50 protein-coding genes and 2 pseudogenes (1 of these 52 running past the window's edge) are annotated in these 57671 nt (G+C 59.5%); 33 read left to right on the top strand and 19 right to left on the bottom strand.

The window, feature by feature from the left end; translation table 11 throughout:
* The 3 genes from hisN to typA all read right to left on the bottom strand — a co-directional run.
* On the bottom strand, positions 1 to 405 hold the 5' portion of the coding sequence (hisN, locus tag FHS89_RS07020; protein ID WP_184009988.1) for a histidinol-phosphatase. The gene continues 393 nt to the left of window position 1, outside the view; the window shows 405 of its 798 coding nt (coding positions 1-405); its start codon is at positions 403 to 405; the stop codon falls past the left edge of the window.
* A 124-nt stretch (positions 406 to 529) separates the two neighbouring features.
* Positions 530 to 913: a helix-turn-helix domain-containing protein gene (locus FHS89_RS07015; protein WP_184009986.1), complete on the bottom strand. Its 384-nt coding sequence runs from the start codon at positions 911 to 913 to the stop codon at positions 530 to 532.
* A 249-nt stretch (positions 914 to 1162) separates the two neighbouring features.
* Complete coding sequence (typA, locus tag FHS89_RS07010; RefSeq protein WP_184009984.1) at positions 1163 to 2980, bottom strand: translational GTPase TypA; 1818 nt, start codon at positions 2978 to 2980, stop codon at positions 1163 to 1165.
* A 183-nt stretch (positions 2981 to 3163) separates the two neighbouring features.
* Here typA and bcoG point away from each other — a divergent pair, with 183 nt between their 5' ends.
* The 4 genes and pseudogenes from bcoG to FHS89_RS06990 all read left to right on the top strand — a co-directional run bounded on the left by bcoG (position 3164) and on the right by FHS89_RS06990 (position 6774).
* Positions 3164 to 4081: a 3-dehydrocarnitine:acetyl-CoA trimethylamine transferase BcoG gene (bcoG, locus tag FHS89_RS07005; RefSeq protein ID WP_184009982.1), complete on the top strand. Its 918-nt coding sequence runs from the start codon at positions 3164 to 3166 to the stop codon at positions 4079 to 4081.
* Positions 4078 to 5010 (top strand): annotated as a pseudogene (locus FHS89_RS07000) (3-hydroxyacyl-CoA dehydrogenase NAD-binding domain-containing protein); the annotation flags it as partial. The gene bcoG and the pseudogene FHS89_RS07000, both read left to right, overlap by 4 nt.
* Positions 5011 to 5123: 113 nt before the next feature.
* Positions 5124 to 5768, top strand: a complete 645-nt coding sequence (locus FHS89_RS06995) for a DUF924 family protein (protein WP_184009978.1) — start codon at positions 5124 to 5126, stop codon at positions 5766 to 5768.
* 97 nt (positions 5769 to 5865) lie between these two features.
* Entirely contained in the window at positions 5866 to 6774 is a 909-nt protein-coding gene (locus FHS89_RS06990) for an alpha/beta hydrolase family protein (RefSeq protein WP_184009976.1), read from the top strand.
* Between the two features lie 47 nt (positions 6775 to 6821).
* Here the strand turns inward: FHS89_RS06990 and FHS89_RS06985 are convergent, their stop codons facing one another.
* The gene (locus FHS89_RS06985; RefSeq protein ID WP_281376666.1) at positions 6822 to 7166 is read right to left on the bottom strand and encodes a RidA family protein; all 345 of its coding nucleotides are present in this window, start codon (positions 7164 to 7166) and stop codon (positions 6822 to 6824) included.
* Between the two features lie 155 nt (positions 7167 to 7321).
* Between FHS89_RS06985 and sigJ the strand changes: the two genes are divergently transcribed.
* The 3 genes from sigJ (at position 7322) to FHS89_RS06970 (ending at position 9249) form a co-directional block, all read left to right on the top strand.
* Entirely contained in the window at positions 7322 to 8236 is a 915-nt protein-coding gene (sigJ, locus tag FHS89_RS06980) for an RNA polymerase sigma factor SigJ (protein ID WP_184009972.1), read from the top strand.
* Between the two features lie 85 nt (positions 8237 to 8321).
* Positions 8322 to 8765 carry a carboxymuconolactone decarboxylase family protein gene (locus FHS89_RS06975; protein WP_184009970.1) on the top strand — a complete coding sequence of 148 codons (444 nt, stop codon included), beginning with the start codon at positions 8322 to 8324 and terminating at the stop codon, positions 8763 to 8765.
* A 148-nt stretch (positions 8766 to 8913) separates the two neighbouring features.
* The gene (locus tag FHS89_RS06970; protein ID WP_184009968.1) at positions 8914 to 9249 is read left to right on the top strand and encodes a protein kinase family protein; all 336 of its coding nucleotides are present in this window, start codon (positions 8914 to 8916) and stop codon (positions 9247 to 9249) included.
* A 92-nt stretch (positions 9250 to 9341) separates the two neighbouring features.
* Here the strand turns inward: FHS89_RS06970 and FHS89_RS06965 are convergent, their stop codons facing one another.
* The gene (locus FHS89_RS06965) at positions 9342 to 9965 is read right to left on the bottom strand and encodes a TetR/AcrR family transcriptional regulator (RefSeq protein WP_246413659.1); all 624 of its coding nucleotides are present in this window, start codon (positions 9963 to 9965) and stop codon (positions 9342 to 9344) included.
* An 87-nt stretch (positions 9966 to 10052) separates the two neighbouring features.
* Here FHS89_RS06965 and FHS89_RS06960 point away from each other — a divergent pair, with 87 nt between their 5' ends.
* The 3 genes from FHS89_RS06960 to FHS89_RS06950 are packed head-to-tail and all read left to right on the top strand — an operon-like array spanning position 10053 to position 15127.
* Positions 10053 to 11207, top strand: coding sequence for an efflux RND transporter periplasmic adaptor subunit (locus FHS89_RS06960; protein ID WP_184009964.1), 1155 nt, complete (start codon positions 10053 to 10055; stop codon positions 11205 to 11207).
* Entirely contained in the window at positions 11207 to 14326 is a 3120-nt protein-coding gene (locus tag FHS89_RS06955) for an efflux RND transporter permease subunit (RefSeq protein ID WP_184009962.1), read from the top strand. Before FHS89_RS06960 ends, FHS89_RS06955 begins: the two co-directional genes overlap by 1 nt.
* Before the next feature lie 54 nt (positions 14327 to 14380).
* Positions 14381 to 15127 carry a glutathione S-transferase N-terminal domain-containing protein gene (locus tag FHS89_RS06950; protein WP_184009959.1) on the top strand — a complete coding sequence of 249 codons (747 nt, stop codon included), beginning with the start codon at positions 14381 to 14383 and terminating at the stop codon, positions 15125 to 15127.
* A gap of 47 nt (positions 15128 to 15174) precedes the next feature.
* Here FHS89_RS06950 and FHS89_RS06945 read toward each other — a convergent pair whose 3' ends face one another.
* Positions 15175 to 15996 carry a helix-turn-helix domain-containing protein gene (locus FHS89_RS06945; protein ID WP_184009957.1) on the bottom strand — a complete coding sequence of 274 codons (822 nt, stop codon included), beginning with the start codon at positions 15994 to 15996 and terminating at the stop codon, positions 15175 to 15177.
* 111 nt (positions 15997 to 16107) lie between these two features.
* On the opposite strand from FHS89_RS06945, the gene FHS89_RS06940 reads away from it, so the two are divergent.
* The 5 genes from FHS89_RS06940 to FHS89_RS06920 all read left to right on the top strand — a co-directional run bounded on the left by FHS89_RS06940 (position 16108) and on the right by FHS89_RS06920 (position 20822).
* Positions 16108 to 17031, top strand: a complete 924-nt coding sequence (locus tag FHS89_RS06940; RefSeq protein ID WP_184009955.1) for an SRPBCC family protein — start codon at positions 16108 to 16110, stop codon at positions 17029 to 17031.
* A gap of 710 nt (positions 17032 to 17741) precedes the next feature.
* The gene (locus FHS89_RS06935) at positions 17742 to 18095 is read left to right on the top strand and encodes a hypothetical protein (RefSeq protein WP_184009953.1); all 354 of its coding nucleotides are present in this window, start codon (positions 17742 to 17744) and stop codon (positions 18093 to 18095) included.
* 176 nt (positions 18096 to 18271) lie between these two features.
* Positions 18272 to 19471, top strand: a complete 1200-nt coding sequence (locus FHS89_RS06930) for an N-acetyltransferase DgcN family protein (protein ID WP_246413657.1) — start codon at positions 18272 to 18274, stop codon at positions 19469 to 19471.
* Positions 19468 to 20580: an alanine/ornithine racemase family PLP-dependent enzyme gene (locus FHS89_RS06925; RefSeq protein ID WP_184009949.1), complete on the top strand. Its 1113-nt coding sequence runs from the start codon at positions 19468 to 19470 to the stop codon at positions 20578 to 20580. The genes FHS89_RS06930 and FHS89_RS06925 overlap by 4 nt, the downstream gene beginning before the upstream one ends.
* A gap of 50 nt (positions 20581 to 20630) precedes the next feature.
* Complete coding sequence (locus tag FHS89_RS06920) at positions 20631 to 20822, top strand: hypothetical protein (RefSeq protein ID WP_184009947.1); 192 nt, start codon at positions 20631 to 20633, stop codon at positions 20820 to 20822.
* Between the two features lie 311 nt (positions 20823 to 21133).
* Here the strand turns inward: FHS89_RS06920 and FHS89_RS06915 are convergent, their stop codons facing one another.
* The 5 genes and pseudogenes from FHS89_RS06915 to FHS89_RS06895 form a co-directional block, all read right to left on the bottom strand.
* Positions 21134 to 22054, bottom strand: a complete 921-nt coding sequence (locus tag FHS89_RS06915; RefSeq protein ID WP_184009945.1) for a GNAT family N-acetyltransferase — start codon at positions 22052 to 22054, stop codon at positions 21134 to 21136.
* A gap of 43 nt (positions 22055 to 22097) precedes the next feature.
* The gene (locus FHS89_RS06910) at positions 22098 to 24905 is read right to left on the bottom strand and encodes a type 2 lanthipeptide synthetase LanM family protein (protein WP_184009943.1); all 2808 of its coding nucleotides are present in this window, start codon (positions 24903 to 24905) and stop codon (positions 22098 to 22100) included.
* A 290-nt stretch (positions 24906 to 25195) separates the two neighbouring features.
* The gene (locus FHS89_RS06905) at positions 25196 to 25459 is read right to left on the bottom strand and encodes a hypothetical protein (protein WP_184009941.1); all 264 of its coding nucleotides are present in this window, start codon (positions 25457 to 25459) and stop codon (positions 25196 to 25198) included.
* Positions 25460 to 25668: 209 nt separating this feature from the next.
* A complete protein-coding gene (locus FHS89_RS06900) occupies positions 25669 to 25965 on the bottom strand; it encodes a hypothetical protein (protein ID WP_184009939.1) in 297 nt (98 codons plus the stop codon).
* Positions 25966 to 26211: 246 nt separating this feature from the next.
* A pseudogene (locus FHS89_RS06895) lies at positions 26212 to 26395 on the bottom strand (IS6 family transposase); the annotation flags it as partial.
* A gap of 166 nt (positions 26396 to 26561) precedes the next feature.
* On the opposite strand from FHS89_RS06895, the gene FHS89_RS06890 reads away from it, so the two are divergent.
* Positions 26562 to 26993, top strand: coding sequence for a hypothetical protein (locus FHS89_RS06890; RefSeq protein ID WP_184009937.1), 432 nt, complete (start codon positions 26562 to 26564; stop codon positions 26991 to 26993).
* Positions 26994 to 27431: 438 nt separating this feature from the next.
* Here the strand turns inward: FHS89_RS06890 and scpB are convergent, their stop codons facing one another.
* The 3 genes from scpB to FHS89_RS06875 form a co-directional block, all read right to left on the bottom strand.
* A complete protein-coding gene (gene scpB, locus FHS89_RS06885; protein ID WP_184010599.1) occupies positions 27432 to 27989 on the bottom strand; it encodes an SMC-Scp complex subunit ScpB in 558 nt (185 codons plus the stop codon).
* A 420-nt stretch (positions 27990 to 28409) separates the two neighbouring features.
* Positions 28410 to 28811: a type II toxin-antitoxin system VapC family toxin gene (locus tag FHS89_RS06880; RefSeq protein ID WP_184009935.1), complete on the bottom strand. Its 402-nt coding sequence runs from the start codon at positions 28809 to 28811 to the stop codon at positions 28410 to 28412.
* On the bottom strand, positions 28811 to 29053 hold the full coding sequence (locus tag FHS89_RS06875) for a type II toxin-antitoxin system Phd/YefM family antitoxin (RefSeq protein ID WP_184009933.1): 243 nt from the start codon (positions 29051 to 29053) through the stop codon (positions 28811 to 28813). Before FHS89_RS06875 ends, FHS89_RS06880 begins: the two co-directional genes overlap by 1 nt.
* A 455-nt stretch (positions 29054 to 29508) precedes the next feature.
* Here FHS89_RS06875 and FHS89_RS06870 point away from each other — a divergent pair, with 455 nt between their 5' ends.
* From FHS89_RS06870 to FHS89_RS06800, 15 genes are all read left to right on the top strand, one after another.
* Positions 29509 to 31080, top strand: a complete 1572-nt coding sequence (locus FHS89_RS06870) for an acyl CoA:acetate/3-ketoacid CoA transferase (RefSeq protein ID WP_184009931.1) — start codon at positions 29509 to 29511, stop codon at positions 31078 to 31080.
* Complete coding sequence (locus FHS89_RS06865) at positions 31077 to 31844, top strand: enoyl-CoA hydratase-related protein (protein ID WP_184009929.1); 768 nt, start codon at positions 31077 to 31079, stop codon at positions 31842 to 31844. The genes FHS89_RS06870 and FHS89_RS06865 overlap by 4 nt, the downstream gene beginning before the upstream one ends.
* Before the next feature lie 3 nt (positions 31845 to 31847).
* Positions 31848 to 33371: an aldehyde dehydrogenase family protein gene (locus FHS89_RS06860; protein ID WP_184009927.1), complete on the top strand. Its 1524-nt coding sequence runs from the start codon at positions 31848 to 31850 to the stop codon at positions 33369 to 33371.
* A gap of 39 nt (positions 33372 to 33410) precedes the next feature.
* Positions 33411 to 34667, top strand: a complete 1257-nt coding sequence (locus FHS89_RS06855; RefSeq protein ID WP_184009925.1) for an ABC transporter substrate-binding protein — start codon at positions 33411 to 33413, stop codon at positions 34665 to 34667.
* A gap of 88 nt (positions 34668 to 34755) precedes the next feature.
* On the top strand, positions 34756 to 35649 hold the full coding sequence (locus FHS89_RS06850) for a carbohydrate ABC transporter permease (RefSeq protein WP_184009923.1): 894 nt from the start codon (positions 34756 to 34758) through the stop codon (positions 35647 to 35649).
* Between the two features lie 25 nt (positions 35650 to 35674).
* Entirely contained in the window at positions 35675 to 36556 is an 882-nt protein-coding gene (locus FHS89_RS06845; RefSeq protein ID WP_184009921.1) for a carbohydrate ABC transporter permease, read from the top strand.
* 102 nt (positions 36557 to 36658) lie between these two features.
* Positions 36659 to 37909, top strand: coding sequence for an ABC transporter substrate-binding protein (locus FHS89_RS06840; protein ID WP_184009919.1), 1251 nt, complete (start codon positions 36659 to 36661; stop codon positions 37907 to 37909).
* A gap of 56 nt (positions 37910 to 37965) precedes the next feature.
* Positions 37966 to 39078 carry an ABC transporter ATP-binding protein gene (locus FHS89_RS06835; protein ID WP_184009917.1) on the top strand — a complete coding sequence of 371 codons (1113 nt, stop codon included), beginning with the start codon at positions 37966 to 37968 and terminating at the stop codon, positions 39076 to 39078.
* Positions 39078 to 40550, top strand: coding sequence for an FAD-dependent oxidoreductase (locus FHS89_RS06830; protein ID WP_184009915.1), 1473 nt, complete (start codon positions 39078 to 39080; stop codon positions 40548 to 40550). The genes FHS89_RS06835 and FHS89_RS06830 overlap by 1 nt, the downstream gene beginning before the upstream one ends.
* Positions 40547 to 42142 carry a GMC family oxidoreductase gene (locus FHS89_RS06825; protein WP_184009914.1) on the top strand — a complete coding sequence of 532 codons (1596 nt, stop codon included), beginning with the start codon at positions 40547 to 40549 and terminating at the stop codon, positions 42140 to 42142. Before FHS89_RS06830 ends, FHS89_RS06825 begins: the two co-directional genes overlap by 4 nt.
* Positions 42139 to 42447: a Dabb family protein gene (locus tag FHS89_RS06820; protein WP_184009912.1), complete on the top strand. Its 309-nt coding sequence runs from the start codon at positions 42139 to 42141 to the stop codon at positions 42445 to 42447. The genes FHS89_RS06825 and FHS89_RS06820 overlap by 4 nt, the downstream gene beginning before the upstream one ends.
* Before the next feature lie 24 nt (positions 42448 to 42471).
* Entirely contained in the window at positions 42472 to 43476 is a 1005-nt protein-coding gene (locus FHS89_RS06815; RefSeq protein ID WP_184009909.1) for a LacI family DNA-binding transcriptional regulator, read from the top strand.
* Positions 43477 to 43491: 15 nt separating this feature from the next.
* Complete coding sequence (locus FHS89_RS06810) at positions 43492 to 44661, top strand: Gfo/Idh/MocA family protein (RefSeq protein WP_184009906.1); 1170 nt, start codon at positions 43492 to 43494, stop codon at positions 44659 to 44661.
* Between the two features lie 15 nt (positions 44662 to 44676).
* Complete coding sequence (locus FHS89_RS06805) at positions 44677 to 46743, top strand: FAD-dependent oxidoreductase (RefSeq protein ID WP_184009904.1); 2067 nt, start codon at positions 44677 to 44679, stop codon at positions 46741 to 46743.
* Positions 46740 to 47696, top strand: coding sequence for a sugar kinase (locus FHS89_RS06800; RefSeq protein WP_184009902.1), 957 nt, complete (start codon positions 46740 to 46742; stop codon positions 47694 to 47696). Before FHS89_RS06805 ends, FHS89_RS06800 begins: the two co-directional genes overlap by 4 nt.
* Positions 47697 to 47775: 79 nt before the next feature.
* Here the strand turns inward: FHS89_RS06800 and FHS89_RS06795 are convergent, their stop codons facing one another.
* The 4 genes from FHS89_RS06795 to FHS89_RS06780 form a co-directional block, all read right to left on the bottom strand.
* A complete protein-coding gene (locus FHS89_RS06795) occupies positions 47776 to 48411 on the bottom strand; it encodes an HAD family hydrolase (protein ID WP_184009900.1) in 636 nt (211 codons plus the stop codon).
* 3 nt (positions 48412 to 48414) lie between these two features.
* Positions 48415 to 49476: an ABC transporter ATP-binding protein gene (locus tag FHS89_RS06790; RefSeq protein ID WP_184009898.1), complete on the bottom strand. Its 1062-nt coding sequence runs from the start codon at positions 49474 to 49476 to the stop codon at positions 48415 to 48417.
* 24 nt (positions 49477 to 49500) lie between these two features.
* On the bottom strand, positions 49501 to 51663 hold the full coding sequence (locus FHS89_RS06785) for an ABC transporter permease (protein WP_184009896.1): 2163 nt from the start codon (positions 51661 to 51663) through the stop codon (positions 49501 to 49503).
* A gap of 94 nt (positions 51664 to 51757) precedes the next feature.
* A complete protein-coding gene (locus FHS89_RS06780) occupies positions 51758 to 52720 on the bottom strand; it encodes an ABC transporter substrate-binding protein (protein ID WP_246413655.1) in 963 nt (320 codons plus the stop codon).
* A gap of 289 nt (positions 52721 to 53009) precedes the next feature.
* Between FHS89_RS06780 and FHS89_RS06775 the strand changes: the two genes are divergently transcribed.
* Together FHS89_RS06775 and FHS89_RS16420 are read left to right on the top strand one after the other, a co-directional pair.
* A complete protein-coding gene (locus tag FHS89_RS06775; protein ID WP_184009892.1) occupies positions 53010 to 53741 on the top strand; it encodes a response regulator in 732 nt (243 codons plus the stop codon).
* A gap of 149 nt (positions 53742 to 53890) precedes the next feature.
* The gene (locus tag FHS89_RS16420) at positions 53891 to 56239 is read left to right on the top strand and encodes an ATP-binding protein (protein WP_221229311.1); all 2349 of its coding nucleotides are present in this window, start codon (positions 53891 to 53893) and stop codon (positions 56237 to 56239) included.
* A gap of 331 nt (positions 56240 to 56570) precedes the next feature.
* Here FHS89_RS16420 and FHS89_RS06765 read toward each other — a convergent pair whose 3' ends face one another.
* Positions 56571 to 57086, bottom strand: coding sequence for a hypothetical protein (locus tag FHS89_RS06765; protein ID WP_184009890.1), 516 nt, complete (start codon positions 57084 to 57086; stop codon positions 56571 to 56573).
* Between the last annotated feature and the right edge of the window lie 585 nt (positions 57087 to 57671).

Raw genomic sequence — 57671 nt, 5'->3', positions numbered from 1 at the left:
CGGCCCGCCGAAAAACCGCTCCCCCGTATGGGGCTGATCGACGATGCCGAGGATCGGGCCGCTGCCATCGTCCAAGCCGATCAGGCAGCCCCATGTCGGCGCACCGCAGATGAAGGCGCGGGTGCCATCAATCGGATCAAGCACCCAAGTCAGCCCGCTTGTCCCGTCCTGACGACCGTATTCTTCCCCGTAAATGCCATCTTGCGGGCGGCGGATGGCCAGTACGTCACGCATCGCGGCCTCCGCTGCGCGATCCGCGATGGTGACAGGATCAAAGCCCTGCGCATCCTTGTTTTCAGGCGTCAGTTTGGTGCGGAAATAGGGCTGGATCGCGGCACCCGCGGCATCGGCCAGCGCGTGGGCGACCTCCGTCAACTCCGCCATGTCATGTTGAGCCTGTGCCATGAAAAAACTCCCGAACCGTGTGCAACGGTTCGGGAGTTTCACAGATTGCGGGATCGGTCAACGGAGGGAGTTGCCCGCCCCGCATCCCCGCATCCCTGTCACAAGACGCGGGGTCAGTCCCAAATCAGGCCGCGTCGCTCAGCACGCGCGCCAGATCAAACAGGCGGCGGCGCTGCTCTTCGGGGATGGCGTAGTAGGAGCGCACAAGCTCTTGTGCTTCGCGATCCACCATCAGGTCACCCTGCGGCTTCTCCACCTGGAATTCGCTCATTGCGGCCTCTGCCACATCCCCATCGAGACCTTCGAAGAAAAAGGCGATGGTCACGTCCAGCGCGCTTGCGATATCCCAAAGGCGGGATGCGCTGACGCGGTTCATGCCGGTCTCGTATTTCTGAATCTGTTGAAACTTGATCCCCACGGCATCACCCAGCTGTTGCTGAGTCATCCCAATCATCCAACGGCGATGGCGAATACGCTTGCCCACGTGCACGTCAACTGGATGTTTCATTGTCTGTCCTCCAAAATGTTTCGGATACCCCCGATACCGAGACACATGCAGGCAGCGTGCCAAGTTTAGAAAATTTTAAAATTAATTTTTGATTAAGGCATTGATCCACGGAAAACCTGAGGAAATCGACGGCCGCCTTTCACTCTTTGACAAGTTTAAGGCTGCACCCGTCACAATCCGCCATATTCACAAATTCAACTCATTGGTGTTTTGCATTTTGCAATTGCAAAATGCAAAACAACCCATGGTTTATTCCATTTTGCGAGACTCACGCTTGCGCTCATGCGGATCAAGGAAGCGTTTGCGCAGCCGGATCGCACCCGGAGTGACCTCCACAAGCTCATCATCGTTAATGTAAGCGATTGCTTCTTCCAGCGACATGCGCTGCGGTGTGGTCAAAACAACCGCTTCATCCTTGCCCGACGCGCGGACATTGGACAGCTTTTTCCCCTTAAGCGGGTTAACTTCCAGATCGTTGTCGCGGCTGTGCTCACCGAGGATCATCCCCTGGTAGACGGCCTCACCCGATCCGATGAAGAATTTGCCCCGATCCTCAAGGTTGAAGATCGCATATGCGACGGATTGTCCTGTCTCCATGGAAATCAGCACGCCACGCCGCCGACCGGGGATCGGACCCTTATGCGGGGTCCAGCCGTGGAACACGCGGTTCAGAACGCCAGTGCCGCGCGTATCGGTCAGAAACTCACCGTGATAGCCGATGAGGCCTCGGCTCGGCACATGGGCAACGATGCGGGTTTTGCCACCCTGCCCGGTGCGCATATCCACAAGCTCGCCTTTGCGGGCGTTGAGCTTTTCGACCACCACACCGGAATAGGCTTCATCCACGTCGATGGTTGCCTCTTCCACAGGCTCCATCCGCAGGCCGTCCTCGTCTTTCATCAACACGCGCGGGCGGGAGATCGACAATTCGAACCCTTCGCGGCGCATATTCTCGATGAGGACACCCATCTGCAATTCGCCGCGCCCGGCGACTTCAAAACTGTCGCCCTGCGCGCTGTCGCTCACTTTGATCGCGACGTTCGACTCGGCTTCCTGCATCAGGCGCGCGCGGATGACGCGGCTTTGCACCTTGTCGCCATCGCGCCCGGCAAGCGGGCTGTCATTGATCCCGAAGGTGACGGAGATGGTGGGCGGGTCAATCGGGCGCGCCGGGATCGGCTCCGACACTGCCGTGTCACAAAGCGTATCGGCCACTGTCGATTTGGTCATGCCCGCGATCGCCACAATGTCGCCCGCGGCGGCCTCTTCGATCGGCTGGCGGGATAGGCCGCGGAACGCGAGGATTTTGGTCACGCGGAAGCGTTCGATCTCTTTCCCGTCACGGCTCAGCCCCTTGATCGTGCGGCCTGTGGTCAGGGTTCCCTCTTCGATCCGGCCGGTCAGGATGCGGCCCAGATACGGGTCGGATTCAAGCGTGGTCGCCAGCATCTTGAACGGCTGATCCGCCTGCGCAACCTGCTTTGGCGGCTCCACATGCTTGACGACCTGCGCGAACATGGCCTGCAAATCCTTACGCGGACCGTCCAGCACATCATCGGCCCAGCCATCGCGGCCAGAGGCGTAGAGCACCGGAAAATCGAGCTGCTCTTCATTCGCGTCCAACTGCACGAACAAATCAAACACCTCATCAAGGGCGCGATCCGGCTCCGCATCCGGCTTATCGACCTTGTTGAGCACCACGATGGGTTTCAGGCCCAGCGCCAATGCCTTGGATGTCACGAATTTAGTTTGGGGCATCGGGCCTTCCGCCGCATCGACGAGCAGAACCACGCCATCGACCATGGACAGGATCCGCTCCACTTCGCCGCCGAAATCGGCGTGGCCGGGGGTGTCCACGATGTTGATCCGAATGCCCTGCCATTCAACGGAGGTACATTTGGCAAGGATCGTGATCCCGCGCTCCCGCTCCAGATCGTTGCTGTCCATGGCCCGCTCGGCCACCTGCTGATTGGCCCGATGAGAGCCCGATTGCGCGAGCAATTGATCCACGAGCGTCGTCTTGCCGTGGTCAACATGGGCGATGATAGCGATGTTACGAAGGTCCATCCGAATGCGTCCTTGAAAGAGGTTTGCCGCCCCATAACGCGGATTGTGCGGTTTGACCATGGTGCAATGCGAAACGGGCCGCTGCGTCGCCCGTTTTTGCGTCCGCGACAGCGGAATGCCGTTTTTTGGCACCACGCCCCCAGATCAGGGGATAGGCTGAGCGGGACAACGAGGGAGGACGCGATGCCGCTTACCATGAACAGGGAGGTGTTCATCACCGCAGCCATCACCGGCTCCGGCGCGACGCAGGACAAATCCCCCCATGTCCCGCGCAGCCCGGCGCAGATCGCTGAGGCCGCGATTGATGCGGCGAAAGCAGGGGCGGCCATTGTCCATTGCCATGTGCGCGATCCCGAAACCGGCGCCCCGTCCCGCGATCTGGCACTCTATCGTGAGGTTACGAAGCGTATTCGCGACAGTGACACCGATGTCGTGTTGAACCTCACCGCCGGGATGGGCGGCGATATCGTGTTCGGCCCGACCGAAGCCCCCCTGCCCCTCAACACCGCTGGGACGGACATGATCGGTGCGGCCGCGCGCGTCGCCCATATCGCGGATTGCCAGCCAGAGATTTGCACGCTCGATTGCGGCACGATGAATTTCGCCGAAGCCGATTATGTGATGACCAACACACCCGGCATGTTGCGCGCCATGGGCCAGATGATGACCGACATGGGCGTCCGGCCTGAGATTGAGGCGTTCGACACCGGGCATCTATGGCTCGCCACGCAATTGGTGGCAGAGGGTGTGCTGACCGCGCCCGCGCTGGTGCAGCTTTGCATGGGGGTGCCATGGGGCGCGCCCAATGACCTCAATACCTTTCTGGCGATGGTGGGGAATGTGCCGCCTGACTGGACATGGTCCGCGTTTTCGCTGGGGCGCGATCAGATGCCCTATGTCGCGGCAGCGGTGCTGGCGGGCGGGCATGTGCGGGTCGGGCTGGAAGATAACCTTTTTCTGGAGCGGGGCGTTTTGGCGACGAACGCACAATTGGTGGAGCGTGCCGTGACGGTGATCACTGGGATTGGCGCACGGGTCATCGGACCGCAGGACGTGCGCGCACGCCTGTCGCTCACCAAACGCGCGCCGGTGACACGATGAAGGCCGCGATCATCGGCGGCGGCGTGATCGGCGGCGGCTGGGCCGCGCGATTCCTGCTCAACGGTTGGGACGTGGCCGTGTTTGACCCCGATCTAGAGGCCGCGCGCAAGATCACCGCCGTTCTGGACAATGCGCGTCACGCGCTGCCGCAACTCTATGACAGTGCGCTGCCAAGCGAGGGCACGCTCAGCTATTGCGATGACCTGCCCCGCGCCGTGGCAGGCGCGGATTGGATACAGGAAAGCGTGCCGGAACGGCTTGACCTCAAGCGTCGCATTCACGGCGACATCTCTGCCCATGCCCCGGCGGATGCGGTGATCGGCTCCTCCACATCCGGCTTTACCCCGACCGAATTGCGGGCGACGGGCGCGCGCGTGATCGTGGCGCATCCGTTCAACCCGGTCTATCTGCTGCCATTGGTCGAACTTGTCGGCACCAATGACACGCGCGCCGCCTCCATCCTGCGCAGCATCGGGATGTATCCCCTGACCGTGCGCACGGAGATTGCCGCCCATATCGCAGACCGCCTGCTGGAGGCCGTCTGGCGGGAAAGCCTGTGGTTGGTGAAAGACGGGATCGCCACAACGGCGGAGATTGACGAGGCCATCCGCATGGGGTTTGGCCTGCGATGGGCGCAGATGGGCCTTTTTGAGACCTACCGCATCGCCGGGGGCGAGGCCGGGATGAAACACTTCATGGCGCAGTTTGGCCCTGCGCTTGCCTGGCCATGGACCAAGCTGACCGATGTGCCCGAATTCAATGACGCGCTGGTCGATATGATCGCGGATCAATCGGACGCACAATCGGGGCATATGAGCATCCGCGCGTTGGAACGGCTGCGCGACGACAATCTCATCGGGATTCTGCGCGCCCTGAAATCGACCGGGACAGGCGCGGGCGCGGTCGTGGCGGAGCATGAAGGCAAGCTGAGCGCACACTCCCGGCCCTGATCGCATGACCCGACGCACCGCGCAATTTGCGTGATCAGCGAAAGTATCCCACACTCCAGTCTTTAGCCGCTACCCAAATGGGAGACCGCGTGATGAGTGACCCTGCCTTTCAGCCTCAGACTGTCCTTGACCTCTGGTTCCCGGAAAACGGGTTTTGGGACAGCGGCGAAACCTTCCGCGCCTGGATCGAAGAGCGGATGCATGGCGGGATGGATCACACGATCTGCACCCGGTTTGAGGAGATGACCATCGCCGGGGCGCGCGGCACCCTTGATCATTGGGCCAACACGGCAGAAGGGCGCATCGCGCTTTTGATCGTGCTGGATCAGTTTCCCCGCTCCCTGTGGCGCGACACGCCGGGTGCTTTCGCGCAGGACATCAAATCGAACCTTTTGGTGTTGGAAGGCATCCGAAACGGCCATTTCGCGGCCATCGCACCGTGGAAAAAGCTGTTCTACATCATCGCGCTTGGCCATTGCGAGGGCCCCGATCACCTCGACCGGATCGCGCTGATGGACGACCTGACCGAAACCGTCATCGCGGAAATGCCGCCTCACCTCGCGCAGCTTGGCGATCAGTTGCGTGCACAAAATGCCCGTGTGCGCGCGGTGATCGAGCGGTTTGGCCGCCACCCGCACCGCAATCCGTTTTATGGCCGCGTCTCCACCCCGGAGGAGGAGGCCTATATCGCGACCGGTGATTTCCCGCACGTGAAAAGCCCCGCCGCGCGCGCCTGACGGCAAGCCGATTTTTTTGCGGCCCATCTGTCACAGACGGGGCGCGTGATCCGTCTTTCTTCTATCCGACCCGATTTCGGACCAACTGGAGAGAGACATGACATTCGCTTCCCCCACTGCGCTGCCGCTGGCGGCGCTGACCGCTGTCCTTTTGATCGCAGCACCCGCACCGGTGCGCGCGGACAGCACGTTTGACCATCTGCGCGCCTTTTATGCGCTCGACCCCCACATGCCCCAGACTGTTGAGGTTCAGTCTGACGCGCCTGCAGACGGGGTGCGGCGGGTGGAGTTCACATTCACCGGCTTTGACAACCAGATCGTCCCCGCACGACTTGATGTGCCAAACGGGGCAGAGAACCCGCCGGTGATCCTGCTGCTGCACGGTCTGACCCAATCGCGCGCGCAATGGTGGCGCACCGATGAAGGGCCTTACTCCTTCCCATCAAGCCACCGTGCGGCGCTGGTTGAGGCCGGGTTTGCCGTGCTCGCCTTTGATGCGCGCAAGCATGGAGAGCGGCGCGTGTCGACCGATTTTGAGAACCCATATATTTACCTTGAGAACGGCTATTTCGACGCGACGCGCAAATTCATCGCGGATACGGCGATTGACGTGCGCAGCGCCGTTGATGCGCTCGATCAGATCGACGGGGTGGATGCCTCTCGCGTTGGCGTGACCGGGTTCTCGCTTGGTGCGTTTGTCGGCTATCTTGCCGCAGCGGTTGATCCACGGATCGACGCGGGCCTCTTCATTGCGTTGCCGCTGTTGCCCGTCTCCGCCGGGGAGGCCGCGTCCTTCACCTCGCCGTTTTCCTATACCGAAGGTTTTGGCGCGCGGCCCATGGGGCTGATCGCGGGCACGGAAGATCCGCTTTATACAATCGACGGGATGGAGGCGCTCGCGGCGCAGATGTCCGGCCAAACGCAGCTGACATGGATCGACAGCGGTCATGATTTTCCCCACGACACGGCGGATGTGTCGGTGCGCTTTTTCACCGGCGCCCTGTGATGGGGAGGGGGGCGGGGCTGGCCATCCGTGGCCAGCCCCATTTGCGATCAACGCTGGGCGGTCGCCTCAATCTCGATCAACATGGCCGGATCAATCAGATCACAGATCACCATGGTCGCGGCAGGGCGGATATCGGCAAAAACCTTTCCGACCTCCTCGAACACGGCGGGCACATTGGCGCGGTCCGTGACATAGTAATTGACCCGCACCACCTGTTCGAGCGTGAAGCCCCCGTCATGCAGCGCCTGCGCGATGGTCGCCAGGCAATTGCGCGTCTGCTCCCGAATGTCAGCAGGCATCTGCATGCTGTCATAGTCATATCCGGTCGTGCCCGCGACATGGGCAAAATCCCCCTGAATGACCGCACGGGAATATCCCGCGCTGCGTTCCATTGGGGATCCGGTTGAAATAAGGCGTCGTTCCATGGCTGTTCCTTGGCTGGTAGTTCACATCTTGAATGACGGGGGTGCACGGGGTTTTGTGACACCGGCCATCGCGATTTCTGCGCGCCCCACCTTCACACCTGATCTTAATTGCGGAGATTTCCATGCAACAGGCCTTGGGCCAGGAATTTGAGACCCACAGACCATTGCTGATGGGCATCGCCTATCGGCTTTTGGGAACGGCGAGCGATGCGGAGGACGCGGTGCAGGACGTGTTCCTGAAATGGTATGAGCACGCCTCAAACGACAGGATCGAGAACCCGAAAGCCTGGCTGACGAAGGTATGCACCAATCGCTGCCTTGATGCGCTGCGTTCTGCCCATCACAGGCGGATGAGCTATGTCGGGCCATGGCTGCCCGAACCGCTCCAGACCGAAACGGTCGACTCCGCCGAGGACACCATGGATGCGGGCAACACGCTCGACTATGCGTTCATGGTCATGCTGGAGAGGCTGACGCCGAAGGAACGCGCCGCCTACCTGCTGCGCGAGGTGTTCGACTGCGACTATGGCGAGGTCGCCGATATTCTTGAAATCAGCGAGGTCAATTGTCGGCAGGTCGTGTCCCGCGCGCGGCGGCATGTGAGCAACGGCTCGAAACGGATTGAGAACGCGCCGCGTGTCCAGCGCACGCTTCTGGCCGCGTTCCGGCAGGCGCTGCAAACCGGAGATACCCGGCGCTTTGCCGCCTTGCTGAGCCGGTCGGCGGAACTGCACGCGGATGGCGGCGGCAAGGTGATCGCAGCGCAGGAGGTCATCCACGGCGACGCGACGATCAGCCATTTCGTGATGCATGGCCTCTATCATGCATGGCGCGGATTGACGCTTGAGGAGGTACAGATCAACGGCGGACCGGGGCTTTTGTTGCGTCAGGGCACGCAAGTCATGGGCTGCATCACCTGCGAGATCAACACGGAGGGGCAAGCCGCGCGCCTGTTCATTATCCGCAATCCAGACAAGCTGTCTCGCGTCACGTTTGGGCGCGGCGTGGCCCTTGCCGGGGGTGAAATCTTTTCCTGATCCGGCGCTTTTCCGACGCCGCGCTGTCACAGATGGCGGTGCCATCCCGTCTTTTGCGCAGAGACGTCAGATCAAAGGAAAAGACATGACTGCTACCGCCCCATCCACAGCTCCGGTGAATTATCTCGACTTCGCATCCTCCGCCTTGCCTGCCTTGGAGAATGTGGAGGAATGGATCACGCGCACGCCGCTTAATCAGGCCTTTGTGCACCTTTTGAAGCTGCGCGCCTCCCAGATGAACGGCTGCGCGCATTGCGTAAAGATGCACACCGCCGACGCCCGCAAAGCCGGGGAAAGCAACGAACGGCTCGATCATCTGGTCGTTTGGCGCCATGTCGGCAGCTTCACCGCTGCGGAGAAAGCGGCGCTTGGCTGGATTGAGGCGCTGACATGCGTGGACAGTCAGGCTGATTACGGCCCCCTCCGGCGCGATCTGCGCGCCCATTACAGCGATGACGAGATCACCGCGCTGACCATCGTGGCAGGCATGATCAACCTGTGGAACCGCATCCAGATGTCGAACCACTGATTGGGAAATGCCGGGCAGGACGTGACATGCCGGGCGTTTCTGCCTCCGCTCCATTCGGTGACCGGATGACGGCACGCGGTGTCTTGTGCGCTTCCAATGGTCCGCGACTGAGCCGACACCGCATCTCGACAACGGCGCATTGGTGCGTGTGGGGCTCGGAGCGCACGAGCTTCAGGTCACAGCGCTGGACCTTGATCCGATGCGCCAACATTGGGAGTTGTCCACGCTTGGTCATCCGCTGACCGATCTGGGGTCCGGCGTCATGCGATGGCACATGGCCCCGGAGGAGTATGACGGGCTACCAATACATGAGCTTGCCGCGCTGAACCTGCCGACAGAGCAGGCATTTGTGGTGCGGTGCCAGCGCACAGCCAGGGTTTCCGCCCCGCTGCTGCCCTTCCGCAAGGCCTTTGCACTTTACCGGTTTGCCGTGATTCTCAAGGGCATTGCCGACCGGGCGTTGGATGTCGTGGCGATGATTTGAGCCTCAGACATCCCGTTATGGAAAGACCCGCGCTGTGCGATGTCGACGCCGATTGATCGGCGTCACACCTCGCACGCTTGGCGAGATGTGTCCTAGGTCGAGACGACCTCGCCCATGACCCGCCGGGCGATATCGTCGAGCATGTCGGACATATCCACCGGCATTTCCATCTTTTGCAGTTTCCCGTCGATCAGGAGGAAAGACAGCCCGTGCACGAAACTCCAAAGCTGGAAAGCCCGGCGCTCGTCGATTGATTCGATCACAGTGCTCCCACGATAGGCGGCGACCTCCTCTCGCACCACGGCGAAGGTCTTTTTGCCCTTGTCGATCATCGCATCATCCTCGCTGTGATCGTCTGACAAGCCGAACATCAGGCGAAAGACGGCAGGCTCATTGCGCGCGAAATTGATATAGACGTGGCCAAGGGCGGAGATGCGCTCAAGGCTCCGCTCGGGCAGGCCCTCGAGGGCTGCGAGCATCTGGTCCCGCTGCCGCCCCATCCCCTCAAACGCGACGGCGCGGAGCAATTCATCCTTATCTTTGAAATGCTTATAGGGCGCTGCGGTGGAAACCCCTGCAAGGCGACACGCCTCGGACACCGACAAATGGTCGGGGCCTTTCAGCTCCACAAGATGCCGGGTTGCCTCGATCAATTGCGCGCGCAGGTCACCGTGGTGATAGCTGTCGCGCGCCTGTTTGGATGGTGGTTTTGTCATGATCCAATCCCTTACAGACTTCGTATCCCTTGTCAAAGTAAGAAGCGCTAACATATGTTAGAGGTACTAACTTCGAAAGGGACAGCCATGAATGAGCATTCCAGACCAGTATGGTGGCAGCGAGGCCTGCGGCGCGTGGCCATCGGGGGCGTCACGCTTGGCGTTGTGGCAGGCGCAGGCGGGGCTGTCTTTTTCGGGGCGGATTACCTTGCCGCGCGCGCAACGGCGGCGACCGTCACGACAACCGCCGATCTGACACCGGTTGAGGTCACTGCCCTGACGGTGCAGGACGGCTACACCCTGTCGCGCCAATTCGTCGGGCAGGTGGAGGCGGCGGCGAGCGTCGTGTTGTCCTTTGAACTGGGTGGGCGGCTCAGCGATTTGCAAGGCGATGAAGGGGCCGAAGTGGTCAAAGGGCAGGTTCTGGCCCGGCTCGACACGGCCCTGCTGAACGCGGACAAGGAGCGGCTGGAGGCTTCGCGCGCGGCCACGACCGCGCAGCTTGACCTTGCCGAAACCCGGCTTGCCCGCGCCCAAAGCCTTCTGCGCGACGGTCATGTCAGTCAGGAGGCCGTCGATCAGGCATTGGCCACGCGTGACGAGTTGTCCTCCCGCATTCGCGAGATTGATGCTGCCCTTCATACCGTTGCTATCAACCTTGAAAAATCCGAGTTGCGTGCGCCCTTTGATGGCCGGATCGGCCTGCGCAATGTCGATGGTGGCGAAACCCTGAGTGCCGGCACACCCGTCTTGACGCTGATCGAGACCGCTGCACCGCAAGTGCGCGTGGGCCTGCCGCTGTCGATTGAAACGGCGACCCTGACCAACGCCATGATTGACGTGAACGGCAAAAGCTATCCCGCGACGCTCGCGCAGGTTCGCCCCGATATCGACCCGGTAACACGCACACGCACCGTCCTGTTTGAACTGGGTGCCGAGACTCCGCCAGCCTTTGGCCAGACCGCCACATTGATGATCGAGACGCGGATCGCCACGCCCGGCACATGGATCCCGCTTGATGCGCTGCGCGAGGGGATTGGCGGGGCGTGGACTGTGCTGGTGGTGGAGGACGGGACCGTGCGCACCGCCATGGTCGAAGTGCTCCATGCCGATGAGACGCGCGCCTTTGTCAGCGGCACCTTCCCCCCCGGCGCACGCATGATCCGCAGCGGCGCGCACCGCGTCGTGCCGGGTCAACGGGTCGAGGTCATAGCCACGGCTCCGGTCGCGGAGGGCGCGTGATGTTTACCCTGCCCTACCGACAGCCCCGCCTTGTGGCACTCACGCTTCTTGTGCTGATCTCAGCCGGTCTTTCGGCGTTTCTGTCCATCGGGCGGCAGGAAGATCCGACCATCACCAATCTGTTTGCCACGGTCACGACCCAGTTTCCCGGGGCCGATCCCGCGCGGGTCGAGGCGCTTGTCACCGCCGAGATTGAGGAGGAATTGCGAGAGATCGCAGAGGTGGACACGATCACCTCCGTGTCCCGCACCGGGGTGTCGGTCGTATCGGTCGAATTGCTGGAAACGCTCGATGAGACCACGATTGAGCAGGTCTGGTCCGAGGCGCGCGACGCGGTAGAAGACGCCCGCCGCAGCTTTCCGCAAGGGGTTTTGGCGCCCGAATTCAACGCAGAAGGCATCTCGGCCTATTCCGCCGTGATCGCGGTGACATCCGATCATGACGCGGTGCCGTTGACCCTGACCCACGCCCATGCCGAAGCCTTGGCCGACCGGCTGCGCGCGATCCCCGCCACCCGCGCGGTGGACCTGTTCGGTGAGCCGGAAGAGGAAGTGCTTGTCGAGATTGATCCTGATAAAGCCGCGGCCCTTGGCCTGACGGTTGCGGAGATTTCCCAGCGGATCGCCGCGGCTGACGGCAAGGTGCGCGCGGGCGCGATGGACGGGGACAACACGGGCCTGACGATCAATATCTCAGGGGAGATTGAGGCGCTTGACCGGCTTGGCCGTGTCGTGCTGCGCGAAGGGGCCGCCGGGGCGACCGTGACGCTGGCGGATGTGGCCGTTCTGTCCCGCGGGCCGCGCGATCCGGCGACCGAGTTGAGCTTTGCCAATGGGCGGCCAGCCGTGCTTGTCGGTGTGTTGGCACAGGACGGTGTGCAAATTGACCGCTGGATGGGCTTTGTGCGGGACGAGTTGGCCGCCGGGGCCGCTATGGTCCCGCTGGGCCTGTCGGAGCGTCTGATGTTCGATCAATCGACCTATACCGCCAATCGTCTGGCGGAGGTCGGGACCAATATGGCCATTGGGGTTGGGCTGGTTGTGGCGGTGCTGCTGATCACATTGGGCCTGCGCGCAGCCGCGATAGTGGCGCTTGTGCTGCCTGTCGTGTCCCTCGCCACGATTGCCACGATGAATTTCATCAACCTGCCGATCCACCAGATGTCCGTCACCGGGCTGATCGTGGCGCTGGGGCTTTTGGTGGATGCGGCCATCGTGATGGTTGATGAAGTGCGCCAGCGGCTCAGCCGGGGCATGGCGCGGGAGGAGGCTGTGGGCGATGCGGTCAAGCGCCTTGCCGCGCCGCTGCTCGCCTCCACCGTGACAACGGCCCTGTCCTTTACCCCGATGATCCTTCTGCCCGGACCGGCGGGGGATTTCGTTGGCTCCATCGCGATTGCGGTGGTCATTATGCTGATCTGGTCGCTGGTGGTTGCGCTGATGGTGACGCCTGCGCTGGCCGGATGGTTCATCAAGACCGGTGGGCGCGGCGGAGTGACGATCCCGCCCCTTGGCCGGGCCTTTACCCGCTCGATCCGCTGGTCGCTGCGCAATCCGGTAAAGTCCATCGCGCTCTCCTTGATCCTGCCGGTGATGGGCTTTGCCGCGTTTCCGACGCTGACGGCGCAGTTCTTTCCGGGCGTGGACCGCGATCAATTCTATCTGGAGTTGGAGATGCCGCCGGGCACCGCGCTTGCCGCCACGTCCGATGTCGTGCGCGAGATCGACACGGCGCTGCTAGGCGCGCAAGGCATCGACCAAGTATACTGGTCCGTGGGGCAATCGGGGCCAGCGTTCTACTACAATATCACCGGTGGGCGGTCACAAGAGCCGACCTATGCCATCGCCATGATCAAAACCGATACGGCAGACGAAGCGGCCCGTCTGGTCCCGCAGTTGCAGGCCGATCTGGATCGTCGCTACCCGCAGGCGCGGATCATCGTGCGCGGTTTGGTTCAAGGGCCACCCGTGGCCGCCCCGATTGAAGTGCGCCTGATCGGGCCTGACCTGTCCGTGCTGCGCAGCTATGGCGATCAGGCGCGGGCGCTGATGGCGGGCATCCCGATTGTGACGCAGGTGCGCACGGGCGTCTCCGGTGGTGCACCGCAGGTCCGGTTCGAAATTGACGAAACCGCGGCCCGTCTGCTGGGGCTGAACGTCACCGATATCGCCGCGCAACTGGAAAACGGGCTGGTCGGGACAACCGGCGGCAGCCTTGTGGAAGGGACCGAGCAATTGCCGGTGCGGGTCCGCTTTGACCGTGACGCTTTTCCTGACCTTGCCGCCGTGTCGGACCTGCCGGTTTTGTTACCGGGTGCCGCGACATTGTCTGCAAGCGGCGGCTTTCCGGCGGTGCCGTTGTCCGAACTCGCGACGCCCGTTCTGGAACCAGCAGAAAGCGTCATCACCCGCCGCAACGGGGAGCGGGTGAATGTGGTGCAGGCCTTTATCGTGCCCGATGTCCTGCCCGAAGAGGCCTTGCAAGCCGTGCTGGCCGAATTTGAGGCCGCAGGCTTTGCCCTGCCCGCCGGATACCGGATCGAGTTGGGCGGAGATAGCGATGCAAGGTCGAGCACGGTGGGCAACCTCCTGGCCTCCATCGGGTTGATCGTGACCCTGACGATCGCGACGATCGCGCTTACCTTCAATTCCTTCCGGCTAACGGGGGTGGCGCTGATCGTGTGCGTCCTGTCCGCCGGATTGTCGATGCTGTCGCTTGCGGTCATGCAATACCCGTTTGGGATCAATGCCATCATCGGGGTGATCGGTTCCATCGGCGTATCGATCAACGCGGCCATCATCATCCTGACGGGTCTAAAGGCCGACCCGGACGCTGCCGCTGGCGATACAGAAGCGATGGCCCGCGTTGTCAGCGGATCGAGCCGTCATATCGTCTCCACCACGATCACGACCTTTGGCGGGTTCCTGCCATTGATCCTTGAAGGGGGAGGGTTTTGGCCACCCTTTGCGGTGGCGATTGCGGGCGGCGTTCTGCTGTCGGCGGTGGTGTCGTTCTACTTCACCCCCCCGATGTTCCGGCTGGTCTATCGCCGCAAGAAACCCGCGGAGAAGGGTATGCCGACGCTGAATGCCCCACAGCTTGCGGTCGCGGCGGAGTAAATGCGCTGGCGCCAGCCTGCCTTATTCCCTGTCAGGTAATTTCCCGGATGCTTGGTGACCACCACACTGCTGAAAGGGTTCTTCTGGGCTGCGTTCTGTTCGCGCCCCGCCGAAGCACCTCGTAAGCTGGAATATGTGAAAGGAACCAAGACAATGGCGGACTGCAAACTTGCCGCATCGAAATTAAGCAGCTTCGGGCTGGCCGCTCGTGTAGTGCTCGAAGAAAAAGGCGTGGCCTACGAACGGATTGAAATCAATCCGACTGAGCAGCAATCAGACCAGCACCTCTCAAATGTACATCCCTTCGGAAAGGTTCCCGCGCTCTATCACGGCGATTTCCACTTGTATGAGACCGCAGCCATCGCGCGCTATGTTGATGAGGCCTTCGACGGTCCGGACCTGCAGCCTGAGGACGTAAAGAAACGCGGCAACATGCAGAAATGGATCAACATCACGGGGCAGTACATATACCCGTCGATCATCGGCGATCTGGTCATGCAACGCCTCGCCCCAAAAATTGGGGCCTTTGGCGGCGTCACGGATGAGGATGTGGTGGCCGCGTCGGTTCCCGTCATCTCGCATCAGCTTACTCTGATCGACAGAGCGTTGGGGGAAAGCGGTGATTATCTGACAGGTGATTTCTCGCTGGCTGATATCATGGTTGCAACCATGGTTCAGTATATCGGCCTCACGCCGGAAAGTGACGCGTTGCTGGGCCGTCAGCCGAGGGTTGCAGCTTGGGTGCAACGCGTGACCTCCCGGCCAAGCTTTGAGGCTGCCGCCTACGATCTTGGCCTGTAGTTGACCGGCAGCGGGGCAAGCCGATGCAGAAGCCCCGCTGCCATTTTCTACTGATCTCCTTGGGCAGAGCGCCCCTCCCTAAGGCCCATAAACCACTGCCGCGTCGGTTCATCCGCAGGCAGCAGCGTTTCAATCCTGAGGTCATCCAGAGTTGTATCCATGCTCATTCCCACCGTGGCGATCAGCGAGAACAGTTTTAACTCGACACCGTCGATTACAAACTCAATTGAAAGCACAGGTGCCGGAGGCGTTTTTGGACGGTTCACAATGGCAGAGGCGACGCCGGGAAGATCCCTCAACTCCTCCAAAAGAGCCTTTGCCTCGTCGTCGTGAGGTCTTCGCGCGACCTCTAGGTCAAGCAGACGAAAAAGCGCCCGGGCGACCTCAGGCCAGTTACGAATATTCGCCCGCAAGGGGCCTGGCTGAAAGACCTCGCGTAGGAGGTTTCGTTGCCCCGTGCTGCCCGCGCGCGCAAAGAACGTTCGAGCACTGTCGTTCACCCGTTGCAGGGTCCAGATGCGATCAATTGAGACCGCGGGAAAGGGCTCATGGCCCTTCAGCACATGAGCCAGTGACGTATCCACCGCATCCCTCACGTCTGTTGTCCAGCTTGTATTGGCAGACTGCGGAGCGAAGCCCGCCGACATCAGCATCACGTCCAGTTCTGCTTGCGGCATCTCAAGCGCCTCACAGATTTGCCAGATCGCGTACCTGCTTGGTTTTGAGCGCCCGGTTTCCAGAAAACTGACGTGGCGTTGGGATAGTCCGGCATCAAGCGCGAGATCGAGTTGGCTGATCCGCTTGCGCGTCCGCCATGCTTTCAATAGCGGACCAAATGCATCTTGGGGCCTGTTGATCATAAGTGTCATGCTCCCTTGTCACCACAAAACAGACCGTTCGCTATTACCTGAGGTGTAATTGAGACGGGTGCCGTTCGATGGCTTTGATCCACGGATATATCAAAGCAACAAAGGTGCACCATGTCACATTCCTCCTCCGCTGCTGCCAGAAAATTCCTGAAGTTGAATGGGGCTTTCTCGCTCCTAACAGCGGCTCCCCTTCTTTTTTCCGCCGGGTGGGCCGCATCGTTAATGTTTGCCAATCCTGCTGATTGGATGGCGTGGGCCTTGCGTGGTTTGGGTATTGGGCTGGTCGGGTTTGCAGGGCTCGTCTATGCGCTGTCGACCTACAAGTTCGTCTCCCGTTTTTTGGTCAATGAGATCGTTGTTTTGGACGTCCTCTGGGTCATCGCCAGTATCGTGCTAGTCGCTGAGTTCGGGCATATCCTGACGCCGGAAGGAATGAGGATAATTGTTGGGGTGGCCGCAGTCGTTGCATTCTTTGCGGTGTCCCAATTCATTGCCGCTGCGCAGATCAAGGCGCCGATCCCGACGGCGAAGGTGTATATGCAAAACGGAAAACTCCATGCGACGGTCAAGCGGGCGGTGCAGGCGCCCACCGCCACAGTCTGGGAGGTCATGACCGATCACCCCGGTTATGCGGATGTTGCCGATAACCTCTCCAAGGTCGAAGTGTTATCGGGTGAGGGCCTTGGCATGGTGCGCCGGTGTTATGGGCCGAAAGGCGAAAGCTGGAAGGAAACCTGCGACCTGTTTAAACCGGGGGAGACCTACGGCTTTCGCATTCATACAGAGGCAGACGATTATCCGTATCCCTTCGCTGAACTCTCTGGACGTTGGCGTGTTCAGGAACACCAAGTAGGGTCAGAATTTCACATCGAAATAGTTGCCAAACTGGCAGGAAGCCCGCTGTCCAAATGGCTGTTTGCGACACTGGCGCGACCACAGTTTACAACCGTCCTGATTGACCTCGCGGATGCGTGGGCCGAACGCATGGAACGCGAGGCAGGAACCGGTAAAGCTCTCTCCCAAGATGAAACATAAAGGCACATGATTCATGGCGGAGGCGACCCGCACCCATGTGCCAGCGACGCACTTGGTCCTGTAGGGCGCCTTCGCCGACCAGACTGTGTCAACGGGCCATTCGTGCCAAGCCGCCCGATGTCCAGCTCGACAGACTGCGCCGCAACATCCGCATGCCCTGACATATGGCAGATTGAGGCCGATCTCACGGGAACGAAACAGGGTAGAAGGCGCAGACGGCAGCAGATTTGGCGGACTGCGCTTGCATTTCAGAACCTTACGTTCACTCAGCGCTTCCATCTTGATCTGTGGTAGGATGCGGGATCGCCAAGACTCAAGAGAAATTTGGTTGGCCAATAATATATCTGTAAAAAATTCGAAATTATGATGATTCTCAAAAATATCAAAAATAAACATATATTAAATTGAATTCACAATATTCATCATTATATAAAAACCAGACCATGCAAAAATCGAATATTCCATCATTTCAATTTAAGGGCTGGATACACCCTAAGGTGAGGTGACGCTTGGGATGTTTGCCTAACGCGGTAGCGCATGACCGTGCTGTTCAGACAATCGGATGCACTCCCTTTCGAGAGATAATCCCTGCGTTTTGCGACCCAGCGCGGATCACGCCCGTGATCAAGCGACCCTTCGGCAGCACTGACAAAATGATTTGTCGGCGCCAGAAACAGTGAGGCGGCACTTTCCCCGTCAAAGGATTAAAAATGACTTTTCCAGAATGGACGAAACCCGGCCTTTACGGTGCCTTGATCGGTGCGGTTGCCGCAACAATCCTCGGCTTTACCTGGGGTGGCTGGACCACGGGCAGCAGCGCCCGAACGATGGCCCAAAATCTGGCGGCCGAGGAAGTGACCTTGGCCATGGTGCCGGTCTGTTTGAATAACTCAGCCTCTGATCCGGACCGGGTTGAGAAGCTCGCAGTCCTTCAGGACCTGTCAGGCTTTAGCCGCCGCAACGCGATGATGGAAACGGGTTGGGCAACCCGCCCCGGCACCGACAGACCGGACCGGACCCTCGCGACCGCGTGCCTCGTCGGCCTTGAGCTGGACGGATCCTAAGCCAAAACCACGCTGGCACGGGCTCCGGATGACGCGCGGGCCGAGTGTGTTTGCGACTTTGGCAAGTCTTTAGACGTTTACGAGCCTGTTGCCGCCCGCGGCACGCACGGAAGGGATTGATGCCTTTCCGGCGCGCTGCGACCTGCGCGACAGTCTCGCCATCAAAGGAGATGACCATGACAATCGATATTCAGAAGGCCGATATGACGCGCCGGTCCTTCGGCGGTGCCGGTGTGCCTCCCTCGACCCGCGATATGCCGATCCCTCTGCCCTCTCTCAGTCCGATCATCACGCAGCCCACGGCCATCGTGTATTGCGAAGGCAACTTTGCCAAAATCGACGGCAAAACGGCCAATGGCCTCGTCCGTCATTCGCAGGCCTACAGGGTCGTGTCGGTCATCGACAGCAGCCATGGCGGCCATGACAGCGGCATGGTTCTTGATGGCGTGACCAACGGTATCCCGATCCTCGGAAGCCTTGATGCGGCAATCGCGCATGCGCCCAGCCTCCCCGACACGTTCATCTACGGCATGGCCCCCTCAACCGGGCGGCTTTCCACAGGCGACCGTGGCGTCGTGCTGGATGCGATCGCGCGCGGCATGAACATTGTCAGTGGCCTGCATGAGTATCTGAGCGACGATCCTGAAATCGCGCAGGCCGCATCTGAAAGGCATGTCACGATCCGCGACATCCGCAAACCCAAACCCAGCAAGGACATGCGATTGTTCGATGGCAGTGTCGCGCATGTTGATGCGCTGCGCATCGCCGTTCTGGGGACAGATTGCGCCATCGGAAAGCGGACCACCGCAACGGTCCTTGCCCGTGCCTTGACCGCGAAGGGGATCAAGACGGTTCTTGTTGGAACCGGTCAGACAGGCCTGATGCAGGGCGCAAAATATGGTGTGGCGATGGATGCCGTTCCGCCGCAATTCTGCTGTGGCGAATTGGAGGGCGCGATCGTCGCGGCCTCACAGGGCGAGCAACCCGATGTCATCCTGATCGAAGGACAGGGCGCACTGAGCCATCCTGCGTTCTGCACGTCCGCCTTTATCCTGCGCGGCAGCCAGCCCGACGCGGTCATCCTTCAGCACGCCCCGAAACGCGCCCATCGCTGCGATTTTCGCGACATGCCCATGCCCAGCCCGGCAAGTGAAATCGCTCTGATCGAAGCCTTCTCGGACACCAAGGTGATTGGGGTCACGCTCAATCACGAGGATATGTCCGACGCTGAAATCTCGGGCGCAATCACCGCACAAAGCGAAACGCTGGGCCTGCCAGTGACCGACGCGCTCAGCCGCCCATCGGCACATCTGTTGGCGATGGTTCTGGCCGCTTATCCCCACTTGCAGCGAGGACGGCCGCTGGCCGCGGTTTGAGTTGCCCGCGCATAGAGGTTGATCTGCACAAAATACGCCACAATACGCGCACGATCATTGAGCGTTTGCAGGGCCGTGGCATTCAGGTGACCGGGGTGAGCAAAGCGGTGCGCGGGCATCCCGCCATCGCGCAGGCCATGCTCGATGGTGGTGCAGCGGGCCTCGCTGAGGCGCGGTTGAGCAATGTCCAGCGGCTTCGCACGGCAGGAATGACCTGCCCGATCACCCTGATCCGCACCCCGATGCTGAGCCAGGTCGATCACGTCGTGCAGATGTGTGAGACAAGCTACAATACGGAACCCACCGTGATGGCAGCCTTGGCCGCAGCGGCGATCCGGCATGGCACGGTCCATGGCATCATCCTGATGGTGGAAATGGGCGACAAGCGCGAAGGGATCATACCACACGACCTTGTCATCATCGCGCAGCAAGTCATGGATATGCCGGGTGTGGCGCTCAAGGGCATCGGGGCCAATTTCGGCTGCTTGAGCGGCATCGCCCCAACGGCGGTGCAGATGCGCGCCTTGTCTGATCTCGGGACTGATGTTGAGGGGCAGTGTGGCCCGTATCTGCAAACGGTATCCGGCGGGAATTCGACGAGCCTGCCTTGGGCGTTTGGGCAGGCAACGGTTGGCCGGATCAACGATTTGCGCATCGGGGAGGCGATCCTGCTTGGCGTTGATCCCATCACAGGCGCGCAGATTGATGGCCTGTTTCAGGATGCGTTCACGCTTGTCGCGGAAGTGGTTGAGACGGATCGTAAACCCCTGTCACCATCCGCGAGGCGTGCCATGGCCGGGCTTCGGCTTGTCCCCAAAGGCGACGGCAGTCGGCGGATCATCCTCGCCATCGGTGATCAGGACACCAACGCCGCCGGTCTGACGATGCCCCCTGAAAACACGCTGATCGGTGCAACGAGCGACCATCTTGTTATCCGCACACAGGACGCAACACTCCGCGTCGGGGCGGAAATGCGGTTTGAGATGAATTATGCCGCGTTGATGCGCGCCATGGCCGCCCCCGACATTCAGATAGTTCAGCACCACGACACCCCCGCGCCAAATTCACGCGATGCTCAGGGATCACGCGCGGAATGGGCGCTGGTCTGAAACAGACCGGTTCAACATCCGACAGAAACCACCAATGAGGAGAACATCCATTGGCCAAGCTGAAAAAACCACCCGTCTTCAAACCTCAAGTTCCCGCGTCAGAAACGAGCATGGACAAGACAACCCGGATTGCCCGGCAGATGATCGAAGATCAGGTCAAGCAGGAAAAGGCCAAGACGGACCGCCTGCGCACGGCACGCCTTGAACGGGATGCAAGCACGGCGGCAAAACCTGCATCATGATGTCGATCGCAGGCGCATTATTGTCGGAACGTAGCGACGTCACATCCTGCAGGCGCGTCCCCGTCGTGGTCCATATCCGAAGATATCTCTCGCGGGATTTTCGTGCAGCGGCCGGAGCGGCTGGCAGCAACAGGTCAAGAGCTAACGCGGCCCACTGCCCGCAATGGTCCGATCCTGTCGGTCAATTCCATGCCGTCGGGCCTGATAACCGCGTTGCAGCTAAGGGCAGAGGGGAGCCGATTTTGCTTGATGCCATGACCTGCACAAGTGGCGGTTAAGCCCTCTCGGCCAACGCCAGAACACGGCGCCCGTCAGGTGGCGTCCAAGGTATCCCCTAGCAGTTTCTTGTAGGTGCGCATCTGGTCAACCTCCTGAGCGCCCTCAGCGCGGTGCAATCGGAGGGAGGCGGCGTTTCGGGGGGACACGAAGGAGGTCAGTTTCGTGCCGCCTTCTGCCTTGATGTGGCGTTTCAAGGAACGGACCAATGCCTCGGCAACCCCGCGCCCGCCCCAGCGCCTGCGCACGACGATGGAATGCACCATCGCATCGGGAAGCCACTCGATATAGCCCACCAAATCCTCCGTCTCCCTCTCCAACGCGACGAGGAGCCGGGTGCCGATTTTCGCGGCAGACGTGGCGATATCATCCGCGGAAATCGGGGGAATGCTGCCTCCCCGCGCAAAGTGAACGTTGTAAAGCGTCGCGATCTGCTCGCTCCATCCGGTGTTGGCGGGATCCCAATGCCTGATATCGACCATGCTCCCGGCGATCTCATCCGCTGGGGTCAGCGGTGTCTCCATCTTGAGCAGGGTGTCGGCATGGCGAAACCCAAGATGGGTGAGGAAGGCGGCTGTCGGCTGGTCGTCGGCCATCACACCCGCCGCAATCGCGACCCGCCCGCTTTCACGATCCGCCGCTTCGATGCGCGCGGCAAGCGCAGTGCCGATGCCTTCGCGTCGGCGCTCTTGACGGACAATGACGGTGGGGTGGGAGACTGGCAGGGCGGTTTTCGACCCCTGCTCAATCACAATGGCAACAAGCTCCATCCCGCGCACGAGGCTGAGGACGCGATGCTCTCGTGCGATGGCGCTCCGGTGCCGTTCCATCGCTTCAGGGAGGAACGCGGCGCGGTGCACCTCCTCCAACGTTTCGGCAAAGGCGGCAATTTCCGCGTCATCCTCCGGGCCAAGCCGGGTGATCTCAAACGCGCCCATGCACCCGGTCGGAATCATCGCGCGCCACCGTTACACATTCCGTCACACCCCATGCAACATCTCATTCCAAACATAACGGGTTGGGCACACGCTCAACCGATCCAAGGGACAGGAAAGCATACCCGATGCCGGACACGCCTTTCATAAATCCGGGGGCATAGAACATATCGCCTGAGAACAGGCGGTAGCTCCCCGCGCGCGCCGCATGGCTGAGGCACGCCGCCGCCCGCCGCCGCGCCGTGATCCGCAAATCCTCTTGCCCCATCCTTCGGCCCGCTTGATCGAGGATCATCACCTGACCCATTGCCCCGCAACACAGATCATCAAGCCGCGTTTTCGAGGATTGGGCAAGCTGCGCACAGGCCGCTTCGGGACCATCGGCCATGGGCCAGCGCCCTTCGGAAAAGCTCTGCGCAAGGGCTGCGCCGCCCATCCCGTGGCACCATTGGTCAGGGCAGGTGGCCGTCTCCGGTGTGGCACCTTCGGGCCGCAAGTCAGGTATCCGCCCACCGGACCGCCGGACAATATCCGCCTCATAGCGTGCGGCGCGGGCGATCAGGACATCCAAGAGCGCGCTTGGCCGCGCCGCACGCAATGTATCGAGTGCAAAGCGGATGCCCGTCGTGCCGTGACTGAACCCGACCAAGGGCCGCGCGGCCTGAGCCGTTGACCACAGGCCATGCTCCGCGCTTTCCGCGTGTTCATGGAGCACGCGCGCCGCGATCTCCGCCCGGTCAAGGAAACCTGCGTGACCGGTCCTGCGCCAGAACCGAAGCAGGATAAGGATCAGCCCGGCAGAGCCACCGACGATATCAAGCGCACGGTCAGATCGCAGCGCCTCAGGCGACAGCGCCATGGCGAGCGCGGTTGCGGCGGATGGTGTCGCCTCCCCCCTGAGTTCCGCGGCGAGGTCAAGCCCATACGCCCCGGAAAGCGGCCCCGAAAACCCACCGCTGGGCATCGGCGTATCAAGCCGCCCGTGCAGGCCATCCGTCAGCGTCAAGGCCGCCGCATCTGCCATCGCGCCAAAGCGCGGCTCATGGGTCATCTTCGCCAGCAGCGTCAGGAACAGCACTGGCCCGGCGAGCCCGGAATAAAGGTCCGCCTCCATCGGGCAAACGTCAAACCGCTCTCCCCCCTGCGGTATATCGAGGCCATGCCAATTCGCGCGCCCATCCGCGCAGGTCGCCCGCGAGATCAGGTAATCCCCCAGCCGGGTTGCCTCTGCAATCGCCGCCTCTGCCGTCAGCGGCGTGGGCAAATCCTCTAGCAGGGGCTGCTGTCGCAACACCCAATGTTGATCTAGGGTCAGGCCAAGGCTCGTGGCCTCCGATTGTATATTCCAACCAAAGGACGGCCACGGATCGGCGGGTGTGATGGCATCGCGGGCAACCTCATCCCCGTTTTCCCACACGCGATTATCGTCCCGCTGAAAGGTGAATTTCGGGACATCAAGCCTGCACAGGGCGATCCTCTCCGCCTCTGCCACGGCCTCAACGGGCGCGGTGACTTTGGTCTTCAGCAGCGCATCGCGAGCCTCCACTGATGCGAGGGTTTCCGGCAATCGCACCGCGTCCTGAAGGTCACCATACTCCTGCGTCGCCCGTCGCACCCAACGCAGCGGAACATCGGCATAGCGCGCGTCCCAGCCCGGCTCTAATGCGTGCTCAAGAAAGGATTGGTATGCTTCATATCCATCGACCATGGCGCGCGCATGGGGCTTGGCCGGGATTGTTTCGCCCTCAAAATGCGGCAGGTTGGTGGCCCTCTCCACTGGCACGGCATGTTGGCCCCGCCGCATCCCGGCGGTGCGCGGATTGCTGTAACGCCAAACCTGTTGGGACAGCTCCGCATCGTTTTCCCGACCCGAAGGGTCCGCCATCTCGCCAACGACACCCCCTGCCGCGCGGGAGGTCAGGTAATGGGTGGAGTAGATGCTCAACACCGATCTGCGCACCATCTCCGCCCGGATTGGCGTGGGGCGGGCCGGGTTATCAAGCGGCTGGAAAAGCGTTTCCAGATCAACCGGAACCGGACATTCACCGCAGGCGATCACATTCTCAAAATGAAAATCCGTGGCGCGAAGCCGCTGGAGCAGGGCCAACAGCGCGCCCGCCCGCGCATAGAACCGCCCGGCATCCGCCGGATCGCGCAACGGGGCGGCCTCTATCACTTCGGCCCAACCATACCCGGCCCGGGCCAGAACACGCGGCGCGCGCAACGCTTCGGGCGCGCCTTTGGCTGTCAGGTCAGCGATATGGGCATGGAACCGGGCATCACCCTCCATCGAGCGGGGTTTGTAGACAAGGCGCGTGCCATCCTCAAACCGCAAGATCGCGACCGATTGCCCCCCATCATGCGGATCAGACAGCCCCTGAGTGACCTCAGTGACCGCGCCAGCCCCCTCCGCGAGGAACCCTTCAGCGATAAGGGTGGGTCGGTCCGCTGTAAGCCGCGCGATCAGGGCCTGCGTGTTGCGGCACCATTGCGCGGTGATCTGTTCGCTATACTCTGTCAGAAGCGGCCGTTTTTCGAGCAGTCGGTCAAACCCACCCTGCTGCTGCATACCAACATGCCATACCGCGAACCAATCCGGGCGCGTGGCCGTGCCCTCAGCGGCCTGCCGTTCAGAGAGTATCCGAAAAACCGCGAAATCCTCGTAAAGCGCAAGCTCATGCGCCCAGACCAGCCGTTCGCGCAACGCCTCCGTCAGGTCGCGCCGTGCTTGAGGGGCAAACGCAGGGGGCCACGCGATCAAAGCTGCGGTCTCGGCTATCCGCTCATCGAAAAGATCGCCAAACACATCAAGCGCGGTCGCCGCAGGCTGACCGTCCGTCAAATCTGACTTGACTTGAAGAGAGGCGTTCATCAGCGGCACCGCCACCCCGGTTCTTAGATGAGCGGACAACCCCGTCAGGGTTCCCCGCGAATACGCGCGGTTTTCACGACCATGAGCAAACTGTCCGCAACCTTACACCGGTGAGGTGTTCCCCGCGCGCGGCGGTCTGTACCGCGCGAGGGTCTTTTATCAACGAAACACGCTGGCAGATGCCTTCGCATCCGATGTCACCAATCGTGAACGACCGCATAAAGCGGCCCCTCACCCGCGTGCAATCTGATGCGACCAACACAAGATGATAGCTTCATCCTGTCTAATGGTCACACGGCCCGCGTGCTGTCACTTGGCGCACGGCCGCAAACCGGCCCGAACATCAGCGTAATTGCCGGTCCCGCAAGCGCAGTGTCCCTCGGCGCATGACCGCAAAACGGACCCATCTGTGTGGGAAACGGCACCGCGAGGGCTGTGTCGGTTGCAGATGCGGGATCGGCCAACGCTCCCCCAAGTTCAGCGGCAAGCAACGCCTGCTCGGCGAGTGTCAGGCCCGCCACTGCGTCATGTGCACTTCCTGGTGTCATTGTCATTCGTAACTCTCCTTGTTGTTATGCCGCATGACACCGTTAAATGCCCTTTGACAATTCATTTGGGTCTTAAGGGACCGTTCAGAACAATTATCACGCTATAGCCTTGCGCCAAATCGAACAAGCCGCTTGAGGTCATTGACGATTTGTGCCGCATGCAACCCATTGAAGATATGGGCCATTACACCGATCAGCCCCGTAATCCGGGTCGGTCAGAAATGACAAGCAGGGTGCAGCATCGTGACTGGTATCGCTGCCTGCGCGGTGTCACTTGGCGCATGCCCACAATAAGAGCCATAAACCGTTATCGGCACCACCGCCTGTGCGGCGTCTTTTGACGCGGGACCACAATACATGTGCATCCGTGTGATCGGGGGCACTGCCTGGGCACTGTCTGTTGCGCCTGCAGGATCGGCAAAATCTCCACCCAATTCAGCGGCAAGCACTGCCTGCTCAGCCAGCGTGAGGGTGCCCACCGCATCATAAGCGCTACCTGGTGTCATCGTCATTTCCAGTTCTCCTTGGTGTTGAAACGTCCAGCAGAAGTCCATGCGCCCCGACGACGCTTTTGGATCTGAGCCACCCTGACACACAAGCGATACGTTACAAAGCAGAATTGAATTCGAAACGTCGCAACAGAAAAGGGACTGTTGCATCAATGGGATGAGGACGGTCGAAGGCTGTTCACTACCAAAGGTCATTCATTGGTGCCAAAAAAGTCGTTCGATAAACGCGATCTCACTAGGGACGCCCGATTATTTTTTATGGATATGGCTGTGTTTGATGGTTCGGATTGTTTCTATACCGCTGCGGGTCGCCTTGTCTGATCGGAGTGAGCGGGCGCTTTGGCGATATCCGAGCAGCCGCTTCATCGCCGCTTTCAATGATGTCGTTGCGCCATTTTCGATAGATGTGCCGGACGCTGTCAAAACGCGGATCAGAGCTGTTTTTGGCGCGCCATGCTCAACCTCAACAATCAATATCTGGCCGACTTCAAGAATTAATGCGACGATCCCAAAAACTACATCGGCCGCTTCCTTAACTTTACCGAAAGCCTAGTGATACTTTTTGCGCTCTACACCTAAATGATCAATAAGGGGGCCGTATGACCCACCCAACCGAACCGCTCGCATTGCGTAAAGTGGACTACGGGAAGCTGAATTCCCGCCAGAAAGAAACCTACAACTTTCACCGCGTGGCCGGTCGCCTTGCAGAATATGGGTATAACAGCATCTTACTTTCGGATGATTGGTTGGGCGCTGATTTCATCGCTTACCATAATGACGGGGAGCGGTTCTATCGCGTCCAACTCAAAGGCCGTATGACGATTGATAGCAAGTATGTTGGCAAGGGCTTGTATATCGCATTTGTCGATGGGGGTCAGGTCTACGTTTATCCGCATGATGAGATGGCAGATCGGATCGAGGCCACCGGAAAGGTCAATTCTTCGGTGTCTTGGAGCAAATACAGATCATACTCATGGCCCAGTGTTTCAAAATGGATGCGTGAGCTTTTGAACGAGTTTGAGGTGAAGTGACTGTGGTCCGCCGGTCTTTGCAGGCGCTATGTCGTAGAATTTAAGCGACCATCCTCAGTCACTGCGCGGTTATGGTCCCGCCGTTACCTAGGCAGGGCCGTTCGTGGTCGTCCGACCAGAGCCTGTCAGTGGCAATCTGCTGGGCCTCCTCGTAAGCGGTGCGTCACCCTCGGCCGATCACTGATGATACCTCGCCGAGCAAGGGACGAAAACCACATCAGCGCCACATACGCATGGCGATAAGTCTCCCGCAGCGCCTTCTGCCTGATCATCCAAAATTGGCCTCACCAATCATTCGACATAAAGCAACAAGTCGCCAGACAGGACCATTGGGACAACCAATCGCTGCTGGTAATTTCACCCCAAATGATCATCTCTTCAGCCCTCACCTGCAACGAACGTGCAGACCTATCGAAACATAAAAGTGCGACGCACGGCTCAGCGCAGCTCCAATTCTGGCAAATCCCTGAGGCTCTGCAAATCGAATGTCGCGAGGAACGTTTCGGTCGTCACGAAGCTGTGCGGCGCGCCCGGGCGCGGTGATCTTGGGCCCGAGGCGATCAGGTTCTTGTGGCGGAGCCGGGCCAGCAGGTCGCGGCTCACATCCTTGCCGAAGATATCCTTAAGCCCGGCCCGGTCGATCGGTTGGTGATACGCGATGGCGCAAAGCACACCCATCTCCGCCTCGGTAAACGCCAGTTTCGCCGGGCCCAGATCCGCTGCCGCCTTGATTGCATCGGCGTAGTGCGCGCGCGTGCGCAGCATCCATCCGCCTGCCACCTGCGCCACCTCATAGGGCCGATCCGCCAGCGCCCCTGCAATGTCGGCAATCAGCATCTCCACCGACACGCCCTGCCCCACCACGCGCGCCAGATCGCCCCGCGCGACCGGCGCCGCACTCGCGAACAGCACCGCCTCCACCCGCGCCATCCATGTGCGCCAGCGCAGCTCCGGCGGCAGGTCCGCCAAGTCCCGGTCCAGCCCTTCGCCGCTCATGGTACGATCCCATAAAGCCGGAACGTCGCCCGCCCGGTCAGTTCGCGCGTGCAGCTTTGCCTTGCTCAGATACAGTGTTGTGTCCGCCAGCACCCTTAGCCAATCCATCGCCCGCGCCAGCAAATGCTCATCCAAACCGCCCCGCCTAGCGGCATTCCATTATGGCCAACAATTGAAAATATCGGCAGCATCTCGGCAAAATCTGAATAGTTTGGAGAATATTTTTATGATTTTCTCATCATATACTAAATATCTTTGAGCGATCAGCCAAATACAGAAATAATACACTATCTTGATTTTTGTATTGATCGCGCTAAAATTTCTAGAAACGAATTGAAAATAAATAAGCACCAGCAGAAAAAGAGTACACCTAAGGCTACATCGGATATGCATATCCCAAAAGGATTGGCGGATAGCGGATCAGAACGGGTTCACGATCTTCGCACCCGTGGGCGCGAAATCATCCACATTGCCGGTCACGACCGACGCCCCGCGCGCCAGCGCCTGTGCGGCAATCATCAGATCCGCGCCGGGATGCCCGATCTTGGCGGAGAGCGCGCCCCAAAGGCGGGCATCGGCGGCGTCGAATGGCAGGATCCGATCAGCAAAAACCGTTTCGGTTCGGTCCAGCCATTGCCCCAGATCGCGCGCAAAATCGGGGTTTTTCGGCTCTTGCAGGCGGATGCCACGCGCGATCTCTCCGAGCGTGATGACGCTCAGGAACAGGTCACTATCCGCTTGTTTTCCAAGCCACGCGGCGACCTGCGGGGCGCGATCCGCCCGCCGGACGGCAGAGAGGACATTCGTATCAAGGATGAACATCAGAACGCGACATCGCGCGGCTTGGCTTCGGCGCGGGGCGGCGTTTCGCCGGGAAACGCGAGGAGATGCTCCGTAAAACGCTCCCGCTGCTTTTGATCCACAGCCACAAGCCGCGCGTATTCCGTTGCCGCAAGAACAACGACCGCCGGTTTGCCACGGCGCGTGACCTCTTGCGGGCGGCCAGAAAGGGCGGCATCCACCACGGCGCTGAATTTGTTTTTGGCATCTTGGAGGGTGAGCATGGTTTGCTCCATTAAGCTAGCTATCTGTCTAGCCAGAAAATAATGCTTCTTTGCTGAGATAACAAGCCTCTTGCGCAAATGTGAGCCCCAGCGACAGCCTGCTCCTGATGTGGGCTGCAATTCGGTGTCTGGTGACCTTCAACACGGAGGAGATCAGGAACACGGGCCAAGGCAAACAGGTCAGGGGACACCTGAGACATGATCCCAAGCACCATAATCAGGCCGATTGATCGAAACGCTCCAGTTTGGGCCGATTTGAGTCGGCCCAAACAGGCAGGCGATTTTGCGGTTGTCAAAGATCGAGATCGGCACTCATTTGCGCGCTGGAAGCCCTCTTAGCCTATGAAATGAATAGGTTTTTGATCCTCTCAACTTTTTGCTTGTCATAATTGGAACGTTCCAATAGCAATTATGGAACGTTCCAATTTTCATAAGGGACCGTGTGGGGGAGAGACATGACCAAAGTCGTAGCGGTTTCAGATGCTGTCGCGCGCATTGCGGATCATGCCGTTATTTCGGTCTCGGCATCGTCAACGCTTGGCTGCCCGGACGCAGTGCTGGCCGCAATCGGGCGCAGGTTTGAGAGCGAAGGCCATCCGCGCAACATCACGTCACTGCATCCGATTGCCGCCGGTGACGTTTACGGCGTCAAGGGCATGGACCACCTCGCAAAGGACGGTTTGTTGGCGCGGGTGCTGGCAGGATCGTACCCGTCCGGCCCGTCGAGCGCCCCTATGCCAGAGATTTGGAAGATGATCGTTGAGGATCGGGTCGCCGCCTATAACGTCCCCTCCGGCATCATGTTTGACATGCATCGCGAGGCTGCCGCAAAACGGCCCGGTGTTTTGACCGAGGTGGGGCTCGACACTTTTGTGGACCCGACCCGGCAGGGCTGCGCGATGAACGCCAAGGGGGCCACGGCACCCATCGTCGCGCGTGTCGCGTTTGGCGGCAAAACGTGGCTGCACTTTCCCAATATCGCACCCGATGTCGCGATCATTCGCGCCACCACCGCCGATGAGCGGGGCAATCTGACTTACGAGCATGAGGGAGCTTATCTGGGCGGTCTCGAACAGGCGATTGCGGCGCGCAATAACGGGGGATTGGTGATCGCTCAGGTCAAGCGGGTGACGGCAAACGGGTCGTTGCGCCCGCATGATGTGCGCGTGCCGGGGCATCTGGTTGATCTCATCGTCGTTGATCCTGACCAGAAGCAGACGACCGAAACCCTGTTTGACCCAGCGATTTCTGGTGAAATCATGCGCCCATGGAGCACCTTTACTCTGGCCGAGCATGGCGTTGAGAAAGTGATCGCGCGCCGGGCCGCGATGGAATTACGGCGCGGGATGACCGCCAATCTGGGCTTTGGCATCAGCGCCATGGTGCCGCGTGTGTTGCTGGAGGAAGGCTATCCAGACGCCGTCACTTGGGCGATTGAGCAAGGCGCTGTTGGCGGCGTGCCGCTCACTGGGTTCGCTTTCGGTTGTGCGTCGAATGCCGATGCTTATGTCCCGTCGCCACAGCAGTTTATCTATTTCCAAGGTGCCGGTTTCGACATGTCGTTCCTGTCCTTCATGGAGGTCGATGTCGAAGGCAACGTCAATGTCTCAAAGCTGGGCAAGAAACCCTATCTGACCGCTGGGTGCGGCGGCTTTGTCGACATTACGGCCAAGGCGAAGAACATCGTCTTTTCCGGCTGGTTCGAAGCGGGCGCAAAGATTGGCCTCACCGATCAGGGCATCAGGATCGAGGCCCCCGGCAAGTTCACCAAGATGGTGGATGAGGTCGAACATGTAACCTTCTCCGGCAAGCGTGCGCGGGAGCAGGGCCAGAACGTGATCTATGTGACCGAGCGTTGCGTGATCGCCTTGCAAGGGAACGGGCTCGTCGCGACGGAGATCATGCCGGGCATCGACCCGCAAGAGCACATCGTGGGCCCGTCACACGGGCGGGTTCAGGTGGCCGACAACGCAAAAGTCATGCCCAAGGCATTGTTGGCCGATGTGCCCATGGGGCTAGAGCTGTGAGTGAGATCACCCTGTCATATGACGGCCCTGTCGCAGTGCTGACGGTGTCGAACACGGCCAAGCTGAACGCCCTGACGATGGCGATGCTGGACGCGCTTGACGGGTATCTGTCGAAGATCGACCGCGATCCGGGGACGCGGGCCGTTATTGTGACCGGCGCGGGGGAAAAGGCGTTTTGTTGCGGGGCCGATATCGCGGAATGGGGGGCGCTGTCTCCGGCAGAATTCGCGCGCGGTTGGGTACGGGACGGTCACCGGATTTTTGACCGTCTCGCGCGCCTGTCAAAGCCAACGATTGCCGCCGTGAACGGCCATGCCTTTGGCGGCGGGCTGGAATTGGCAGCAGCCTGTGACGTTCGGGTGATGAGCCCACGCGCGACGCTGGCCTTGCCGGAGGCGAAGGTTGGGATCGTGCCCGGTTGGTCCGGCACGCAGCGCCTGATGCGCCTGATGCCTGAACCTGTGGTAAAGGAAATGGCGTTGTTTGGCCGCCGCATTTCGGCAGAGCGTGCCTTGGGCTTTGGCTTCGTGGCGGAGGTGGCGGACAACGCGTTGGGTGCGGCCATCCAGATCGCGCAGGATCTGGCCGACATCTCCCCTCGCGCCAATGAAATCACAAAGGCGATGATCCATGCCGCTGTCGGTGAGGACCGTGGCGCCGCGATTGAGGCATTGGGCGCCGCCGCGGCTGGCCCAAGCGCGGACCGCGACGAGGGCGTCGATGCCTTTCTCAACAAACGTTCCCCGGATTTTACAGGGCAATAAGATATGAAAGACCTGACCATCAACACGGCAACAGCCTATGACCTGCCCCGGACCTTTGTCGGGCGGCACCTGATCGACGGGGCATGGGTCGCGGGGGCGGAGATATTCGAGCGCCTGTCGCCGTCCCATGGCGTCGTCGTCAGCCGCAGTGCCTTGGGCAGCGCGGCTGAAACAGAGGCGGCCATTGCCGCAGCCCGCCGCAGCTTTGATGCTGGGGTGTGGAGCCGGATTTCCGGCAAGGCGCGCGCAACCGTCCTGCTTAAAGTGGCCGATCTGATCGAAGCGAATGTCGAGCGCATCGCGGTGCAGGAAACCCTCGAAAGCGGCAAGCCGATCAGCCAGTCCCGTGGCGAGGTCGGGGGAGCCGCCGATCTGTGGCGCTATGCGGCAGCCCTCGCGCGGACGTCCCATGGCGACAGTCACAACACTTTGGGCGACGATATGCTGGGCGTGGTGGTCAAGGAGCCCATCGGCGTGGTGTCGATCATTACGCCGTGGAACTTTCCATTCTGGATTCTGAGCCAGAAATTGCCCTTTGCCTTGGCGGCGGGATGCACCGTGGTCGTCAAACCGTCAGAGATGACCCCGTCCTCCACCGTCATGCTGGGCGAGTTGCTGGTTGAGGCGGGCCTGCCTGCGGGGGTGTGCAATATCGTGCTTGGATATGGCGAGCCGGTTGGCAGCCTGATGTCCCGCCACAAAGACGTGGATATGGTGACGTTCACCGGCTCCACCGCAGTGGGCAAGCGGATCACGCAAGCCGCCTCAGACACGTTAAAGAAGGTCGCGCTCGAATTGGGCGGTAAGAACCCGCAGGTCATCATGCCTGACGCCGATCTGGAGAACGCAGCCGACGCGGTGACATTTGGCGTCTATTTCAACGTGGGCCAATGCTGCAACTCATCGAGCCGGATCATCGTGCACGAGGACATAGCCGACGCGTTCGTCGCCCGCGTGGTCGAGCTGTCGCGTCAGGTCCGATTTGGTGATCCGTTGGATGAGAGCACACAGGTCGGTGCGATCGTGACGGCAGACCATAACGCCAAGATCGACGCCTATGTGAAGGCAGCGATTGAGGCGGGTGCCAAGGCTGAACTGGGCGGAGGGCCAATGTCCGTCGAGGGCCTTGGCACGCAATTCTACCAACCGACCGTGATGACAAACGTGACCCCGGATATGGCCATCGCGCGCGAAGAGGTCTTTGGCCCGGTGCTGACCGTGCTGACCTTTAGGACGCTGAAAGAGGCCATCGCGCTCACCAATGACAGCGAGTATGGCCTGTCGGCTGGGATCTGGAGCACGGATATCCACACCTGCCTTGAATTCTCGCGCCGCGCTCAAGCGGGCACGGTTTGGACGAACACATGGATGGATGGCTATCCCGAGCTTGCCTTTGGTGGGGTCAAACAATCCGGTCAGGGCCGCGAAATCGGGAAATACGGATACGACGAATTCCTTGAGGTGAAATCACTGGTGATGCGCGTTGGGCGCGACAGCCGGGCACCTTGGGTGAAAACGAGCGCGTAACATCGCGCCATTATGCAACGCAAACCGGGAGGAAACAAAATGCGTTCTTACTTGAAAACAACAGCCATTGCGCTCGCGCTGACGGCTGCGGCCGTTTCTGCAAAAGCTGAAGGACATGGTGGGGTCGAAGTCCTGCATTGGTGGACATCAGGAGGTGAGGCTGCCGCGTTGAACGTGCTCAAGGATGACCTTGAAGCACAGGGCATCAGCTGGACCGATATGCCCGTCGCGGGCGGCGGCGGGGAGCAGGCGATGACGGTGCTGCGTGCCCGCGTGACCGCAGGCAATGCCCCAACTGCCGTGCAGGGCCTCGGCTTTGACATCATTGATTGGGCCAATCAGGGTGCCTTGGCGAACCTCAACGACGTTGCCGCCGCCGAAGGCTGGGACGGTGTGGTGCCAACCGCATTGCAGCAATTTGCGAAAGTGGACGGCGCGTGGGTGTCTGCGCCCGTGAACGTGCATTCCACCAACTGGGTCTGGGCGAACAAGGCCGTTCTGGATGCCAACGGTATCGCCGTGCCGGAGACATGGGAGGATTTTGCCGCAGCCCTCGAAACACTGGCGGCCGCCGGTGTGACCCCGATCGCCCATGGTGGCCAGCCCTGGCAGGACGCCACGGTGTTTGACGCGGTGGCAATGTCGGCCCTTGGCCCGGACGGATACAAGGCCGCGTTCATTGATCTTGATCCAGAGGCGCTTGGCTCTGACGCGATGAAAGAGGCTTTTGACCGCATGGCGGTGATCCGTGCCAATGTCGATGAGAACTTCTCGGGCCGTGACTGGAACCTTGCCACTGCGATGGTCATCAACGGCGAAGCGGGCTTTCAGATGATGGGGGACTGGGCCAAGGGCGAATTCCTGAACGCGGGCAAAGTGCCTGGCGCGGATTTCCTGTGCTTCCGCTTCCCCGGCACGCAGCAGCAGGTCACGTTCAACGCCGACCAGTTCATGATGTTTGATCAGGGCGGGAACGTGTCGCCTGAGCAGGCCGCATTGGCATCCGCGATCCTGTCGCCGTCCTTCCAGTCCGCGTTCAACGTGGTCAAAGGCTCGGTGCCCGCGCGCACGGACGTGTCCGACGCGGATTTTGACGCCTGTGGCAAGCAGGGCATGGCAGACCTCGCGGCAGCGGCCTCCAGCGGCAACCTGTTCGGCTCAATGGCCCATGGTCACGCCAATGAAGCATCCGTCAAGAACGCGATGTATGACGTCATCACCGCCCATTTCAACGGTGAGTACGACAGCGAAACCGCGGTTGAAGAGCTTGTCACGGCGGTTGAACTCGCCCAGTGACAACCGGGGTTCCTCCCGGTGGTGGGGCGGCGATCATGCCGCCCTGCCACACAAATTCTCTCTCCACTCAGCCTAAAAGGGGCGCGTGATGGCACATACCGCCGACACGGATTTCAAGACGCGACTACAATCTTGGTTGCCCAAGCTGGTCCTGTCCCCATCGCTGGCCATGGTGCTGGTCTTTGTCTATGGCTTCATCCTGTTCTCGGTGTATCTGTCCTTTACCGATAGCCGTTTGCTGCCATCCTATGGATGGGTCGGGTTGGAGAATTATTCCAAGCTCTGGCGGCTGAGCCATTGGGAAATATCGCTCACCAATATGGGCATCTTTGCCGCCCTTTATATCACGATCTGCACCGTTCTGGGCCTCAGCCTTGCGATCTTTCTGGATCAGAAAATCCGCGCTGAAGGGCTGATCCGAACGATCTATCTCTATCCAATGGCGCTGTCCTTCATCGTGACCGGGACCGCATGGAAGTGGTTTCTGGACCCCGGCATTGGCCTTGAAAATGTGCTTCAGACCTGGGGGTGGACCAGCTTTGAATTCGACTGGATCAAGGACCGCGATTTTGCCATCTACACGGTGGTTCTGGCGGCGGTCTGGCAGACCAGCGGATTTGTCATGGCGATGTTTCTGGCGGGGCTGCGCGGGATCGACAACGAGATCCTGAAGGCCGCGCAGATGGACGGCGCGTCGAATTGGAACCTTTACCGCCGCATCATCATCCCGCAATTGCGGCCCGCGTTCCTGTCGGCTTTCGTGATCCTTAGTCACCTCGCGATCAAGACGTTCGACCTTGTGATCGCCTTGACCGGTGGTGGTCCGGGCCGGGCGACCGAATTGCCCGCGACGTTCATGTATTCCTACACGTTCACCCGCAACCAGATGGGCATCGGCGCGGCCTCAGCCACGATCATGCTGATGACCATCGCGGCGATCATGATCCCCTACCTCTACGCCGAATTGCGGGAGAAGAAATGATGGTCGATCCGAAGGAACGCAGAAAATGAGTGTAGCCTCGCAAGATACCGCCATTCGCACCGGTCGTGTGACCCGGACGCTGATCTACCTCGTCCTGCTGTTGTTCGCGCTGTTCTACATGCTGCCGCTTTATGTGATGGTGGTGAATTCCGTCAAACCGCTGAACGAAATCACTGGCGGCGGCATGATGAACCTGCCGCAGGCCTTCACGCTGGAGCCGTGGGCCAAGGCGTGGTCCTCCGCGCAAATCGGCGTCGATCCGACGGGTTTGCAGCCCTATTTCTGGAACTCGATCAAGATGGTCGTGCCCGCTGTCGCCATCTCAACCGTGCTGGGCGCGCTGAATGGCTATGTGCTGACAAAATGGCGGTTCAAAGGGGATACGATCCTGTTTGGCCTGATGCTGTTTGCCTGTTTCATTCCGTTTCAGATCGTGCTGATCCCGATGGCGCGGATGTTGGGGCTGATAGGGCTTGCGGGCACCACCTGGGGGCTGGTGTTGGTGCATGTGGTCTATGGGATCGGGTTCACCACCCTCTATTTCCGCAACTACTACGCCGTTTTTCCGACCGAACTGGTCCGCGCGGCACAGATCGACGGGGCCGGGTTCTTCCAGATTTTCTGGCGTATCCTGTTGCCCTCATCAGGGCCGATCGCGGTGGTGTCGATCATCTGGCAATTCACCAACATCTGGAATGATTTCCTGTTCGGCGCCTCTTTTGCGGGTGCCGACAGCCAGCCGATGACGGTGGCGTTGAACAACCTCGTTCAATCCTCCACCGGGGTGAAAGAATACAACGTCCACTTTGCAGGCGCGATCCTGGCCGCACTGCCCACACTTCTCGTCTACATCGTTGCCGGTCGCTATTTCGTGCGCGGGCTGATGGCCGGTTCAGTGAAAGGATAAGGTACGAGTTGGCCGGGATGCGGCGGCAACCGCTCCCGACCATGTTGAGATCAACAACCATCGGTTTCGTGAGCCGATCCCAACATGAGAGGAAAATCACAAATGAGGACAATTGCCAACATAGCAGCGCTCGCGCTTTGTGCATCAACGGCACAGGCCGTTGCGGACAATAGCGTGGAAGTGATGCATTTCTGGACATCCGGGGGCGAGGCCGCAGCGCTTGGCGTGATCCGCGATAAGGTCGTCGAAGCCGGGGTGGACTGGCAGGACGCGCCGGTCGCGGGCGGCGGTGGCGATCAGGCCAAGACGGCCCTTCAGGCCCGCATCGCGGCAGGTGATCCGCCAGCGGCCATGCTGATGCTGGGCCAGAACATCATTGATTGGGCCAATGAAGGGCTTCTGGGCGACGTTAATGCGGTCGCTGAGGCGGAAGGATGGGACACTGTGCTTCCCCAAGCGGTGCAGGATTTCAACAAGATCAACGGCGCCTATGTGGCCGCCCCGACCAACGTGCATCGCACCGACATGATTTGGGCGTCTCGTGCGGCCTTTGACAAAATTGGTGCGGATTTCCCGACGACATGGGAAGACTTCAACGCCCTTGCGCCACGTTTTGAGGCCGCTGGCATTGTCCCCATCGCGCATGGCGGGCAGGCCTGGCAAGAAGCCTATATGTTTGAGGCCCTCGTCTTGGGCGTTGGGGGTGCGGATTTCTATCGTGCCGCATTGGTTGACCTTGATCTTGACGCCTTGCGGTCGGAAACCATGCAAGCGGTGTTCGCGCAAATGGCTGACATTCGCGGCATGGTCGATGAGGATTTCTCAGGCCGCGACTGGAACCTTGCTACTGCCATGGTCATCAACGGCGACGCCGCGATGCAAATCATGGGTGACTGGGCCAAGGGTGAGTTCACGAATGCAGGCCAAATCGCGGGTGAAGATTTCGCGTGCATTCCGGTGCCGAAAACGGGTGACGGTGGGTTTGTCTATCTTGTGAATTCGCTCAGCTTCTTTGCCCAGCCGGATGCGGAGGGCGCACGGGCGCAAGCAACCTTGGCAAGTGCCATCATGGACCCAGAGGTGCAGGTCGCATTCAATCAGGCAAAAGGTGCCATACCCGCGCGAACAGATGCAGATTTCTCCGCACTTGATGCCTGTGCCCAAGCAACCGCCGCGGATTTCGTGGCAAGCGATACGGCCGGAACCGCCGTGCCGACCTTCGCGGGCACCCATGCGGCCGGGGCGAGTGTCGTTGGCGCTGCAACCGACGTCATCACCGAATTTTTCAATACCGACATGACGCCCGAAGAGGCCGCCGAGCAACTTGCCGAAGCGGTCGAACTGGCCCTGTAACAACACTGAGGCGCGTGCCCTGCGCGCGCCTCATGCAACCAAGTGGAGCGACGGACATGGGATTCCTCGATATCGACAACACAACAAAATCGTACGGAGCGGTCGAGGTTCTGCACAATGTGGACATTTCGGTCGAGGAGGGTGAATTCCTAGTCCTTGTCGGCCCGTCCGGCTGTGGAAAATCCACACTCTTGAACATGATCGCGGGGCTTGAGGATATCACCAGCGGCGAGATCCGCATCAAGGACAAGGTGATGAACGGCGTCCACCCGTCCAAGCGGAACATCGCGATGGTGTTTCAGTCTTACGCCCTCTATCCCAACATGACCGTCGGACAGAACATCACCTTCGGTTTGGAAATGCACGGCACGCCCAAACCCGAACGGGAGAAAGCGATGAAGAACGTGGCCGAGCTTTTGCAGATCGAGCAATTGCTTGATCGCAAGCCCGGCGCCTTGTCAGGCGGGCAGCGTCAGCGCGTCGCCATGGGCCGCGCTTTGGTTCGCAACCCGGATGTATTCCTGTTTGATGAACCGCTCTCTAACCTTGATGCCAAGCTGCGCGTCGATATGCGCACCGAGATCAAGAAGCTGCATCAAAAGCTCGGCACGACGATTGTTTATGTGACCCATGACCAGATCGAGGCGATGACCCTCTCGACCCGTATTGCAGTCATGTATGGCGGCTATGTTCAGCAATTGGGCACGCCGCAGGAAATCTATGACAGCCCTGCCAATATTTTTGTCGCCACGTTCATGGGATCACCTGCGATGAATGTCATACCTGCCCGCGTCGCCATGGAAGGGGAAAGACCCGTGGCAATCGTCGCCCTTCATGACGGATCGACCACATCCTTACCTTTCAGTCAGGACAATATGGCAGACTGGAATGGTCGCGACATCATGCTTGGCATCCGGCCTGAAACGATCACGGACGAGGACGCGGCAGACCGGAATTCCGCGAACATCGCTCAGATGACAAACCGAATTGTGGTGACGGAGCCTGCGGGGTCGGACACCTTTGTGACGATGACGCTTGGGGGCAAGGATGTCATTGCCCGGATGCGGTCGGATGCCGATGTGCGCCCCGGCGCGGATTTTCCATTTGCCGTAAACATGGAGAAGGCCGTGGCGTTTGATCCCAAAACCGAAATGCGGATCGTCCCCTGATGGATGCAGACGTTATCATCATCGGCTCCGGCATGGGCGGGGCCACGCTGGCCGCCGCGCTGGCCCCCACGGGGCGCCGGATCATGATCCTTGAACGGGGCGAGCATCTCAGCGCCTCGCCTGTCGATCGCGATGCGGGGGCGATTTTTGGTAAGGGCGTTTTCCGCCCCGAGGAAACCTGGCTGGATGGGCAAGATCGCCCCTTCAACCCTGGCAACTACTACTATGTCGGTGGAAATTCGAAATTCTACGGCGCGGCCTTGATCCGGTATCGGGCCTCTGATTTCGAGACCGTTTCGCAGACCCCCGGATGGCCAATAAGGTATGCAGACCTTGAGCGGGACTATCAGGCCGCAGAAGAGATGTATCAGGTGCGCGGACGCCCGTTGGATGATCCCACGGAGCCAGCCCATTCCGGCACCTACCCGCATCCTCCTGTCCCTGATGAACCGGATATTGCCGATCTGCGCGCGCGCCTAAAACAGGCGGGTCTGCATCCGTCGCATATCCCGCTTGGCGTCGATTTATCGGCGTGGTTGGCAGCGGGCCAAACCACATGGGACGCTTATCCCAACACCTGCGACGGCAAGATGGATGCCGAGACCTGCGGCCTTGCCGCTGCGCTGTCCCATCAAAACGTCACATTGCGCACTGGCGCCCGTGTGGACCGCCTTGAGAGCGATCAGGGGGGGCGCGTGACGGCTGCCGTTCTTGCCACCGGGGAGCGCCTGACGGCGTCCCTGTTTGTTGTCGCGGCAGGGGCTGTGCAGAGCGCGGCTCTTTTGTTGCGATCAGCGAACGCGCATTGCCCGACCGGATTGGCCAACCGATCTGATCACGTTGGCCGGAACTTCATGAACCACAATTGCTCCGCCGTTCTGGCCCTGCATCCAATGCGCAAGAACCAGAGCGTTTATCAAAAAACGCTGATGATCAATGACTTCTACCAAGGATCGGACACCCGGCCGCCGCTCGGCAATGTGCAAATGTTGGGCAAGATCACGGGGCCCATTCTGGAGGCGACGACGCCGCTGCCGCGATGGATTGCCCATTGGATCGCGGCCCGCAGTTTTGACTTTTATGCGATGTCTGAAGACCTGCCACACCCGGACAGTCGGGTGACGCTCAAAAACGGGCGGATCAGGCTTGATTGGCAACGGTCGAATTTGGATGCGCATGTGCAATTGGTGAAAGAACTCAAGCGTGTCTTGCGGCGGATCGGATTTCCCATCGTCCTGTCTCAGGCATTTGACCGGCGCACCCCGTCGCATCAATGCGGCACGGCCCGTATGGGCCATGATCCGGCGCTGAGCGTCGTGAACAGCCATTGCCGGAGCCATGATCATCCAAACCTTTTCATTGTCGATGCTTCGGTTCTGCCGACATCCGCTGCCGTAAATCCGGCCCTCACCATCGCGGCCCTCGCCCTGCGCGCCGGACGCCACATCACCGAGACGGAGTGTGCCGCATGACCGCCCGTGGCTATGATTTCATCGTGATCGGGGGCGGCTCTGCCGGATCGGTCATTGCGGCCCGCCTGTCAGAGGACTCCAATGCCCGCGTCCTGCTTTTGGAAGCGGGCGGCAGTGACCGCCATCCGTTTTTCCATCTGCCCGCAGGGTTTGCCAAGATGACCAAGGGGATCGGGTCATGGGGCTGGTCAACAACGCCGCAAAAGGCGATGCAGAACAAGGTGTTCACCTATACCCAAGCCAAGGTCATTGGCGGCGGCTCCGCGATCAACGCGCAGATCTACACCCGTGGTGCGGCACAGGACTATGACAACTGGCGGCAGATGGGCTGTGAGGGGTGGAGCTATGAAGATGTGCTCCCCTATTTCAAGAAATCCGAGGACAATGACACCTATACCGGTCGCTATCATGGGACGGGCGGGCCGCTTGGTGTCTCTATGCCCGCCGCTCCGTTGCCGATCTGCGACGCCTTTATCGAGGCCGCAGGGCAAGTGGGTATCCCCAAGACGACCGACGTGAACGGGGAACGGCAGGACGGCGCTGGATATTATCAACTCACCCAAAGGAACGCGCGCCGGTCTTCTGCGGCGATGGCCTTTCTGGGGCAGGCGCGGGGGCGGAAGAACCTCACCATCCAGACGAGGGCGCAGGTCAAGCGCATCCGCGTCGAGCATGGCCGCGCCACCGGGGTTGAGATGGCCGACGGCGCTGTGATCACAGCCGACCGGGAGGTCATTCTGTCCTCCGGTGCAATCGGGTCACCAAGATTGCTGCAACTCTCCGGCATCGGCCCTGCCGACCATCTTGCGGGTTTGGGGATCGAATTGGTCTATGACCAGCCGAATGTCGGCGCGAATTTGCAGGACCATCTGGACCTTTACGCCATATGCGAGGTCACGGGGCCGCATACCTATGATCGTTTTGCCAAGCTGCATCTGAGCGCACTTGCCGGGCTGCAATACCTTCTCACCCGGAAGGGACCAGTGGCCTCCAGCCTATTTGAAACGGGGGGGTTCTGGTACGCGGACGAAACCGCCGAAACGCCCGATATCCAGATGCATCTGGGGCTGGGGACCGGCATTGAAGCGGGTGTTGCGGCAATGCCCAACGGCGGGGTGACGCTCAATGCCTGCCACCTGCGCCCCCGGTCGCGCGGGACCGTCCGGCTGCAATCGGACAATCCCAAAGACATGCCGCTGATTGATCCAAACTATCTGTCAGACCCTTATGATCGCGAAATGTCGATCCGCGGCCTGAAACTGGTGCAAGAGATCCTCTCTCAACCCGCGCTCGGCAAATATATCCTGGCCGAGCGTTTGCCCGGACCGGATGTGAAAACGGATGAGGACTATTTCAACTTCATCTGCATCCATTCAAAGACCTCGCATCATTGTGCGGGCACCTGCCGGATGGGGGCGGACAGCGCGGCGGTGTTGAACCCGCGGCTTCAGTTCAACGGGATTGATGGCCTGCGCGTTGCAGATGCGTCGATCATGCCGAATGTGAATTCATCCAATACCAATGCCCCGAGCATCATGATCGGTGAGAAAGCCGCCGACATGATCAAACAGGACCAAGGAATGACTCTATGATCCGGCACATCGTCCTCACCAAGTTCAGACCAGACATATCCGAGCAGACGATCATGGGCATCTATAACGGCTTGGCTGCCGTGGTTGACACGCTGCCCGGTGCGGCAAACTTTACCGGGGGGCGATCGCAAAGCCCTGAGCAGATCGAACGCGGCTACATGCACGGCTTTGTCATTGATTTTGACAGTTGGGACGCCCTGCAAACCTATTCGGATAACAAAGAGCACAAGGCCTTGGGCAGTCAGCTTGTGGCGAATGCGGTGGGCGGTCTCGATGGTATTCTGGTTCTGGACCTCGATGTGTAGGCTGGTGGCAAAGGAGACCTGACCATGAAAAGCCGCCCCACCATTCTGGACGTCGCCAAACAGGCCGGCGTATCGAAATCCACCGTTAGCCTTGTTTTGCAAGGTGCGACGACGGTCAAGGATGAGACACGCAAGTTGGTCCGTGAGGCCATGGCGGAGATCGGCTATGTCTATAACCGCTCGGCGGCGACATTGCGGTCATCGTCATCCGGTTTGATCGGGCTTGTGATCAATGACCTGCGCAACCCGTTCTTTACGGAATTCGCGGCCCTTTTTCAGATGGAGCTTGCGCAGGCCGGGTTTGCGACCGTGCTCGCCAACACGGATGAGGATCCCAAATTGCAGGGGCAGATGATCTCGTCGCTGGTGGAACACGGGGTTTCAGGCTTTATCATCTCACCGGCTTATGGCGACGAGGCCGCAACGCTCGCGGTTTTGGACGCGGCGAACACGCCGACATTGCAGGTCTTTCGGACGCTGGAACGGGAGGGGGGAACATTTCCGCTCCTCGCACCCGACTACCTGACGGGCGGTCGTCTCGCGGCGGAGCATCTGCTGGAACAGGGGTGCAGAAGGATTGCCTTTCTCGGTGGTCTGGACGGACGCCCTGTGACCCGGGAGCGTATGGCCGGGTATCTGTCGGTCTTGGAAGAACGCGGGCTGGCGCCGCTGATCCTGACCGGACAATCGACACGCGCCTTTGGCAAGACGATGGCCGCGCGATTGCAAGCGGAACATCCCGATGTCGACGGCGTGATCTGCTTTAACGATCTTGTGGCACTTGGCGTGCTTGCCGCCTGTCCTGACCTTGGGATCAAGGCAGGGCCGGACCTGCGTGTCGTGGGATTTGATGACATCGAAGATGGGCAGGACAGCTTTCCGCCATTGACCACCGTGAGCTGCAATATCCCCGATTTCGCCGCCTCAGCCGCACGGCAGATCGTCGCGTGGATCAATGATGGCGTGGCCCCACCACCCGAAGCCCGTAGCCCAGTGCGGTTGGTTATCCGCGCCTCCAGCAGGGATTGACGAAAGGATATCGAGATGACCGAAGAAGTCAGGGTCGCCGTGCTTGGCGCGTCAGGTTGGATGGGCAAGACCCATACGATGGCCTATCAAAGCTTTCCTCATTTCTTTGGGCCAGCGCATGGCACCGCCCGCGTGATCGCCCTCGTCGAAGCGAACCCTGCGGCGGCCAAGGATCTGGGGTTCCGCGCACCTGATGCAAAGATCCTCGCCAATTGGCAGGACGCCGTGAACGACCCGGATGTCGATCTGATCGACATCTGTTTGCCGGACAACATGCATTATGACGTCGCGAAAGCCGCGCTGCTGGCGGGCAAGCATGTCTATTGCGAAAAGCCATTGGCCGACACGGCGGTGCAGGCCCGTGAACTGGCCGATCTTGCCAAGGAAAAGGGCCTGATCACGCGCGTCGGCCATTCCTTTCCACGCAATCCGATCCATGATCGCGCCAAGGAGATCATCGACGCGGGCGAGATCGGAGAGATCAAGCTGTTCAAGGCCTGCCAGCACATCGACATCTATGGCGACCCGCTGGCCCCTTACATGTGGCGGGCGGATGGCGCGCTCGCACCAACGGGCATTATCGGGGACACGGGCAGCCATGTGTTCAGTTTTATGGAATTTCTGGTCGGTAAGGTGTCCTCGCTGATCGCGGACAGCTACATCACCGTGCCGAAACGCCCCAAGGTCGATGGGCTGGGCTATGGCGACGCCCCACCCCCCGTGACCGACGAAACCGAATGGGGTGACGTGACAAATCCCGACGGCACCAACATCCTGTGCACGTTTGAAAATGGGGCAAAGGGGCTGATTGATTTCAGCCGCGTCGCCACGGGCCGCAAATTCATGCAGACCTATGAGATTTACGGCACCAAGGGCAGCCTTGCCTATACTTTTGACGAGGTGAACCGCCTGCGGTTCTACTCCAACGACGATGCCGCCGGGCGGCGGGGGTTCCGCGAGATTGACGTCGGGCCAGAGCATCCGACCTATGCCGCGTTTCTGCCCCTGCCGAATTTCGCGCTTGGCTATAACGAAAGCAAGATCATCGAGATTGCCGAGGTGATCAAATCAATCACCACCCAAACACCGATGTGGCCAACTTTTGAGAACGGTCACCACATTTGTCAGATCGTGGATGCCTGCATGGCCTCATCTGACAAACGTGCTTGGGTCGATATCGCCTAAATCTGAGGAACGACCATGTCCCTATCCGTCCCGCAAGAGATTCTGGATGCCCTGACCGATGTGGTCATGCCGCGCCTGAAACCTGAACCCGAAACCGCCGAGACGCTCCAGATCGGCGATCTTGTTCTGCCGGTCTATCGGTGCGGTGCCTTGGTGATCGGGAGCGGGGCGGCGGGCCTGCGCGCGGCGGTGGAGATGAAGCGGCGCGGCGTTGATGTCACGATCCTCAGCCAAAGTGCGTGGGGCGGGACGTCTGCTTGTTCCGGTTCGGACAAGCAGACGCTGCACACGGCCAACACCAAGGATCAGGGCGACAATTTTCAGGCCATGGCCGAGGCGATCCGCGCGGGGGGCGCCATGGATGAGGACACGGCCTATATCGAGGCCGTGGGCTCTGTGCGCGCGATGGCGTCGCTGCAATATCTGGGCCTGCCATTGCCGCAAGATCACCTTGGCGGCACGCTGCGCTATCAGACCGACCATGACGAAGTTGGACGCGCGACCTCCTGCGGGCCGCGCACGTCCCGCCTGATGGTCAAAGTCCTCGCCCAAGAGGCAATCCGCCTTGATATCCCGTTCTTCAACCAGACCACGGCGATCAGGGTGCTCAAGGATGGGCGCGGCGCGGCAGGGCTCCTCGCGATCCGTCCCAAGGACGGGGCGGAGGGAAATCCCCACGGCCTCGCCCTTTATGCGTGTTCCAAGCTGGTCTTTGCCGCAGGGGGGCCGGGTGAGATGTACCGCGACAGTGTGTTTCCGAACGGATGTTTCGGCACGCTTGGGCTGGCGCTCGAAGCCGGGTTGGAGCTGACGAATATCACCGAAAGCCAATTCGGCATCGGCACCCGGCGTGAGGGTTTTCCGTGGAACCTTTCTGGCACCTATGTGCAGGTGATCCCGCATATCTACTCCGTCGACGAGAACGGGACCGAGCATCATTTTCTGGCCGACTATTACCGCACCACTCAAGAAATGGCGTCGAATATCTTTCGCAAGGGCTATCAATGGCCGTTTCACGCCAGCCGGATGCTCGATTTCCAGTCGAGCCTCGTCGATCTGGCCATCTTCAGGGAAAGCCAGAAGGGCCGTCGGGTTTTCATGGATTTCAACCGCAACCCGCAAGCGATTGATGCGCCTTTCAGCCTTGACCGGCTGGACGATGATGTCAGGACGTATCTGCACAACGCGGGTGCAGATCACGCATTGCCCATTGATCGCCTGCGCCACATGAACCCGCTCGCGATCGAACTCTACAAACGCTACAAGGTTGATATCACTACAGGTCCTCTGGAATTTGCCGTCAACCATCAGCACATGAATGGCGGGATTGCCGTTGATATTTGGGGCCGGACGAATGTCACGGGCATCTACGCGGTGGGCGAAGCGTCGGGAACGCATGGTGTGACCCGCCCCGGAGGCTCTGCCCTGAATGCTGGGCAGGTTTTTGGAACACGCGTGGCAGAGCATATCGGCGCGTCGGGGGAGGCTGCCGCGCCGTCATCCGCCGATATTTCCGTTGCAGGAGGGGAGGCCGTTTCCGAGGTGATGCGCCTTGTCACCCGCGAAAATGGTCTGTCATGGAAGGCCATCCGCACGGAGGTGCAAGCCCGGATGAGCGAGCATGCAGGCATATTATGCACCGCCCATGATGTGACCATGGCCCGTGAGGAGGCGCGGACGCTGAACACCCAGATCCGTGCCCGTGGACTTCAGGTCTCGCGCGCGAGTGAGGTTGCCCGCGCGGTGCAATGGCAACAAATGGCGCTTGCGTCGGAGGCCGTGCTGACCGCACTCGACCACTATATCGCTCAGGGCGGTGGCAGTCGGGGGGCCCGCGCGATCTGCGATCCAACAGGCGAATCGCTGCCGCAATCGGTGCGTGGCCCGCTGCCGGACGTGCGCTTTCGCACGGAACGGGACACCGACAAACATAGCCAATTGCGGGTTCGGCTGGAGGGTGCCGACATGATCGTCTCCGACGTTCGAAATCGCGCCTATGCTGGCGACAAATCATTCTTTGAGCGTGACTGGCCCGCATGGCTCACGGGTGGGATTTATCACCAGGACACGGCACCACGATGATCCAATTTCAGTCAAACAAGACGGTTGCAATGGGCGAGGCCATGATCGAGATGGCCGAAACGGGCAGTGGCACCTACCGAAAGGGCTTTGCCGGCGATACCTTCAATACCGCGTGGCATATGGCGCAGATCCCCGGCCTGAACCTGCCCGTGCGCTTCGTCACGAAGGTCGGCACGGATAGCCTCTCCGCGGAGTTCATCGCGGGGTTGGGTGCTGATGGGCTTGATACGTCATATATCGGCCGTGTCGCGGATCGCGTGATGGGCCTCTATATGATTGAGCTCGACGGGGCGGAGCGCAGTTTCCACTATTGGCGGGAGGCTTCCGCCGCGCGGCTTTTGGCGGAAGATGAGGTGTGGCTCGGGCAGTCGGTACAGGGCGCGGGCTTGATCCACGTCTCCGGCATTACGCTGGCCATATTGCGCCCCGACGCGCGCGCGCGGCTTAGTTCCGTGCTGGCATGTGCGCGACGGCAGGGGGCAATCGTGTCGTTTGATCCCAATGTTCGCCCACGGCTCTGGTCGTCGTCTGTTGAGACACGGGACGCGATGCAGGCCATGCTGGCCGTGACCGACATTGCGCTGCCGAGTTATGACGACGAAGCGGCGCTCTGGGGCGATGGATCGCCCGGTGAGACCATCGAGCGGTATCGGGCGGCGGACGTTTCGGAAATCGTGGTCAAGAATGGCGCGGCGCCCGTGACCGTTTGGGATGGTGCGCAGATCACGGAAGTCCCTTGCGCGCCAGTCACGGGTATTCGCGACACATCTGGCGCAGGGGATGCTTTCAACGCGGGCTATCTCGCGGCGCGTCTCACGGGCCATAGGCCGGACCACGCGATTGTGTCCGGGCAGGTTTTGTCAGCGGCTGTTTTACACCATTTCGGAGCGCGCATCCCTTCGGGGCAGGTGCCGAGCCTCGACATCCCGCCGCCCCATGTGGACGAAAGATGAGCCAACCCGACACCGCAGCGCAATGCGGTGACGTCCCTTGTCATCAAGATCAACAAGGCGGGTGGGGCGCTTGGCCGGGTTACGGCTCTATGATGCGCATCACAGACATGCCCGCGGCCAAGGCGGCTTGGGTACCTTCGGCAGAATCTTCGATAACCAACGCGCGCGCGGCCTGAATGCCCAGCCTTTTGGCGGCCAAGAGAAACAGGTCAGGCGCTGGTTTCGGCGCGGTCCCATCCGAGATCGTCGCGATAGCGGAGATCAGTCCGGCGACGCCGGTTTTCGCCAGTGACAGGTTGACCACCTCCCGTTCCGCATTCGACGCGACCGCAATCGGCATCTCACCATGCAGATCGCGCAAAAGATCGACCGATGTCTTGATCGGCGTGACAAAGCTCACGCAGTCGGAATAGGCGGCGATGCTGTCCTGACAGGCCTTCGCGATGTCAAAGTGACCACCCTTGAACTCTGCAAACCTGACAAAGAGGCTTCGACGGTCAAGACCTGTGAGGGATTTGTACCACTCCTTTGTCATGACCTGCCCTTGAGCGATCGCTGCCGCCCGCATCGAGAGGAAATGCGCCTCAGTGCTGTCCACCAGCGTGCCGTCACAATCGAAAATGATCGCGTCGAAAGCCAGTGAACGAATGATGAGGGCCCAATTGGCGTCAGAGACTTCTGAAACCCGGCCCTCGTGATGAAAGGTGGCGCGCATCTGTTATTGCGAGACAAGTCTCGCCTGATCCTGATCTATTGCGACGGACACGGCATCACCTTGCGCGAAGGGTTGCCCGCTGACCGGCGAAATCACGAAAAGGCTGCCGATATTCGTCTCAACGGTATATTGCATTTCTTTGCCCAGATACGCGGCGTAGGTGACCTCACCCTGAACCCCTGCGGATTGAGGTGACATCAGTTTGAGCGCATGGGGACGCAGGACAATCCGCGCGGCACCGGACAGGGGTCGATGGCTCGGGACGCTGTATGTGTTGCCGTTCAGCACGACCTTTGCCATCCCATCTTCAACCTCCAGCACATCACAATCAGCAAGATTGGCATCTCCGATGAAATCGGCAATGAAAGAGGAGGATGGGGTTTCATAGAGCGCCGCAGGCGTGCCGATCTGCGCAATCTCTGCATTGTTCATGACGATGATATCGTCTGAGACAGCCATCGCTTCTTCCTGGTCATGGGTGACATAGACGGCCGTCAGGCCAAGCCGTTGCTGGATCTGGCGGATTTCCTCGCGGACATGACGGCGGAGTTTGGCGTCGAGGTTCGAAAGAGGCTCATCAAGAAGCAGAACCTCCGGCTCCAGCACGATTGCCCGTGCGACTGCAACCCGCTGCTGCTGCCCGCCCGACAACTCGCTTGGGAGCCGTTCGCCGTAACCAGCCAATCCCACAAGCTCCAGCCCGGCTTCGGCCCTTTGTGCGGCTTCGGCCTTTGGAACGGCCTTAACGGTCAGACCATAGGCGACGTTTTCGCGGACAGTCATATGCGGGAAAAGCGCGTAGGACTGAAACACCATCGAGACCTTTCGATAAGTGGCCGTCAGATGCGTCACGTCCTGCCCCCCGATGTGGATCGTGCCGTCCGTCGCCATCTCAAGACCCGCGATGAGACGCAATGTCGTGGTCTTGCCGCAGCCACTTGGCCCCAAGAGCGTGACCAACTTGCCCGGTTCAATCATCAGATCGAGTTTCTTAAGGGCCGTCACGTCACCGTATTTTTTGACAACGCCCGTGAACTGGACTGACCCTGGTTGTGTCTGTGTCATTGGTTTTCCTTGCTGAATTGCGGCTCAAACCGATTGTTGGACGCGGTCGGCCCGGCGCAGACGGCGGTTTCCGACCAGAAGTTGAAGAAGCAAAATGGCGGCAAGCATCGTGATGATGAGAACAGCCGAATAGGCGATTGCCAGCCCGAACTCGCCATTCTCGACACGCCCGACGATGAAGGATGTCGCCATGTTGTGTTTGGCGCTGACAAGAAAGATCACCGCACTGACCGACGTAATCGCCCGCACGAAACTATAGGTCAGCGCCGCGAGGATCGCTGGTCCCATGAGTGGTAGGATCACCTTCCGAACCGTCTGAAAGCTGTTGGCCCCCAATGTGATCGACGCCTCGTCGAGGCTTTTGTCAAGCTGGCTCATGGCCGCGATGCCCCCCCGCACGCCGACCGGCATGTTTCGGAACACAAAGACAATGATCAGGATGATCGAGGTTCCAGTGAGTTCAATCGGCGGAAAGTTGAACGCCATGATGTAGCTCACTCCGATGACCGTGCCTGGGATGGCAAAGCTGAGCATGGTCGAAAACTCGAACGCATCCTTGCCAAAGAATTTCTGCCGGACCAGCAGATAAGCCGTGGACAACCCAACGAGTGCGGTCAGCGGCGCGGCAATCGAGGAAATGGTGAGCGTGGTAAAATAGCTGTCCCATGCAACGCCGGTCAGACGCCCGCTTGATAAGTCGATCCCGAAGGCGCGGATATAATGGGTGAAGGTAAAGCTGTGATCATAGCCCCACAGCTTCACGAAACTGCCAAAGATGATCATCGAATACACAATCAATGTCAGTGCAGCCCAAGGCAGGGCAATTGCGTAGCACAGTGTTTTGAGCGCCGGATTCAGGCTGGCATTCTGACCGCTATCGGCCTTGCCAGTGATTGTCGCATATGACTTTTTGCCCAACCACATGCGTTGCAGCAGGAAAGCGGACAGTGTCAGCGTCAGCAGGGCAATGGCGAGAATCGCAGCCTTTGCCGGATCAGCCACAGCACCGACAATCGCAAAGAAAATCTCCGTCGAGAGAACCGAATACCCGCTTCCCAACACCAAAGGATTGCCGAAATCCGCAAGGCTTTCGATGAAGCCGAGCAGGAACGCATTTGCAAGACCGGGCCGCATCAGGGGCAAGGATACATAACGGAATGTCTGCCAACGGTCTGCGTCAAGCGTTTGCGAGGCTTCCTCCATCGAGGGGCTGACCCCTTGGACGACGCCGATCAGCACCAGAAAGGCGATCGGTGTGAAGGACAAAAGCTGCGCAAAATAGACACCCCAGAAGCCATAGACCCAGCGGGTTTGCTCCAAACCGAAAAGGTCTGCCACAAACTCGGTCACAGTGCCGGCACGCCCGAACAACAGGATCAGCGCGAGACCAATGACAAAGGGTGGCGTGATGATCGGCAGGACAGTGAGAACGCGCAACAGCCGCTTGGCGCGGAAATTGGTGCGGGTGAATATGAGGGCGAATGCCAGACCGAGGATTGTCGTCCCGGCACCTGTCATCACCGCCAGAAACAAGGAGTTGATCGCCACACCACAGGAGCGGTCCCCAAAAAGGCAGGCCAGCCCCCAGATGTCACTGCTGAAAAACCGCGGAAAGAATTCGGTGAGGGAATAACCGCCGTCCACCTGAAACGCCCGCACCAGAATATGCATCACGGGAAAGAAAACGAATATCCCCACCAGCGCGACAATCAGGCCGATGGTGCTGACCACAAAGGCATCACCCTGGCCTTTACCGGATTGCGAAAGCGAGACAGTCGCCACGAACAGCAGGGCCAATGCACAAAGCCCGGCACCCGCGCCCATGCCAGCCTGTCCTGCCGAAATGACTTCGCCGGTCAGGACGGTTTCAAAAAGACGCGGTCCCGCGCGGACGATGATCAGGCCCTGAAGAGCCATCCAAAAGAGACCCGCAAGAGCGGTGGCCAAAGTGAGCTTGGCGCGCCGGACCGGTGCCTTGACGGCGAATTGCAACACAAAGGCCAGCACCAGCGCGAGCCCGGTCGGCGCCAGCCACCATTGACCCGCGACAGTGGCGAACAGGCCCGTGGAGGCAATGTCATCGGTGGCCCAAGCCAGATCGGTGATCCCGCGATCAGTCATATGCCAAGGCAGAACGCAAAAGCTCACAAGGCCAAGGGCCAGCCAGAGGAGGACGGTGTTTCTCATATCAAATTCCGCGCAGGTTTGGTGATGCCCCGCTTTCGCGGGGCATTCCGGTCGGTTCGACTACCAAAGGGCAGCCAAACGACAGGGAGGATGACTATTGCGGGTTCGGGTCACCGACCTCGGCATCCCAACGGGCAAGCAACCGTTCACGGGTTTCGCTCGAACCGTAGGTGGCAAAGTCGTAGTCGATCAGTTTGATCGACGCGAGGTCAGGCGATTCTGGTGCGACCTGTGCGTTGGCGTTCGATGGCACCTGGAATGCTCCCACCTCTGGTGCGCGAGACTGAACGTCGGCCCGCAGGGCGAATTCGACCCAAGCCTGTGCGGCGTCAAAATTGCGCGCGCCTTCGATGATCGAGACTGCACCGACCTCGTAACCGGTGCCTTCACACGGGGCGACGATGGCCAGCGGGAACCCCTGCGCGGCCAGTGTCACCATGTCGTGCATGAAGCCGATTGAAACGCCGGTCTCGCCCCGCGCGGCAGCCTTTGAGGGTGCCGAACCGGATTTGGTGTAGGAGTTGACGTTCTGACCGATGGCCGCAAGTTTGACCATCGCTTCATCTTCGCCAAAGAGCTGCACAAAGGTGGCAAGTTCTGTGTAGGCCGTGCCGGAGCTGTTGGGGTTGGCAACCTGGATCTCACCGACAAAACGGGGGTCTTCCAGATCGGCCCAGCACTGAGGCGGCGCGATGTTGCGGTCGGCCAGAATTTCCGTGTTGTAGGCAATCCCGAGTGCGCCTGCATAGATGCCGATAGCGCGGCCATCGGAAATGTCGGCCATGTTGCGGGCCCAGCCCAGAAGTTCGCTCGTATCAGCGCCGGATGGCTGCGTCAGGCCCTCTTCGGCGGCAATCAGATGCGGGTCACCTGTTCCGCCCCACCAGACGTCGATTTTCGGGTTGCCTGCCTCTGCGCGGATCTGGGCGAGTGTTTCCCCCGTCGATTTACGGACCATCAGGACATCAATATCGGGCTGTTCAGCCTCGAAGGCCGCAACCATCATGTCGCACCAATCCTGTTCGGCGCTGCACACAAGGCTCAGCTCATCCGCCATTGCGCCAGTCGTGGCGGCTGTGAGTGCCGCAACCGAGATCAATCCAATTTTATTCATTTGTTCCTCCCAATTCGGATCATGCGACGGATATTTCCACTTCCGGCGCTGTCTCAGGCTAGGCGGAGCAAGGGGCGCGGGACACACGGAGTGAATGAACAAAACTGCAACTGCTAACCTGAGCCGTTAACAGTGTTTCTGGCAACTCCGCTATTTGTAATTTTCGTAACAAATAAGATTGCCACGGTGGCGCCCTCCCCGTGTTAATCATTTGACAAAGGGGAGGAAGACAATGACGCGACCGAAGATCGCAGTTGTCGATGACGAAGCGGGGATCAGGGACTCTCTGGTGGCTTTGCTGTCGCGAAACCAGTTTGAGGGCATTCCTGCCGCGAGTATCGCTGAGTTTCGCGATATTCAGAAAAGTGTCGACCTGGACCTCGTTCTGATTGACCTTCAATTGCAGGATGAAAGCGGGCTTGAGCTGGCGATGACCATCCGTCAGACGCAGAACACACCGATTGTCATGCTCACAGGGCGGGGTGATGAGACCGACAAGATTGTCGGCCTTGAACTGGGTGCGGATGATTACCTTCTCAAGCCCTTCAACCCCCGCGAATTGCTTGCACGGATCCGCGCTGTCCTAAGACGCTATGGCGCGGCTTCGTCCCTGCCCGAGCAGGCGCAACAGGTGAAGGGCAGCCAGAAATTCGGTCGCTTTACGGTCAACCACAAGGAACGGGTGCTCTACGATCAGTCCGGTGAGGAACTGGCCTTGACGAATGCCGAATACCGATTGTTGGAATATTTCCTCAGCAGACCAAACGAGGTGATCCCCCGCGTTGATCTGTTGACCGAACTTGGCAGTGATCTAACGCGCTATGTCGATCGCACAGTCGATGTCTTGATCCTGCGGCTGCGCCGCAAGATAGAGGAAAATCCGTCGAAACCGGTGCATCTCCAGACACGGCGCGGGCAAGGATACATCTTTGTCACGGAAACTGGCGGTGGGGGGCCTCAGTGAGAGTGCTGCCACGCTCGGTTCGTGGTCGGCTCTGGACCGCGCTTTCTATCCTGTCTCTGGCGATCGTCGGGATCAGCGGCCTGATGTGGTTTTCATTGCAGAGGGTCGAGGCAAGTCTGGAGGACCTGCACCGGCAAACACTGTCACAGGTGGCCGAAGCGATTGATCTTTCCCAACGTGCGTCGGACCTTGCGACGTCGGCCCCGTTTCTTCTGAGCCAGCGATCAAATTTTCTGATCGAGCAGGAGGGAAACAAGCTGATTTCCATTCTGCGCACGGTCAGGGAGGAATGGCCCGACAAAAGCGTTTCGGACCCCAAAAAGGACGTCCTGTTCCCGATTACCTTTGAGATGGAGCGCGGCATCCACGATCTGGTGTCCGCGTCCCAGGCTCTGGACGTGATCCAATCAGACATCCGTGCCCGGGTCGCCGCGCTCAGCCTGATGCGCGGGGAAGCCGCAGATTACATTGCCGATCCAGCCGTAAGCGATGCGGAACGGCTGGATTGGTGGACACTCCAGAGCATGAACGCTGATGCTTTGAATGCCGCCTATGCCGGCAATCTGATCGGTGTCGGTGAAGAGCAGCGGCAGTTTCAGGTTCAGGGGGCACTCGCGGCGGCGTCCGACCTGACCGAACCGCAGGCGGACTATCTGGGTCGCTTGCAGGCACAGGTTTCCGGTTCCGCAGGTATATTCGAGCTGCGCCGTCAGGAATTGGCAACTGTGCTTGCTGCGCAGAACGCGCTCTTCCGCATCCGTAGGGATGCAAATCAGGTCAACGCGCTGGCGACAGAGTTCGCAAGAGATGCTGAAGACTTTCTCACTGCCGAACGGGATGCCTCGACACGCACCCTTCAATTCACGCGGATTTCGGTAACGGCCATCGGTCTGCTTGGGCTGATCAGCGCGCTGTCTGCAGCAATCTTTGTATCGCGCTATGTCGCCTTCAATATCGGCGCGGTATCGCGGGCAATGGTGCGGCTGGCAAATGGTGATCGGACCACCGAACTGCCGCGCAAGCTTGGCGGTGATGATGAGATCGGCGACTTGTTCCGATCATTCAGAAGTTTCCGGGCCAATGCGCTGCGGCTGGACCGATCCAACAGACAACTGGATCAGAGGAACGCGCTGTTTGAGAAGGTCTTTGCCAATATTCTGGTTGGCATTGCGATCACCGATCCATCTGGCCGCCTGACAGCATCGAACCCGGGCTTGCGTCATATTCTGGGGCGCACGGAGGATGGCCGTCTACAGGGCGGTTTTCTGACGATCCTGCAAGAGCGCGGCTTTGGTCCCGCTTGCGGCGATGTCGGTCTGTCACCGTCCTTTCGCGGTCATATCGAATTGGTTTCTGATGCGGGTCAAATCCTTGAAATCCGCGCAAGCAGGCTGCCTGATGAAGGGCGTGTGTGGCTTGTCTCTGACGTGACCGAAAACCGAAAAATCTCGGGCAGGTTGGAACAGATTGATCGGATTGAAACGCTCGGCAAATTGGCCGGCAACACCGCGCATGATTTCGGAAACATTCTTACGACTATCCGAACACATGCCCATCTTTTGCGGACGGCTGACGTCGATGCTGCCACCCAGCACCTCAATGCGATCGAGAACGCGGTGGATTTCGGCGCCTCATTGACGGACCGGCTTCTTGCCTTTGCACGAAAGCAGCGGCTGAAACCCGAGGCTGTCGATCTCAATGGCCTTGTGGAGGGGGTCATTGATCTAATCGAAATCGGCCTTAATCCGGGTGTGCGGATTATCGCGCGCTATGCGCCGGCACCGCTGACTGTCGAAGTCGATCCGGGGCAATTGGAATCCGCACTGCTCAACCTTGTCCTGAATGCAAACAATGCCATCGAGGGGGCGGGCGAAATTCGGATCACGCTTGGCAAAGATGGGGACAGCACCGCGATTGTTCGTGTCGCGGATACCGGCATCGGCATGACCAAAGAGGAACAGCGGCGGGCGATCGAACCTTTCTTCACCACCCGAGCCGCACAGGGCGGGACCGGGTTGGGCCTGTCGATCGTCTACGGCTTCATCAACCAGACAGGCGGCAAACTCGACATTGATAGTCAGAAAGGATCGGGCACGACGGTGTCGATTGCGTTGCCCTTGGCGAAAGATACCAAGCCGAACGCGCGCTTTGACGGCCGAACGGTGCTGCTGATCGACGATGACTCGGCTGATCGAAGGGCAACGCATGACCTGTTGCAAGACCTCGGGTTCTCCGTCACCACCCAAAGCTCAGCGAATGGCATTCCTGAGATACTTGAGGGCCAAACGTTCGATATTGTGATGAGCGACTTTGACCTTGGGGCAGGATCAAGCGGTATGGAATTGCTCACGAAGCACGCAGAACAGCATCCGGGGCTGAAGGTCCTGATCAGTGGAAAACCCCTTTCAGACAGCGCCTTGCCGCCGGGCATTCTGTTTCTGGAGAAACCCGTGCGGCGGGATTTGTTGGTCAAAATGGTCGAGCCCGCCGCGTATTAGTCGGCCACGTCGTGACGCGGCACTTGGGGTCGCCGTTTGTCCCGTTAGGGCGATAAACAGAGCCTGATCTTATCCAAAACAACAGGTCGGGGACGCGGACAGGGTTGAACATAATCAAAGTTATCAGTGATCAATATTCCCAGTCCTAGAGAGCGCCGAGCCGTCCACATGCCATCGCATCGCACGGCGGCCTCTCGGGGAGTTTTGGCCGCCGGACACCACTTCATCGCTTTGATCTGGCTCTTGACGGTCGCCGTTCCCGGCATTGCCCTATGGAGGGGCGTTCTCCTTTTGCACGATGTTTTGAAGAAGCCCAATAGGTCAATATCAATCAATATCCATTTTCTCTGGCATTTATCATACTTCTCTCCAATGGGGGTATATCCGTTGTTTCGTAATCGACACCAATTGATAGATAGTTATAATATCTATATATCGGCATTTTCCCCTCGAAATTGTATTGGTATGAAAGGAGCCTCTCACTCAACCCAACTGGATCACGGTAAACAGTAACGATATAATACATTATCTCATAAAAATCATTGTATTGGATCAGACCCCCAACAACATACTCCATCCCTTCGACAACACGTCGATCTAATTCAAACCATTCCGTGGGCGATTTACGATAATATTGATTAAATATTTCCCAATTTACGAGTTCAATCTCTGACGGGTTTTTCTTTGAGACACATTCGTTAGGTCTACATCCAGGGAAATCAAACCGCCAATGCTGCGCCGAACTTGTTCGGCCATATATAACTACGGGAGATACACCATCTTCTTCAAACAGGCTTAAAAATTCTGCCAAGTGCTCCGCAGGGGGATCTTGGTTCCAGCTATACAAAGACGACTCGATTGCATATTGTGACGATATTACCAAAGGACGGCCTGGCAAATTTGAAAAAATTTCAATACCCTTATCGATACCATCAATAAAATAATTATCTATATTTGCAATATTGTGCTGATTTTTACATATATTTACAAATAAATTTATGATTACGATTGCAAAACATATAGATATTATTTTAGAAAAATTTATTATCTATAAATCACAAGGGTTTTAAATATAAATATCATAATCATCGCTATTTAGATAAAACTATCGATCTCGAGAAATTCACATATTTTTTGAATTGATTACCGTAATATCTAGACAGAGTCGAATATCATTTTCAATCCTCAATCCGTGGCCGTCCATTGATGCCGCTTTGACGCTATACCGATACGGTCGATAACGCTGCGTGGATCGCTCACTATGAATGAGCATCCTTTATCTGTTTAAGTTGTTTTAGGAAGGCACACGGAATTTTACTTGTTCGTGACAGTTTTGACATTGGGTTGTTTGCGTCCACAGTGCTTCCACACTCGGAAGGGCAACGCAAGCATTCTCGCGTTAGGCGAGGCTTAGGGCATTGTATTGCATGGG

Source organism: Rubricella aquisinus (assembly GCF_014199445.1).
GTDB lineage: Bacteria > Pseudomonadota > Alphaproteobacteria > Rhodobacterales > Rhodobacteraceae > Rubricella > Rubricella aquisinus.
Note: the sequence above shows the minus strand (reverse complement) of the source record. Positions and strands in the feature narration are given on the sequence as shown.

Coding starts and splice junctions, on each gene's coding strand:
- FHS89_RS06785 (WP_184009896.1), bottom strand. CDS start 51,663: ATGAGAAACACCGTCCTCCTCTGGCTGGCCCTTGGCCTTGTGAGCTTT.
- FHS89_RS06815 (WP_184009909.1), top strand. CDS start 42,472: ATGAAAAGCCGCCCCACCATTCTGGACGTCGCCAAACAGGCCGGCGTA.
- FHS89_RS06940 (WP_184009955.1), top strand. CDS start 16,108: ATGTCACATTCCTCCTCCGCTGCTGCCAGAAAATTCCTGAAGTTGAAT.
- FHS89_RS06775 (WP_184009892.1), top strand. CDS start 53,010: ATGACGCGACCGAAGATCGCAGTTGTCGATGACGAAGCGGGGATCAGG.
- FHS89_RS06805 (WP_184009904.1), top strand. CDS start 44,677: ATGTCCCTATCCGTCCCGCAAGAGATTCTGGATGCCCTGACCGATGTG.
- FHS89_RS06820 (WP_184009912.1), top strand. CDS start 42,139: ATGATCCGGCACATCGTCCTCACCAAGTTCAGACCAGACATATCCGAG.
- FHS89_RS06810 (WP_184009906.1), top strand. CDS start 43,492: ATGACCGAAGAAGTCAGGGTCGCCGTGCTTGGCGCGTCAGGTTGGATG.
- FHS89_RS06890 (WP_184009937.1), top strand. CDS start 26,562: ATGACCCACCCAACCGAACCGCTCGCATTGCGTAAAGTGGACTACGGG.
- FHS89_RS06855 (WP_184009925.1), top strand. CDS start 33,411: ATGCGTTCTTACTTGAAAACAACAGCCATTGCGCTCGCGCTGACGGCT.
- FHS89_RS06960 (WP_184009964.1), top strand. CDS start 10,053: ATGAATGAGCATTCCAGACCAGTATGGTGGCAGCGAGGCCTGCGGCGC.
- FHS89_RS06845 (WP_184009921.1), top strand. CDS start 35,675: ATGAGTGTAGCCTCGCAAGATACCGCCATTCGCACCGGTCGTGTGACC.
- typA (WP_184009984.1), bottom strand. CDS start 2,980: ATGGACCTTCGTAACATCGCTATCATCGCCCATGTTGACCACGGCAAG.
- FHS89_RS06880 (WP_184009935.1), bottom strand. CDS start 28,811: ATGTTCATCCTTGATACGAATGTCCTCTCTGCCGTCCGGCGGGCGGAT.
- FHS89_RS06975 (WP_184009970.1), top strand. CDS start 8,322: ATGACTGCTACCGCCCCATCCACAGCTCCGGTGAATTATCTCGACTTC.
- FHS89_RS06965 (WP_246413659.1), bottom strand. CDS start 9,965: ATGACAAAACCACCATCCAAACAGGCGCGCGACAGCTATCACCACGGT.
- FHS89_RS06945 (WP_184009957.1), bottom strand. CDS start 15,996: ATGACACTTATGATCAACAGGCCCCAAGATGCATTTGGTCCGCTATTG.
- FHS89_RS06840 (WP_184009919.1), top strand. CDS start 36,659: ATGAGGACAATTGCCAACATAGCAGCGCTCGCGCTTTGTGCATCAACG.
- FHS89_RS06905 (WP_184009941.1), bottom strand. CDS start 25,459: ATGACAATGACACCAGGAAGTGCACATGACGCAGTGGCGGGCCTGACA.
- FHS89_RS06900 (WP_184009939.1), bottom strand. CDS start 25,965: ATGACGATGACACCAGGTAGCGCTTATGATGCGGTGGGCACCCTCACG.
- FHS89_RS06910 (WP_184009943.1), bottom strand. CDS start 24,905: ATGAACGCCTCTCTTCAAGTCAAGTCAGATTTGACGGACGGTCAGCCT.
- FHS89_RS06780 (WP_246413655.1), bottom strand. CDS start 52,720: ATGGCGGATGAGCTGAGCCTTGTGTGCAGCGCCGAACAGGATTGGTGC.
- FHS89_RS06985 (WP_281376666.1), bottom strand. CDS start 7,166: ATGGAACGCAGCGCGGGATATTCCCGTGCGGTCATTCAGGGGGATTTT.
- FHS89_RS06825 (WP_184009914.1), top strand. CDS start 40,547: ATGACCGCCCGTGGCTATGATTTCATCGTGATCGGGGGCGGCTCTGCC.
- FHS89_RS06990 (WP_184009976.1), top strand. CDS start 5,866: ATGACATTCGCTTCCCCCACTGCGCTGCCGCTGGCGGCGCTGACCGCT.
- bcoG (WP_184009982.1), top strand. CDS start 3,164: ATGCCGCTTACCATGAACAGGGAGGTGTTCATCACCGCAGCCATCACC.
- FHS89_RS06935 (WP_184009953.1), top strand. CDS start 17,742: ATGACTTTTCCAGAATGGACGAAACCCGGCCTTTACGGTGCCTTGATC.
- FHS89_RS06790 (WP_184009898.1), bottom strand. CDS start 49,476: ATGACACAGACACAACCAGGGTCAGTCCAGTTCACGGGCGTTGTCAAA.
- FHS89_RS06995 (WP_184009978.1), top strand. CDS start 5,124: ATGAGTGACCCTGCCTTTCAGCCTCAGACTGTCCTTGACCTCTGGTTC.
- scpB (WP_184010599.1), bottom strand. CDS start 27,989: ATGAGCGGCGAAGGGCTGGACCGGGACTTGGCGGACCTGCCGCCGGAG.
- FHS89_RS06955 (WP_184009962.1), top strand. CDS start 11,207: ATGTTTACCCTGCCCTACCGACAGCCCCGCCTTGTGGCACTCACGCTT.
- FHS89_RS06850 (WP_184009923.1), top strand. CDS start 34,756: ATGGCACATACCGCCGACACGGATTTCAAGACGCGACTACAATCTTGG.
- FHS89_RS06870 (WP_184009931.1), top strand. CDS start 29,509: ATGACCAAAGTCGTAGCGGTTTCAGATGCTGTCGCGCGCATTGCGGAT.
- sigJ (WP_184009972.1), top strand. CDS start 7,322: ATGCAACAGGCCTTGGGCCAGGAATTTGAGACCCACAGACCATTGCTG.
- FHS89_RS06795 (WP_184009900.1), bottom strand. CDS start 48,411: ATGCGCGCCACCTTTCATCACGAGGGCCGGGTTTCAGAAGTCTCTGAC.
- FHS89_RS06830 (WP_184009915.1), top strand. CDS start 39,078: ATGGATGCAGACGTTATCATCATCGGCTCCGGCATGGGCGGGGCCACG.
- FHS89_RS06915 (WP_184009945.1), bottom strand. CDS start 22,054: ATGATTCCGACCGGGTGCATGGGCGCGTTTGAGATCACCCGGCTTGGC.
- FHS89_RS06835 (WP_184009917.1), top strand. CDS start 37,966: ATGGGATTCCTCGATATCGACAACACAACAAAATCGTACGGAGCGGTC.
- FHS89_RS06930 (WP_246413657.1), top strand. CDS start 18,272: ATGACAATCGATATTCAGAAGGCCGATATGACGCGCCGGTCCTTCGGC.
- FHS89_RS06875 (WP_184009933.1), bottom strand. CDS start 29,053: ATGCTCACCCTCCAAGATGCCAAAAACAAATTCAGCGCCGTGGTGGAT.
- FHS89_RS06860 (WP_184009927.1), top strand. CDS start 31,848: ATGAAAGACCTGACCATCAACACGGCAACAGCCTATGACCTGCCCCGG.
- FHS89_RS07015 (WP_184009986.1), bottom strand. CDS start 913: ATGAAACATCCAGTTGACGTGCACGTGGGCAAGCGTATTCGCCATCGC.
- FHS89_RS06800 (WP_184009902.1), top strand. CDS start 46,740: ATGATCCAATTTCAGTCAAACAAGACGGTTGCAATGGGCGAGGCCATG.